Source organism: Candidatus Njordibacter sp. Uisw_002 (assembly GCF_047730155.1).
GTDB lineage: Bacteria > Pseudomonadota > Gammaproteobacteria > Pseudomonadales > Balneatricaceae > Njordibacter.
In genome coordinates, this window is sequence record NZ_CP159832.1 from 2,271,789 (window position 1) to 2,329,459 (window position 57,671).

The 57,671-nt window shown below is 45.1% G+C and carries 57 protein-coding genes and 1 riboswitch (1 of these 58 only partly in view); of the genes, 28 read left to right on the plus strand and 29 right to left on the minus strand.

Features of this window, described 5'->3' with window-relative positions:
• Positions 1-900 carry the 3' portion of an ABC transporter permease gene (locus ABXT42_RS10910; protein WP_443628169.1) on the plus strand. 1,161 nt of this gene lie to the left of the window's left edge, so only the last 900 of its 2,061 coding nucleotides appear in the window; its start codon lies beyond the left edge, outside the window; its stop codon occupies positions 898-900.
• A gap of 124 nt (positions 901-1,024) precedes the next feature.
• Here the strand turns inward: ABXT42_RS10910 and ABXT42_RS10915 are convergent, their stop codons facing one another.
• A complete protein-coding gene (locus ABXT42_RS10915) occupies positions 1,025-1,624 on the minus strand; it encodes a DJ-1/PfpI family protein (protein ID WP_443628170.1) in 600 nt (199 codons plus the stop codon).
• A gap of 215 nt (positions 1,625-1,839) precedes the next feature.
• On the opposite strand from ABXT42_RS10915, the gene torR reads away from it, so the two are divergent.
• Positions 1,840-2,547, plus strand: a complete 708-nt coding sequence (gene torR / locus ABXT42_RS10920; protein WP_443628171.1) for a two-component system response regulator TorR — start codon at positions 1,840-1,842, stop codon at positions 2,545-2,547.
• Positions 2,548-2,553: 6 nt separating this feature from the next.
• Here the strand turns inward: torR and torS are convergent, their stop codons facing one another.
• On the minus strand, positions 2,554-5,505 hold the full coding sequence (torS, locus tag ABXT42_RS10925) for a TMAO reductase system sensor histidine kinase/response regulator TorS (RefSeq protein WP_443628172.1): 2,952 nt from the start codon (positions 5,503-5,505) through the stop codon (positions 2,554-2,556).
• Between the two features lie 103 nt (positions 5,506-5,608).
• On the opposite strand from torS, the gene torT reads away from it, so the two are divergent.
• The gene (torT, locus tag ABXT42_RS10930) at positions 5,609-6,691 is read left to right on the plus strand and encodes a TMAO reductase system periplasmic protein TorT (protein ID WP_443628173.1); all 1,083 of its coding nucleotides are present in this window, start codon (positions 5,609-5,611) and stop codon (positions 6,689-6,691) included.
• 82 nt (positions 6,692-6,773) lie between these two features.
• Here torT and ABXT42_RS10935 read toward each other — a convergent pair whose 3' ends face one another.
• Genes ABXT42_RS10935 through ABXT42_RS10945 form a run of 3 tightly spaced genes read right to left on the minus strand, consistent with a single transcriptional unit; the run spans position 6,774 to position 9,646 of the window.
• Positions 6,774-8,225, minus strand: a complete 1,452-nt coding sequence (locus tag ABXT42_RS10935; RefSeq protein WP_443628174.1) for an ArnT family glycosyltransferase — start codon at positions 8,223-8,225, stop codon at positions 6,774-6,776.
• The gene (locus tag ABXT42_RS10940; RefSeq protein ID WP_443628175.1) at positions 8,209-9,258 is read right to left on the minus strand and encodes a glycosyltransferase family 2 protein; all 1,050 of its coding nucleotides are present in this window, start codon (positions 9,256-9,258) and stop codon (positions 8,209-8,211) included. Before ABXT42_RS10940 ends, ABXT42_RS10935 begins: the two co-directional genes overlap by 17 nt.
• Positions 9,248-9,646, minus strand: coding sequence for a GtrA family protein (locus ABXT42_RS10945; protein WP_443628176.1), 399 nt, complete (start codon positions 9,644-9,646; stop codon positions 9,248-9,250). Before ABXT42_RS10945 ends, ABXT42_RS10940 begins: the two co-directional genes overlap by 11 nt.
• Positions 9,647-9,800: 154 nt before the next feature.
• Here ABXT42_RS10945 and ABXT42_RS10950 point away from each other — a divergent pair, with 154 nt between their 5' ends.
• On the plus strand, positions 9,801-10,235 hold the full coding sequence (locus ABXT42_RS10950) for a c-type cytochrome (protein WP_443628177.1): 435 nt from the start codon (positions 9,801-9,803) through the stop codon (positions 10,233-10,235).
• Entirely contained in the window at positions 10,232-11,149 is a 918-nt protein-coding gene (locus ABXT42_RS10955) for a DMT family transporter (protein ID WP_443628178.1), read from the plus strand. The genes ABXT42_RS10950 and ABXT42_RS10955 overlap by 4 nt, the downstream gene beginning before the upstream one ends.
• Here the strand turns inward: ABXT42_RS10955 and ABXT42_RS10960 are convergent, their stop codons facing one another.
• The 6 genes from ABXT42_RS10960 to ABXT42_RS10985 form a co-directional block, all read right to left on the minus strand.
• Entirely contained in the window at positions 11,150-13,408 is a 2,259-nt protein-coding gene (locus ABXT42_RS10960) for a heavy metal translocating P-type ATPase (protein WP_443628179.1), read from the minus strand. It lies immediately after the preceding gene.
• Between the two features lie 140 nt (positions 13,409-13,548).
• A complete protein-coding gene (locus tag ABXT42_RS10965) occupies positions 13,549-14,421 on the minus strand; it encodes a c-type cytochrome (RefSeq protein WP_443628180.1) in 873 nt (290 codons plus the stop codon).
• Positions 14,422-14,426: 5 nt separating this feature from the next.
• Positions 14,427-14,894: a c-type cytochrome gene (locus tag ABXT42_RS10970; protein ID WP_443628181.1), complete on the minus strand. Its 468-nt coding sequence runs from the start codon at positions 14,892-14,894 to the stop codon at positions 14,427-14,429.
• Positions 14,895-14,953: 59 nt separating this feature from the next.
• Positions 14,954-15,364: a c-type cytochrome gene (locus ABXT42_RS10975; RefSeq protein ID WP_443628182.1), complete on the minus strand. Its 411-nt coding sequence runs from the start codon at positions 15,362-15,364 to the stop codon at positions 14,954-14,956.
• Positions 15,365-15,415: 51 nt separating this feature from the next.
• Entirely contained in the window at positions 15,416-15,865 is a 450-nt protein-coding gene (locus ABXT42_RS10980; RefSeq protein ID WP_443628183.1) for a cytochrome c, read from the minus strand.
• A 182-nt stretch (positions 15,866-16,047) separates the two neighbouring features.
• The gene (locus tag ABXT42_RS10985; protein WP_443628184.1) at positions 16,048-16,380 is read right to left on the minus strand and encodes a hypothetical protein; all 333 of its coding nucleotides are present in this window, start codon (positions 16,378-16,380) and stop codon (positions 16,048-16,050) included.
• Between the two features lie 196 nt (positions 16,381-16,576).
• Between ABXT42_RS10985 and ABXT42_RS10990 the strand changes: the two genes are divergently transcribed.
• On the plus strand, positions 16,577-17,269 hold the full coding sequence (locus tag ABXT42_RS10990; RefSeq protein WP_443628185.1) for an SDR family oxidoreductase: 693 nt from the start codon (positions 16,577-16,579) through the stop codon (positions 17,267-17,269).
• A gap of 9 nt (positions 17,270-17,278) precedes the next feature.
• Here ABXT42_RS10990 and ABXT42_RS10995 read toward each other — a convergent pair whose 3' ends face one another.
• The gene (locus ABXT42_RS10995; RefSeq protein WP_443628186.1) at positions 17,279-17,488 is read right to left on the minus strand and encodes a DUF1653 domain-containing protein; all 210 of its coding nucleotides are present in this window, start codon (positions 17,486-17,488) and stop codon (positions 17,279-17,281) included.
• A gap of 79 nt (positions 17,489-17,567) precedes the next feature.
• Between ABXT42_RS10995 and ABXT42_RS11000 the strand changes: the two genes are divergently transcribed.
• Together ABXT42_RS11000 and arsJ are read left to right on the plus strand one after the other, a co-directional pair.
• Positions 17,568-18,578: an ArsJ-associated glyceraldehyde-3-phosphate dehydrogenase gene (locus ABXT42_RS11000; protein ID WP_443628187.1), complete on the plus strand. Its 1,011-nt coding sequence runs from the start codon at positions 17,568-17,570 to the stop codon at positions 18,576-18,578.
• On the plus strand, positions 18,578-19,813 hold the full coding sequence (gene arsJ, locus ABXT42_RS11005; RefSeq protein ID WP_443628188.1) for an organoarsenical effux MFS transporter ArsJ: 1,236 nt from the start codon (positions 18,578-18,580) through the stop codon (positions 19,811-19,813). Before ABXT42_RS11000 ends, arsJ begins: the two co-directional genes overlap by 1 nt.
• Before the next feature lie 24 nt (positions 19,814-19,837).
• Here arsJ and ABXT42_RS11010 read toward each other — a convergent pair whose 3' ends face one another.
• Complete coding sequence (locus ABXT42_RS11010) at positions 19,838-20,764, minus strand: LysR substrate-binding domain-containing protein (protein WP_443628189.1); 927 nt, start codon at positions 20,762-20,764, stop codon at positions 19,838-19,840.
• 133 nt (positions 20,765-20,897) lie between these two features.
• Here ABXT42_RS11010 and ABXT42_RS11015 point away from each other — a divergent pair, with 133 nt between their 5' ends.
• Together ABXT42_RS11015 and ABXT42_RS11020 are read left to right on the plus strand one after the other, a co-directional pair.
• Positions 20,898-21,425, plus strand: coding sequence for a peroxiredoxin (locus ABXT42_RS11015; RefSeq protein ID WP_443628190.1), 528 nt, complete (start codon positions 20,898-20,900; stop codon positions 21,423-21,425).
• A gap of 543 nt (positions 21,426-21,968) precedes the next feature.
• Positions 21,969-23,702: a DEAD/DEAH box helicase gene (locus ABXT42_RS11020; protein WP_443628191.1), complete on the plus strand. Its 1,734-nt coding sequence runs from the start codon at positions 21,969-21,971 to the stop codon at positions 23,700-23,702.
• A 63-nt stretch (positions 23,703-23,765) separates the two neighbouring features.
• Here the strand turns inward: ABXT42_RS11020 and ABXT42_RS11025 are convergent, their stop codons facing one another.
• Positions 23,766-24,290 carry a GNAT family N-acetyltransferase gene (locus ABXT42_RS11025; RefSeq protein ID WP_443628192.1) on the minus strand — a complete coding sequence of 175 codons (525 nt, stop codon included), beginning with the start codon at positions 24,288-24,290 and terminating at the stop codon, positions 23,766-23,768.
• 98 nt (positions 24,291-24,388) lie between these two features.
• Here ABXT42_RS11025 and ABXT42_RS11030 point away from each other — a divergent pair, with 98 nt between their 5' ends.
• The gene (locus ABXT42_RS11030; RefSeq protein WP_443628193.1) at positions 24,389-25,384 is read left to right on the plus strand and encodes an Ldh family oxidoreductase; all 996 of its coding nucleotides are present in this window, start codon (positions 24,389-24,391) and stop codon (positions 25,382-25,384) included.
• A 1-nt stretch (position 25,385) separates the two neighbouring features.
• On the opposite strand, the gene ABXT42_RS11035 is transcribed toward ABXT42_RS11030, so the two are convergent.
• The 8 genes from ABXT42_RS11035 to ABXT42_RS11070 all read right to left on the minus strand — a co-directional run bounded on the left by ABXT42_RS11035 (position 25,386) and on the right by ABXT42_RS11070 (position 31,356).
• Positions 25,386-26,045, minus strand: coding sequence for a pseudouridine synthase (locus ABXT42_RS11035; RefSeq protein WP_443628194.1), 660 nt, complete (start codon positions 26,043-26,045; stop codon positions 25,386-25,388).
• Complete coding sequence (locus ABXT42_RS11040; protein WP_443628195.1) at positions 26,038-26,379, minus strand: hypothetical protein; 342 nt, start codon at positions 26,377-26,379, stop codon at positions 26,038-26,040. Before ABXT42_RS11040 ends, ABXT42_RS11035 begins: the two co-directional genes overlap by 8 nt.
• On the minus strand, positions 26,369-26,791 hold the full coding sequence (locus ABXT42_RS11045; protein WP_443628196.1) for a GFA family protein: 423 nt from the start codon (positions 26,789-26,791) through the stop codon (positions 26,369-26,371). The genes ABXT42_RS11040 and ABXT42_RS11045 overlap by 11 nt, the downstream gene beginning before the upstream one ends.
• Positions 26,781-27,575 (minus strand): phytanoyl-CoA dioxygenase family protein, encoded by a 795-nt coding sequence (locus ABXT42_RS11050; RefSeq protein ID WP_443628197.1) that lies wholly within the window; start codon positions 27,573-27,575, stop codon positions 26,781-26,783. Before ABXT42_RS11050 ends, ABXT42_RS11045 begins: the two co-directional genes overlap by 11 nt.
• A gap of 11 nt (positions 27,576-27,586) precedes the next feature.
• Entirely contained in the window at positions 27,587-28,387 is an 801-nt protein-coding gene (gene hutG, locus ABXT42_RS11055; protein WP_443628198.1) for an N-formylglutamate deformylase, read from the minus strand.
• Positions 28,384-29,325 carry an AEC family transporter gene (locus ABXT42_RS11060; protein ID WP_443628199.1) on the minus strand — a complete coding sequence of 314 codons (942 nt, stop codon included), beginning with the start codon at positions 29,323-29,325 and terminating at the stop codon, positions 28,384-28,386. The genes hutG and ABXT42_RS11060 overlap by 4 nt, the downstream gene beginning before the upstream one ends.
• Positions 29,326-29,434: 109 nt before the next feature.
• Positions 29,435-30,436, minus strand: coding sequence for a 3-hydroxyacyl-CoA dehydrogenase NAD-binding domain-containing protein (locus ABXT42_RS11065; RefSeq protein WP_443628200.1), 1,002 nt, complete (start codon positions 30,434-30,436; stop codon positions 29,435-29,437).
• A gap of 5 nt (positions 30,437-30,441) precedes the next feature.
• On the minus strand, positions 30,442-31,356 hold the full coding sequence (locus tag ABXT42_RS11070) for a 3-keto-5-aminohexanoate cleavage protein (RefSeq protein ID WP_443628201.1): 915 nt from the start codon (positions 31,354-31,356) through the stop codon (positions 30,442-30,444).
• Positions 31,357-31,583: 227 nt separating this feature from the next.
• On the opposite strand from ABXT42_RS11070, the gene imuA reads away from it, so the two are divergent.
• Genes imuA through ABXT42_RS11085 form a run of 3 tightly spaced genes read left to right on the plus strand, consistent with a single transcriptional unit; the run spans position 31,584 to position 36,822 of the window.
• Positions 31,584-32,291, plus strand: a complete 708-nt coding sequence (gene imuA / locus ABXT42_RS11075; protein WP_443628202.1) for a translesion DNA synthesis-associated protein ImuA — start codon at positions 31,584-31,586, stop codon at positions 32,289-32,291.
• A 5-nt stretch (positions 32,292-32,296) separates the two neighbouring features.
• Complete coding sequence (locus ABXT42_RS11080; RefSeq protein WP_443628203.1) at positions 32,297-33,703, plus strand: Y-family DNA polymerase; 1,407 nt, start codon at positions 32,297-32,299, stop codon at positions 33,701-33,703.
• Complete coding sequence (locus tag ABXT42_RS11085) at positions 33,700-36,822, plus strand: error-prone DNA polymerase (RefSeq protein WP_443628204.1); 3,123 nt, start codon at positions 33,700-33,702, stop codon at positions 36,820-36,822. Before ABXT42_RS11080 ends, ABXT42_RS11085 begins: the two co-directional genes overlap by 4 nt.
• Positions 36,823-36,868: 46 nt before the next feature.
• Here ABXT42_RS11085 and ABXT42_RS11090 read toward each other — a convergent pair whose 3' ends face one another.
• Together ABXT42_RS11090 and ABXT42_RS11095 are read right to left on the minus strand one after the other, a co-directional pair.
• Positions 36,869-37,252, minus strand: a complete 384-nt coding sequence (locus tag ABXT42_RS11090) for a hypothetical protein (protein WP_443628205.1) — start codon at positions 37,250-37,252, stop codon at positions 36,869-36,871.
• A gap of 30 nt (positions 37,253-37,282) precedes the next feature.
• On the minus strand, positions 37,283-38,152 hold the full coding sequence (locus ABXT42_RS11095; protein WP_443628206.1) for a MurR/RpiR family transcriptional regulator: 870 nt from the start codon (positions 38,150-38,152) through the stop codon (positions 37,283-37,285).
• A gap of 248 nt (positions 38,153-38,400) precedes the next feature.
• Here ABXT42_RS11095 and uvrD point away from each other — a divergent pair, with 248 nt between their 5' ends.
• Both uvrD and ABXT42_RS11105 read left to right on the plus strand, forming a co-directional pair.
• A complete protein-coding gene (gene uvrD / locus ABXT42_RS11100; protein WP_443628207.1) occupies positions 38,401-40,626 on the plus strand; it encodes a DNA helicase II in 2,226 nt (741 codons plus the stop codon).
• A gap of 10 nt (positions 40,627-40,636) precedes the next feature.
• Entirely contained in the window at positions 40,637-42,130 is a 1,494-nt protein-coding gene (locus ABXT42_RS11105) for a protein adenylyltransferase SelO (RefSeq protein ID WP_443628208.1), read from the plus strand.
• A gap of 240 nt (positions 42,131-42,370) precedes the next feature.
• On the opposite strand, the gene dtd is transcribed toward ABXT42_RS11105, so the two are convergent.
• Genes dtd through ABXT42_RS11120 form a run of 3 tightly spaced genes read right to left on the minus strand, consistent with a single transcriptional unit; the run spans position 42,371 to position 43,906 of the window.
• Positions 42,371-42,805 carry a D-aminoacyl-tRNA deacylase gene (dtd, locus tag ABXT42_RS11110; protein ID WP_443629483.1) on the minus strand — a complete coding sequence of 145 codons (435 nt, stop codon included), beginning with the start codon at positions 42,803-42,805 and terminating at the stop codon, positions 42,371-42,373.
• A gap of 10 nt (positions 42,806-42,815) precedes the next feature.
• Entirely contained in the window at positions 42,816-43,688 is an 873-nt protein-coding gene (locus ABXT42_RS11115) for an urea carboxylase-associated family protein (protein WP_443628209.1), read from the minus strand.
• A gap of 8 nt (positions 43,689-43,696) precedes the next feature.
• Positions 43,697-43,906, minus strand: a complete 210-nt coding sequence (locus ABXT42_RS11120; protein WP_443628210.1) for a hypothetical protein — start codon at positions 43,904-43,906, stop codon at positions 43,697-43,699.
• 190 nt (positions 43,907-44,096) lie between these two features.
• Between ABXT42_RS11120 and ABXT42_RS11125 the strand changes: the two genes are divergently transcribed.
• Positions 44,097-44,315 carry a DUF2970 domain-containing protein gene (locus ABXT42_RS11125; RefSeq protein ID WP_443628211.1) on the plus strand — a complete coding sequence of 73 codons (219 nt, stop codon included), beginning with the start codon at positions 44,097-44,099 and terminating at the stop codon, positions 44,313-44,315.
• A 17-nt stretch (positions 44,316-44,332) separates the two neighbouring features.
• On the opposite strand, the gene ABXT42_RS11130 is transcribed toward ABXT42_RS11125, so the two are convergent.
• Entirely contained in the window at positions 44,333-45,049 is a 717-nt protein-coding gene (locus ABXT42_RS11130; protein WP_443628212.1) for a type 1 glutamine amidotransferase, read from the minus strand.
• 63 nt (positions 45,050-45,112) lie between these two features.
• Positions 45,113-46,078 carry a prolyl aminopeptidase gene (pip, locus tag ABXT42_RS11135; RefSeq protein ID WP_443628213.1) on the minus strand — a complete coding sequence of 322 codons (966 nt, stop codon included), beginning with the start codon at positions 46,076-46,078 and terminating at the stop codon, positions 45,113-45,115.
• A gap of 34 nt (positions 46,079-46,112) precedes the next feature.
• Here pip and ABXT42_RS11140 point away from each other — a divergent pair, with 34 nt between their 5' ends.
• The 11 genes from ABXT42_RS11140 to cobJ all read left to right on the plus strand — a co-directional run bounded on the left by ABXT42_RS11140 (position 46,113) and on the right by cobJ (position 57,645).
• Positions 46,113-47,423: an NAD(P)/FAD-dependent oxidoreductase gene (locus ABXT42_RS11140; protein ID WP_443628214.1), complete on the plus strand. Its 1,311-nt coding sequence runs from the start codon at positions 46,113-46,115 to the stop codon at positions 47,421-47,423.
• Positions 47,424-47,541: 118 nt separating this feature from the next.
• Positions 47,542-47,697: riboswitch (cobalamin riboswitch) on the plus strand.
• Between the two features lie 70 nt (positions 47,698-47,767).
• The gene (locus tag ABXT42_RS11145; protein WP_443628215.1) at positions 47,768-49,477 is read left to right on the plus strand and encodes an AAA family ATPase; all 1,710 of its coding nucleotides are present in this window, start codon (positions 47,768-47,770) and stop codon (positions 49,475-49,477) included.
• Entirely contained in the window at positions 49,477-50,067 is a 591-nt protein-coding gene (gene cobO, locus ABXT42_RS11150) for a cob(I)yrinic acid a,c-diamide adenosyltransferase (protein ID WP_443628216.1), read from the plus strand. Before ABXT42_RS11145 ends, cobO begins: the two co-directional genes overlap by 1 nt.
• Complete coding sequence (locus ABXT42_RS11155; RefSeq protein ID WP_443628217.1) at positions 50,067-51,416, plus strand: cobyrinate a,c-diamide synthase; 1,350 nt, start codon at positions 50,067-50,069, stop codon at positions 51,414-51,416. The genes cobO and ABXT42_RS11155 overlap by 1 nt, the downstream gene beginning before the upstream one ends.
• Before the next feature lie 8 nt (positions 51,417-51,424).
• Positions 51,425-52,585, plus strand: a complete 1,161-nt coding sequence (locus ABXT42_RS11160; protein WP_443628218.1) for a cobalt-precorrin-5B (C(1))-methyltransferase — start codon at positions 51,425-51,427, stop codon at positions 52,583-52,585.
• A complete protein-coding gene (locus ABXT42_RS11165) occupies positions 52,582-53,367 on the plus strand; it encodes a precorrin-6A/cobalt-precorrin-6A reductase (protein WP_443628219.1) in 786 nt (261 codons plus the stop codon). Before ABXT42_RS11160 ends, ABXT42_RS11165 begins: the two co-directional genes overlap by 4 nt.
• A gap of 22 nt (positions 53,368-53,389) precedes the next feature.
• Complete coding sequence (locus tag ABXT42_RS11170; protein ID WP_443628220.1) at positions 53,390-54,031, plus strand: precorrin-8X methylmutase; 642 nt, start codon at positions 53,390-53,392, stop codon at positions 54,029-54,031.
• The gene (gene cbiE, locus ABXT42_RS11175; RefSeq protein WP_443628221.1) at positions 54,031-55,311 is read left to right on the plus strand and encodes a precorrin-6y C5,15-methyltransferase (decarboxylating) subunit CbiE; all 1,281 of its coding nucleotides are present in this window, start codon (positions 54,031-54,033) and stop codon (positions 55,309-55,311) included. Before ABXT42_RS11170 ends, cbiE begins: the two co-directional genes overlap by 1 nt.
• Complete coding sequence (gene cobI / locus ABXT42_RS11180) at positions 55,304-56,035, plus strand: precorrin-2 C(20)-methyltransferase (RefSeq protein WP_443628222.1); 732 nt, start codon at positions 55,304-55,306, stop codon at positions 56,033-56,035. The genes cbiE and cobI overlap by 8 nt, the downstream gene beginning before the upstream one ends.
• Complete coding sequence (locus ABXT42_RS11185) at positions 56,032-56,835, plus strand: cobalamin biosynthesis protein (protein ID WP_443628223.1); 804 nt, start codon at positions 56,032-56,034, stop codon at positions 56,833-56,835. The genes cobI and ABXT42_RS11185 overlap by 4 nt, the downstream gene beginning before the upstream one ends.
• 33 nt (positions 56,836-56,868) lie before the next feature.
• Positions 56,869-57,645, plus strand: coding sequence for a precorrin-3B C(17)-methyltransferase (gene cobJ, locus ABXT42_RS11190; RefSeq protein ID WP_443628224.1), 777 nt, complete (start codon positions 56,869-56,871; stop codon positions 57,643-57,645).
• The last annotated feature ends 26 nt before the right edge of the window (positions 57,646-57,671 follow it).

A 57,671-nucleotide genomic window follows, 5' to 3' on the forward strand; every position in this document is an offset into this window, starting at 1 on the left:
GGTCAGTTCATTTTCCCTGAAGGCTTTAATTACCTCTATATTGTGCCGCACAACAAGGGCATTTCCATTGCTATTTTCTTACAATCGGGCGTGGACTGGATATGGGACACTTTTTTCTTCGCCCTAAAAGGGTTTAACGAATGGTTAATCATTTCTGTATTAATGAAAGTTAAAGGTGCATTTTTGGGCATGCCAGTGATTGCAACCTTTACGCTGGTAATGGGCGTTGGTTTTATTGTAGGTGGTGTTCGTGTTGCTTTAACCGTAGGCGCTTTTTTGCTCTTTATCGCTCTCACTCCATGGTGGGATCGGGCACTGATTACCGCATACCTAATGAGTGTATCTGTACTTGTATCAGGCATTATTGGTATTACGTTGGGCACACTGTGTGCACAAAATGCTAAATCGACGCGCTTTATTTTAACCTACTGTGATACCTTTCAGACCTTCCCATCGTTTATTTATTTAATTCCAGTAATGATGCTGTTCGGTATCACCGACACCGCAGTAGTCATCGCAATTATTGTGTACGCGTCAATTCCCGCCCTTCGCTATACGGTAGAAGGCCTATTAAGTGTGCCCCAAACGTTACAAGACGCAGGCACAATGGCAGGAGTGAATCGAGCACAACGTTGGTTAACTATTGAGCTACCCATGTCATTCCCTCACATTGCCTTAGGTATTAATCAAACCGTGGTTTTCGCCTTGTCTATGGTCATTATCGGCGCAATGATCGGTACCGATGACCTTGGCCAATTGATACTAGGGTCTTTGTCTGACAGAAATGGTGTTGGTAACGGCTTAATCCTTGGTGTATGTGTGGCCTGCATTGGCCTAGCCATCGATCAAATATTACGTACGTGGGCCAACCAAAGAAAGCTGGCGCTAGGTTTAAATTAATAGAGTTTTAACTTAAACGACAAAAAAGCCGGGCTTTGCCTGGCTTTTTTGTGCCCAAAACCCGTAATGTTTAGCATTATTCATAGCCATCAAATTATTCAACCTAGATTTCATTGTCTTTATTTTATTCAATAAAAGGGGAAACCACAGACATACTATGTGCTACAGCAGACTCTTTCTCACCTACTGGAGCCACATAATGAATGGCTGATTCAGCTGATTCATTGCCTGCTAATTTCGCAATTATCCATGTTGCTAAATACGAAGATGACATACAACCACCAGCCGTTGCGATATTGTTTTTCGCAAAAAATGGTTGGTTTAACACTTCAACTCCTGACTCAATAACCCATGGCTTGGTTGTTAAATCCGTACAAGCGGGTAAATTGTTTAATAGACCTAATACGGATAGAAGTAATGCACCTGAACATTGAGCACATATTAGTTGTTTAGATGGATCAAGCTTCAACCTATCTAATATTTTATTATCTTGAGCAATATCACGTGTATAAATACCACTACCAAAAACCACAACGTCGGCTGTATTTGCAAATTCCAAAGGTTGCTGCGCTTTTATTGTTACTCCATTCATTGAAGTGACCGTATCTGAAGGGCATGTAATTTGGACATTCCATCCATTGCTTTTCATTCTATTTAGTATGCCTGCAGCTATAAACGAATCTAGTTCGTTAAACCCTTCGAAGGTAAGTATTGCTATATTCATGTTTTTCCTTTTTATCGCTTAAGTTTTGATGTTACTTATTTTGTTTAGTAAAATCTATTCTTACGTTTTTAAATTGTAAAATGTGACCACTCACTGACGCTAAGAGACAATAATATAGGCACTATTTCTTATAATGAGCCTAGTTTAAAACAGTGTCTTTTTTATGCTCAACTCTACTGCTATACTGCTTTTATATAATAATAAGAGTAGCTTTTATGAAGACTCATCATATTCTCATAGTAGAAGATGAAGCCATTACCCGCACCAAACTTGCAGGCTACTTTGAGTCTGAGGGTTATCGAGTGTCCGCGGTAAGCTGCGCTAGGGAAATGCGCATTGTCATCAATCAAGAAGACATAAGTATGCTTTTATTAGACATCAATTTGCCTGATGAAAGTGGCTTATTATTAGCCCGAGAAGTAAGGGCTAAAAGCAAAATGGGCATTGTGTTAGTTACTGGAAAAACGGATGACATTGACCGTATTGTAGGGTTGGAGATAGGCGCTGATGATTATGTTACTAAGCCATTTAACCCCCGGGAATTGCTTGCACGGGTAACTAACCTGTTACGACGCATTCACGAACATAGTGAAACACCCATACAGCACAAATCTATTTATCCATTTGATGGGTTATTGTTAGACGCATCTCGCCGCCATTTATTAGGGCGTGACAAACAAGAGATAAAATTGACCAGGGCTGAGTTTGAGCTTTTACTCGTATTTATGACCCATCCAGGCCAAGTGCTAAATCGTGATCGTTTATTATCACAGGTAACCCATCGCAGTTGGGATCCAAATGACCGCACTATTGATGTGTTAATTATGCGCTTGAGGCGCAAAATGGAACGAGACTACAAACACCCTGTGTTATTCACTACGGTGCATGGCGAAGGTTACCTCTTTAGTGGTCTAGATGAGTAGTGCTTACTAATCTAGGTGGGCAGCGCTCCAATTATTTATCGCCTTTTTTGAAATTCTTACAAGCTCAGGTAGATCTTCTAAAATGAGATCCGTACTTGTAGGTTGGGCGTGTTTGGCTTGATTTTCCAGCTGGTTCACCAGTTGGTATAACCTCTCAAGCCCTAAACTACCAGCCGCATTTTTAAAGTTATGAGCCAAATCGCTGAGTTTCACCCAATCTTCATGCTGCCTTGCTTTACCTATAGCGGCAAGGTTATAAGTGCACGATTCCATGAAAAGGCTGACCATTTTTAACATACAGAGTTTACCTAATACGTTTAGATCGTCATGGAGTAGCTTTTCATTAATCAACTTATCTTTCACTTCATTAGGCATGGACACCAACCTTTGTTGCGCTTGACTTACCCCTAGTAGTATTTCATTTAGCCTTTCTGGATCTATCGGCTTACCAACAAAACCGTCCATACCAGAGTTTAGATATGAATCCACTTCTTGAGGAAAAATATGCGCCGACATCGCAATAATTGGAATGGTTACGCCTAGGCGTTTATGCACTTGATGCATTCGCAGTGTCGCCTCAACACCATCCATGCCTGGCATACTGATATCCATCAAAATAAGGTCAAAGGTTTTATCTGCTAGTGCCACCGCTTCAAATCCACTTTTGGCCAATGTTACTTTGTGCCCTTCATGGCATAAGTAACCTTCAACCACTATGCGTCCAATATCATTGTCCTCTACCAACAAAATATCCATACTTTTCACAACGGGCTTACTTTCCTCAATGTTAGGCACTAAGCCCAACAATTCTGAGTCGCTCCAAAAAGGCAGCTCAAACCAAACCAATGCACCTTGTTTAACATCATTTTCAATACGGTTACTGATACCTATATTGCCTTCCATTGCTTCTACTAAGGTTTTACAAATAGATAAACCCAGCCCTGTGCCGCCAAACCGTCTAGAGGTTGAGGCATCATATTGTGTAAACGGCTTAAACAGCGTTAAATGCAACCCTTCGGGTATGCCTAACCCGGTATCTTTGACCTCGAATTTTAACCGCATGTTTGACAGGTTTTCATCAACTAAGCTTATATGTAACTCGATATGGCCTACAGAAGTGAACTTAATAGCATTACCCAACAAGTTGAATAGTATTTGTTGTACCTTGCCTTGGTCACCCACAAGAGTTTTATGTTGAAGTTGTGGCGCAATATGAACGTCAAATTTTAGACCTTTATCTGCTGCAGAACCTGCCATTAAGGCCATCATATTAGCTTCAACTGTGGCTAACTGGTAGGGCAAGTTTTCCACCTGAATTTGACCTTGCTCTACTTTGGCATAATCTAAAATGCCATTCAAAATGCCAAGCAAAGCCTCGGCAGCAGCTTGGCTTAGGTCAATATATTTTACCTGTTGTTGATCTAATTGTGTTTTCTGTAATAAGCGTAAGGTGCCTAATACGCCACTTAAAGGGGTTCTAACCTCATGACTCATAGTCGCCAAAAATGCAGTTTTAGCTTGGTTTGCTCGTTCAGCTTCTGTGCGTGCAGCTTCATGCTTTCCGGCGGTGACCAGCAGCTCCTGGTTTAGCTGCTGGAGCTGGGAAGTGCGCATACCAATCTCTTGCTGCAGTTCGGACTGATAGTTCCTTAATCGCAGTTCTACAGCCTCTTGTTGCTGTTCTAATTGCTGGCGCGCCAGCGCATTTTCTTTAAACACTTGAACCGTTTTAGCAAGCCGCCCTAACTCATCAGATCCACTAATTTTTAATTGATAATCAAAATTTCCTTGAGCCACTGCCAAGAAGGCTTGATTTAACTGAGTCAGACGCCGAAACACATTACGTTTGACATAAAACCACAATACGCCAATCGCAACTACAGCTAACGTCAAACACGCCATCAACAATATATTACGTCCATTAGCTACTGCAGTTCGCGCTTCATTAGTGGCCTTTTGCACTTTTTTACCTGCAGCCCGACTGGCACTATCAGCTTGGTCATTAAATGCTTTGGTTAACTTAACATTGGTGTTACTTAAGGCCACCAATTGAGTGAGCACGTTGATGCTACTTTTTTGTAATGAAAACAAATTGTTTAGCGTATCTTGGCTAGTATTAGTTTCCACCACTAACAATAAATCTAATCCTTGTTGACGACGACCTGGATCATTCACCTCTGCAACTCGGCGCTTAAGCACGGCCATATTGAGCTGGATATCTTGCTCAAGCTTATATAGTGCAGACAGTGTGGTTTGCTTAGGCAGTAATGAGAGCAAACCCATGAGGCTTGCAGAGCGTTGGCGCAGCTCATACATCCGGTCCATGTGGTCCAAGTCCACTTCAATGAGCCGATCAAAAGCCACATACAAAGCATCTTGCCCATCGTTGCCAGCAGCGCCTGCATTGGCATCTGCCAGATCATACAAACTAGAAGCTACAGCTGTAGTCATGGTGTTAGCGTTGGCCACTAAAGAGGTGCTAATATCATGAATCTTAGTCATCGCCAGCAAAGTTATCTTTTGTAACTGGTTCGCTTTTTGTAAATAGGCCAAGCGTTGTTTAACCAAGCTAATTTGCCGCACTAGGTTATTACTAATATTAACGCTCATACTTTGCAAAGCTAGGCTTTCAAACGGGTAGTCGCTGGCGCCGCCAAGCCAAGTAGACGAGTCATTTAATTGCTGGAGTTGATACTCAATGGTGGCTGTGATCTTTTTGCGTTCAGGTTCGTTAGTGACACCCAGTAGTGCAGGAGCGGCAGTAGCTAAACTGGCATTGATCTCAGTTAAGCTATGAGCAACGATGATGCTAGGTATAGCTTCATCAATGACCGAGTTTTGTTTACTCGCCACCCGCTCATAACCCTGCCAGCCAATAACGGCAGCAACTAATAACAAACTAATAGTTAGGGTCATGGCCAACAGTAATTTACTGCCGACACCAAGGTTGACAACCATAGGCACTCAGAAGGTAGACTAGCGTAATCGTAAAATACCACAACCGTGACTCTACCACAGCCGCTTTTAAGCCTTTAATGTATAACCTAAGATAGTTGGCACTATGATTTTTCGTTTCACGCAGTATTTCAGTTTGTTTTTATACCTAGTAGTAAGCTCTAGTGTTCATGCAGCTTGGAGCATTGTGGCTTGGGATCCCCCGTTTAGCTACGAAGGCAAACAACGATTATTACAATACCAGCCCATAAAGAGCGCAAGCCAAGTCTGGCATTTGTGTGTAACTTACCCTCACCTTAAAGATCCATACTGGCTGAGTGTTAACTACGGCATGGTGGAAGAAGTGAAACGACTAGGTATAAACATGACGGTTCTTGAAGCCGGTGGATACCCTCAATTGGCCACTCAAATTGCCCAGCTTAAGCATTGTACAGCGGTAGGTAGCGACGCTATTATCGTAGGCACTGTGTCTTATAACGGACTATCTCCCAGCATTCGCAAAATCGCTGAAACTACTCCTGTTATTGCTGCTGTAAACGATATTGAAAACGTTGGGGTGAGCGCTAAGGCGGGCGTGTCTTGGTATAGCATGGGACAAAAAGTAGGCCAATACCTTGCCAAACGCCACCCTACCAAAGGCGAAAATGAAGCTAAGGTGGCGTGGTTTCCAGGCCCTAAAGAATCAGGTTGGGTGCAATTTATCGATGCGGGTTTTAATGAGGCAATAGCGGGTTCTGGTGTAAGTGTAGTGGCCGTAAAGTGGGGAGACACTGGCAAAGAAATTCAGCGTAACTTATTACAAGAGGTTTTCGAGGAGACTAGCGACTTTGACTACATTGTAGGCACAGCACTTACCGCAGATGCAGCAGTGAGCGAACTATTGAGCCGCAACTTACGCGGCAAAATTGACATCGTATCAACCTACTTCACCCACAATGTATTTCGCGGCATTAAACGTGGCCATATTTTAGCAGCACCCACTGATTCGCCAGTACTACAAGGTAAACTAGCCGTTGACCAAGCAGTTAGAATCCTTGAAGGCACCCTTAACGAGCCTCACCTTAGCCCACACATTTTGATGATTGATCAAAACAATGTAGGCCAGTTTGATACTAAAAAGTCTCTTGCTCCCGCGTCGTTTTGGCCTACATTTGAGGTCATCTCAAATGTACCATTACCTACTAACTAAACACCACGATGTGGGTAGTATTTAGCGCTGTCACTCATTTCTTGAGAGCCTAAAGAGGCCCTACTCATGCTGTAAGACATGGCTAAGGCTTTAAGAAAGCCAATTTGAAACGCATGTTTTCTATACGGGGTTCTAGTCTAGCACCAAAGTGGGCTACTGTAGTTTCCCATTGGTCAGTAGGCACTGCCAAAAACACACCTTGTTGCTGCATTACTAAGTTTTCCAGCTGTCCCATTTTCACTGGTTTAGCTTTATCATGGCTATAAAAACGTGCAGAAAACTCTAATTTTGGAGCAAGATAATAAAGCCTGGACCAATTGGAGTTATCACCAATTTGAGGCTGTTGAGCTACGTATTCAGCAATCGTTTTTTCAGTTTTCATCAAGTTATTGTTGTTAGCAATAAATGCACTAAATATGAGCCCTGCTATGGGCATAAACCACATTACAAAGATAAACCCAAGCTTGCGCCATTTTTGACCATTGTTAAGTTTCACAATAGCCCAGCCCATAAGTAGTGCAAAAGCTGGCATAGAAGGCAGTACATAAGTCCAGATGACATTCCCTGCAGCGGTGAAGAACACAGGCGTTACTAAAGCCCATAATAACGCATAAATAACCACAGGCTGTTTCAGCGCATGCCACACCGTTTTGCGTAAGCTCGCTGTTAACATATGGCCTACCAATAGCAATAACGCCAAAGGTCCCCATGGGGTAGACCCCGCCAGCCAATGAAGCCAGATCATGCCTTTTGCTTCTTTGTGAGCATGGCCATACAGGTCACCCATCCAGCCTGGATCTACAAACCGCATGAAGTGCTCACCTACAATAAAGTAGTTGATAAAGCCTGGGGTTTTAAGCTCGGCTAATATGTACCATGGCAAAGCTATGAGTAAAGTAAGCAAGGTGCCTCTTATCCACGGCATTGTGCGCAGGTAATGCATGAGTTTGCCTTGAAATAGCACCCAAAGACCTATGGGGGCACCAGCGATAACGATTGCCAAAGGGCCTTTGGCAAGCAAACCGATACCTAAACCGATAAACACCCCATAGCGCCAATACCAAACATTTTCTTTGGGTGCCAAATAAAACGCTACCATAGCCCACGTGGTGCCCAAAGCTAGATATGGGTCAGTCATCACAGTGCCCGCTGCTAAAAAGGTAAGCAACATGCTGCTATACACCACGACACTTGCAGCAGCGACGTGAGCACTAACTGCAGATACCGCCATACGCCAAAGCATCCAAGCCGTAGCAATAAAAGCCAACAAAGCCGGCAAGCGACCCGCAAATTCGTTGATGCCAAACAATTTAAATGAAAGTGCTTGAGCCCAAAAAGACAGTGGCGGTTTGCCCCAAAAAGGTACATCTGGCTCAAACCATGGGGTAATCCAATCATTGGTTGTTAACATTAAACGGGCAATTTCGGCATACCTTGGCTCTGTAGTATCAGCCAATGGCACCACTACCATGGCTATTATCCGCACTAATAACAAAGTGCCTAATAACCAAATAAGATTAGTCCGTTGTAACATTAACTGGTGTTCCTTTTGTTGGTGTAGCGCTTGTATTGCTAGATTTTTTCACTATCTTTTGCACCACGTCTTGAATAATAAATAGTGGCCGCTGTTTGGCCTCAAAATAGGTTTTACCTACATACTCACCCAACACACCTATAGAGAGTAACTGCACACCCCCTAAAAAAGTAATCATGGCAATAATAGAAGGATAGCCATCTAAGTCATTACCAAACGCGAGGGTTTTAAACACAATCCAAAAACCAAATATGCCACCTAATAAAGCGGTTATTAACCCCAAAATGACCATCGCACGCAGTGGCGCTATAGAGAATGAGGTAATGCCTTCAAACGCCAGGCCAAACAAATTGAAATAATTCCACTTGGTTTGCCCCGCTGCACGATCTGCCACATCGTACTCCATCACGTGGGTGGGGTAGCCTACCCATGCAAATAGGCCCTTCATGTAACGGTTGCGCTCGGGTAAGCGGTTAAGCGAATCTAAAGACCTGCGACTCATGAGACGAAAATCACCCGTATCTTCTGGGATGCTCATGGGCCCGGTGATACGGTTCATAATACGGTAATAAAAATATGAGCCTAGCTGTTTAGCCCGCGACTCCCCTTGCCTACTGCGCCTTTTCATGGCGACAATGTCTGCCCCATCACGCCACTTTTGCAACATGTCTGGAATGAGTTCTGGTGGATTTTGTAAATCAGCATCCAACACAATGATAGCCTCACCACAGGCATGCTCTAAACCTGCAGAAAGCGCCGCTTCTTTGCCAAAATTACGGGACAAAATCAAAGCTTTTACACATTCATCATTTTGCGCCTGTTCGATAAGGTACTGGGAGCTAGCATCTTTACTACCATCATCTACCATGACCATTTCATAGGGCAAATTAACCTGCTGCATCACCTTTCTTACTCGCTCAAATAATAGCGGCAATACGTCTATTTCATTATATACAGGAATAATCAGTGAAATAATTGGTGTGGCAGCACTTTGACCCACGTCAAAGGTTTGGTTAGTTGTGTTATTTTGCACGAAATACAACCTTTTTATATAACAAGAAATTAACCACCATAACCACCCCTGTGGTCACTACTTGTGCAATTAATGGATCTGAAAATAACCCACCATAAAGACTGTAGAAAAATCCCAAGTTCAACAGCCAACTAATCAACACCGCAGGCGTGTATGCCAATAGCGCTTTTTTATGCTGTCGCTTGGTTTTAAAGGTGAAAAAGTATTGTAAAAAATAATTCACAATAGCGCCTATAAAAGCACCGATACTAGAGGCCAAAACAGCTTCTATTTGCAAGGTGAGTAAGCCCCAAAACACACCCCAATGCACTGCAGTAGCAATGCCGCCACTGATCAAAAAGCGAAGAACTAATTTAACAAGAGTTAACAGCGATGCTACGTTTGCCATTTAAGGGGCCAAGTGTAAATAGGACAATGTCTAAGAGTGCAAAATTATAAAATAATTCCCTACTTAGAACAATGAATCAATGCACTAGCATAGACCTTAATCAGCCCCTTAGTATATAGTGCGGCCATATGATTTGAACAGTAGGCGCTAGCCCATGAGTAGAACTCAAAATTTATTATTGATTGCTTGTTTGGCCGTGGTTGCGGTGTTTGGCACTTATGCCTATTTAGCCAAGCAAAGTAGTTCTCATTCTGACCTTGACAAGTGGTACACCCAAGGGCAAGTAAACCAAGGTCAGGCTTTATTTGCAGACCATTGTGCCGCTTGTCATGGCGCAAAAGGGCAGGGGGCTAATAACTGGACACAGCCTAATGCTTTAGGAGTTCGCCCAGCACCGCCACTCAATGGCACTGGACATGCTTGGCACCATTCGTTAGCAGATTTAACTCAAACTGTTGTGCACGGTCGTGGGCTTATGCCAGCTTGGAAAGACACCCTTAGTGAAGCAGAAATTATGGCCACTTTGGCTTGGACTCAAAGCCTTTGGCCAACTCCAATATACGCCGCTTGGTCACAGGCAAACCCATGAGGGCGCAACCAAACTACTCATCACCTAACACAAGCTCTGCTAGGTTGTTATATCGTAACGGCGCCATTATGGTGATTATGTGTGGTCTATTGTGGAGTACTGCTGGCATTGGTGTGCGCTATATAGATAGTGCCACCGGCTGGCATATTGTATTTTTCCGCTCTGTTGGCTTAGTCATTACTATACTGATGGTGATGGCATGGCGCAGTAAAGGTGATCTAATCACGCCATTAAAGCGCACCAATAAGCTTAGTATATTGGCGGGCTTGTTTATGGGCGCTTCATTTTTTGGAAACATTTTTGCCCTACTACACACCAGCGTAGCCAATGTCACCTTTTTACTGAGCTCTACGCCCTTTATTGCGGCTTTACTTGGCTGGATTATTTTGGGTGAGCGGGTTAAAAAGCGCACTTGGGCAGCTATTGCACTAACCAGTGTTGGGGTAAGTGTAATGGTAGGTAATGCCTTAAGTGGAGATGGCATTATCGGTATGGGCTTTGCTTTGATGATGGCCGTTTGTTATGCCGCATTCACCGTAATTATGCGCCGAGGCAAAAGTGGAGATATGTTACCTGCTGCATTAATAGCAGGTATTTTTTCCATGCTAGTAGCCAGCTATGCAATTGATGATTTCGCTATAAGCTGGACAGATCTTGCCATTTGTCTGGCTTTAGGTTTTTTTCAAATGGGCCTAGCCATGGTGTTGTTTATTGCAGGTTCAAAACACGTGCCTGCAGCAGAGCTGACCTTACTCACGATGCTAGAAGTGATTTTAAGCCCTATATGGGTTTGGTTTGTGTTTAATGAACACCCAGGCTATTGGACGTTAATAGGTGGTAGTATCATTATGCTAGGCGTTTTGATACAAGCCATTGGCGCTAGCCGCAGCCAGCCAAAGCCGCAAATAGCCTAACTATTTGCGCAGGCTAGGCTTAAACAAACGCAAGCGATTGGCATTAGTCACTACCGTCACCGAAGATAAAGACATCGCCAAAGCTGCAAGCATGGGGCTAAGTAATACCCCTGTGAAAGGAAATAATACACCTGCAGCGATGGGGATACCTAAGCTGTTATAAGTGAACGCTCCCCATAGGTTTTGTTTAATGTTACGTAAAGTAGCGTGGCTTAATTCGATGGCATCTGCCACCCCATGTAACGAGCTATTAAGTAAACATAAATCTGCACTTTCAATCGCCACATCAGTGCCTTGCCCCATAGCAAAGCTTACATTAGCTTGGCTTAAAGCAGGGGCATCATTAATACCATCACCCACCATAGCCACCACATTGCCTTGCTCTTGTAGGTGTTTTATATGGTTAAGCTTATCTTGTGGCATCAAGTGCGCAGCATAATCATCCACACCCACTAAACCAGCCACACGCATTGCTGTAGCTTGGTTGTCGCCTGTTAGCATCATGACTTTAATGCCTTGTGATTTAAGTCGTTTTATAGCATCGGCACTATCTGGCTGCACGGCATCTTCAAGCCCAAATCCACCTATTAGTGCCCCTTGATGAGCAACTAATACCAAACTCCTACCTTTAGTTTGTTGTATCGCTAACCACTCTTTTGCAGCACCAAGGTCTACATTTTTAGTGTCCATGAGTTTCACATTACCCATAGTGAACTCACCATTTTTCATGCCTTCCATCTCCATCACCCCCTCCACTCCTAGACCAGAAACAGAAACGAAACTTTCCACCTTAGGTGCTAATGAGGCTGAAGCGTCCGGCAAGACACTGTGACAATAGGTCACTATCGACTTTGCAATAGGGTGCTGTGATGCTTGCTCTATAGCTTGAGCAAGTTCCAATGTATGCATGGGGTCTGCATTATTAAACACTGCAAAGTCTTCAACACTAGGGTGCCCTTGAGTAATGGTTCCAGTTTTATCCAACACCACCCAATCTATATTACTGGCTTGTTGCAGTGATTGTGCATTGCGCACTAATACGCCCATTTGTGCAGCTTTGCCGATACCGATCATCACCGAAATAGGCGTGGCTAAACCTAATGCGCATGGGCAAGCTATAATAAGCACTGATATAGCGGTTACAAAACTGTATGTAAGGGCAGGCTGGGGGCCAAAAAAAGTCCATGAAAGGGCCGTTATCACAGCAATAACTATCACCACTGGTACAAAAATAGCAGCCACTTTATCTGCTAGCTGACTAATGGCAGGTTTACTATTTTGTGCTTTTCTTACCATCTCTACAATGCGCGCTAACGCTGTATCTGCACCTACTCTTGTGGCTTCATAGATTACGCTGCCTTGGCCATTAATAGTGCCTGACACCAAATCATCACCTATGTTTTTTAACACCGGCATGGGTTCGCCTGTGAGCATCGATTCATCAACATAGCTTTGTCCCTGGGTTACCACACCATCCACAGGTACACGATCGCCTGGCTTAATACGTAAAAAGTCTCCTACTTTTACTTGAAGTATATTAACCATCTCTTCACTTTCCCCCTCACTACTGCCCACCAAATAGGCGTGTGTTGGGCGCAGACCAAGTAAGTTTTTGAGGCTAGATTGGGTTTTAAGGCGTGCACGCATCTCTAATACTTGGCCTAAGTTAACTAAACCAATAATCATAACGGCTGCTTCAAAATACACTCCGCGTGCATTTTCTGGAAATATAGTTGGCTGATAAACTGCCACTATAGAATACAACCAAGCAGCGCTGGTGCCGATAGCGATCAAGGTGTCCATATTGGCATGGCCAGTTTTAAGGGCTTTAAAGCCACTTTTATAAAAATGCTCGCCTGTCATCATCATCATGGCCAAGGTAAGCCAGCCCACGGCACGCAATATAAATGGGTCAGCAATGTCCATGCCAAAAAACATCAAACATATACCCAAACCTACGCCACCAGCGGCATACCAAGACCGAGTCTTTAACAGCTGCTGCAACTCTTTTGTTTGCTGTTCTTCAGATAATGCAGGATCTTCTATCAATGTGGCGTTATAACCTGCATCTTGTACGGCTTGAATCAGCTGTTGCACATCACCACCACTGATGTCTGCAGTGCGCGTGGCAAAGTTCACTTGGGCAGCGACCACATTGGGAGCTTGGTTAAGGGCTTTTTCAATACGCCCCACACAACCTGCGCAGGTCACTCCCGATAGGGCTAACTGTGTCGTTTTGTCTTGTTTGTTATTAGTCATGGTAGTTAGCTTCTATAATTGAAATATTGCACTCATTTAATTAAGTGGCACATTATATGCCATCAAGCACACAAAACACTCAGCGCTGTAGCATATCTAGGTCTTAAAGGTAGTGGGAGTCCCCTTTAGTCCTATAACACTTAAGGGTTGTTGAGTGAATACAGATAGTGTGCAATGGCCTTTATGTCCTCTTCGGTCATTTTACCTGTGGTGTTTTCCAGCACGTGACTCATACTTCCACCCATAAAATCACCGTCAGGTTTCATGCCTATGGCCAAAGAAAATTCAATATCCTCTTTATTCCATAGGCCAAAGCCTGATTTATTTACATCTAATAACGGCGGCACCTTTTCTCCTTCAGGGCCATTTTCATTACCGATCATACCAGCGTCCTGCATACCTCCTATTAGGTTTCTAGGCGTATGGCATTGGACACAATGACTTGGACCATTCACAAGATAACTCCCTCTATTCCAAAGTTTACTTTGGTTAACATCTGGAGCCCACATGGGGCTTGTGTTGAGCATTTTCCAAATGCCCAATAACCTTCGCTGGTTAAAGGGAAAGCTTAATTGGTGAGATTGAGTGGGTTCAGATATAGGCTCTTGCTCATCCAAATAGGATTTAAGATCTAGTAAATCCTGTGTGGGTATATTTGCATATGATGTATATGGAAATGCTGGATAATAGTGTTCACCCTCAGGGCTCACGCCATCGCGCATAGCACTAACAAACTCATCATCTGTCCAACCACCAATACCAAACTGATTATCTGGGCTAATATTAGGGCTAATAAACGCACCAAAAGGTGTTTCCAGCTCTACGCCACCTGCCAAAGACTGGTTCTTAGTGTGGCATGAAGCGCATCCACTAATATGAAAGATATACTCCCCACGAGAAACTACCTCGCCATGCTGTGTTGCTAGTACTACTGATGCGCTAAGTACAAAAGCAATGGAGGCTAGCGAATAAAGTAGCCTGCGTGTAATAGACCATTGATTAAAGCTCTTCATAGCATTTACTTCTTTTTCCGATAGCCTTTATGACATGTTTTACAACCACCACTGAGCTTTACAAATTGTTTAGTAAGAGGGCGCAACTTGGAGCCTTGTTGCGCCATTTCGACTAGCTTTTTGGCGTCGCTGTTTGTGCGCTCATTAATTTTTACAAAATCATCCCAATTTTGCCAAATGGCAGGCAAGGCTTCACTGTCACCTTGGATTGATTTTTCTGGAAATAGAGTCGTTAACGTCTCACTATGCCAAAGAATAACCTCGCCATTATCTATAAACACCGCTGGGTCAAATGCTTTTTTACCTTTGACCACTGATGCCATAGACTTCATCGCATCAGCCATACCAGACATGGCATCCATACGCTGCTTTACTACACCTGTTGCGCCAGTGTGGGCGTTTGCGTTTAAAGCACTAAACAACATGCCAAGCGCTATCATCATAGTGCCTACGTTTTTTGCTATATTGATCATCTTCATATTCTCCTTACTACCCTGCTTGGATAGAATAAGTGTGCTATTCATCAATAGACTTACATTTTGTGTGCAATCGTATTAATACCATTTTGCTCCTGCACCTCACGAATGAACTTTAATAGAAACACCATATCACCAAAGGCAACGTGCTGCTGAGCAGGCATATCACCAAAGTTCCAGTGATGCTGACGCACACCGTTGCGCACAGCATTAATAAAAGACTGGTTGGCATGGTGGCCTGGGTTATAGATGTTGTGTATTAATGGTGGCCCACCCATGCCTCCAGAGGCATTAACACCGTGGCAAGAGGCACAGTTGGTATTAAATACTATCTGACCTTTACCAGCGGCAGCTGACAAAGAGCCCACTTTGACGTCCACATGGCTGTTATTGTGATCTGCAGATACAGGACTAATCAGGAACAGACCTGATAATAATAAAATGACTAGCTTAATTGTATTGTTCATTGTGATGCCTAATTAGAGGTTTATTATTAGTTTAAATACAGTTTTAATAAGTTATCGGCTATTAATTACGCGCCACTTTTGATAAATATCATCAGGCCAATAATCTTGAAATGCAGCGATTACAGATCTTTGCTCTGACTCAGTTAGGCTCCCCTGAAACCCCGGCATGCTGCCACCAAGGGAAGCTCCACCAGCATTTACAGTGCGTAATAACACCTCAAGAGAATGATGCCAAGCGTGAGCACTTCCATTAATGGGAGGGGCTGGAAAAAAGCCATTTTTATCTACAGTTTTCCAATCCTTTGCACCTTCACCCAAGGCGCCATGGCAGGCGGCACAGTTATTGGTGAATAGCGCCTTGCCCTGTGATAACTGCTCAGGGCTATACCATCTTGCAGACAGGTTAAGCCCTGTAATCTTTTCATCGCTACAGGCTGATAATATACCCACAGCAGCTATGACTAATACCCACCTGGCAGGCACAAACTTAGGTTTTAACATCGCCAAAAATCCAACTTAATAAGAGTAATAGATGTTGCTAACAAAGTGATATTTACATCTTAGATGTAAAGTACCCACATTCAGCACAGCCACTCTAAGCCAATGGAGACGATGCTCTTTTAGCTAAAATGAATCTGTAATGAGCTGCGATGATTTACAGCAACAACAAAAGTGAAGGAAATTTAAGTGACTTGAGGAGGTTTGGTAGATAGGGTTTGTATATATACTTTACTACTGAATTGATAAGTAGAATTAGGCGAAGACAACTCCACAAGGCCCATAGAAAAAGCACTGGAGGTTATAGATGTCATATTTAAGTGACAATGAAAATGGCTAAAAAAACCACCGTCACCACCCATAGCATCACACCCCTGTGTCATCACCTCATTACATGCTTGCGTATGCATCACATTATGCGCATCGCTAGATACTGGCACATTTACACTTGCATACATTTTTCCTGCTGATAAAAGCAGTAAGCAAAGAGCGAGTGAGGTTATGAGGATTCGAATCATGTATACACTTAAGGGTTATGTTAGTCATTAATAAATAGACATACATCATAGTACAACATCCTGATGCTATAGCACTAACCCCATTGGTAAATAGTTGTAAACATAAGCTAAAAGCTGCGCCATAGTACCTATATCTTGCTCAAGTATGCTTGTTGATCTAAGATTAAAGCATCCCTTTGGTCAACGAGCATCCATCATGAAACAGTTATTAATCACTGGCGCCAATCGTGGTATTGGTCTGGAATTTACACAACAATATTTAAGTAATGGCTGGCGTGTTTATGCCACCTATCGCAACAACCCTGGCACTGATCTTGAGGCATTGGCCTGTGATCAACTTACACTATTGCCCTTAGATGTTGCAGAAGACGATGGGATTTTGGCGCTACAACAAACCCTTAGTGGCATTGACTTAGATCTCATTATTAACAATGCGGGTGCATTTGGCCCCACTGCAACTGATCAAGCCTTAGGCACTGTGTCTAGGGAAATATGGCTGGATGTACTTAATATAAACACTGTGGCGCCTCTTATGCTGGCACAAGCGTTACACAAAAACCTTGTATCCAAACGTGGCACATTTGCAGTATTGAGCTCGCGCTTGGGCAGTATTGCTGAGAATGGGGCCGACAATAACGGTCTTTACATTTATCGCTCCTCCAAAAGCGCCGTAAACCAAGTGGTAAAGTGTTTGTCGATAGATTTGAAAGCTCAAGGCATCACTGTTGTCGCCCTACACCCAGGCTGGGTACGCACAGATATGGGTGGCCCAAGCGCTTCTATTGATACTCAAACCAGTGTTAATGGGTTACGCCATGTGTTGGGGAGTATTAGTCTAGAGGACAGCGGCCGCTTTATTAACTATGACGGCAATGCTATTGCTTGGTAAGCCTAGGGTTTAATCTGCCTCATATGCAAAACGTGGCACATGTTTGCCATCGATTAGCACCGTTTCAGTAAACATGACCAAAGGCCTTACCCATAGGCCTTTTTCACCATAAAGTGCTCGATAAAGCACTAGCTCTTCTTCGGTTTCTGAATGGCGCACTGTATCAATCACTTGATACTCAAAACCTTTGTAGTGCCTATAGAGTCCAGCTTTTATCATTGTATTACCTTACTTAATTTAAATTTATGTCCACAAGCAGGTACAATACCTTTATCAAATTTCTTTGCAACGCTTTATTATGACTATAAAAGTAGGAATTAATGGATGTGGCCGCATGGGCCGCCTTACCTTACGTGCCGCATGGCAGTGGCCAGAGTTTGAATTTATTCAGCTTAATGATCCTGCTGGAGATGCACAAACCACCGCACATTTACTTAAATTTGATTCAGTGCACGGCACATGGGAAGCTGACATAGATGCTCGTGAGGGCAGCATCTTTATAAATGGAAAAGAAATAGCCTATACTCAAAACACCCTGGTATCCTCTACCAACTGGAGTGACTGCCACCTTGTGATTGAGGCCAGTGGTAAGGTTAAAACTAAAGCTTTATTACAAGCTTATTTAGATCAAGGTGTGAAACGAGTGCTAGTGACGGCTCCCGTAAAGCAGCCCGGTGTATTAGACCTAGTAATGGGAGTAAATCACCACCTTTATGACTCCAAACAACATCAGCTAGTGACCGCAGCCTCTTGCACCACCAATTGCTTGGCCCCAGTGGTGAAAGTGCTACACGAAAATCTAGGCATTTTACATGGGTCCATGACCACCATTCACGATGTCACCAACACCCAAACCATATTAGACAGCCACCATAAAGATCTGCGCCGCTCTAGGGCCTGTGGCATGAGTTTAATCCCTACCACAACAGGCTCCGCCACTGCTATTACACACATTTTCCCAGACTTAAAAGGCAAACTTAATGGCCACGCAGTTCGTGTGCCTTTGGCCAACGCGTCACTCACAGATTGTGTGTTTGAAATGCAACAAGAAACATCGGTAGAGCAGGTTAATACATTATTTGAAAATGCCGCCGAGTCTCCCGAATTAAAAGGTATTCTGGGTTTTGAGAAACGTCCGTTAGTGTCTATTGATTACCGTACAGACCCGCGTTCGTGCATCGTGGATGCTTTATCTACTATGGTAGTTAATGGTACACAGGTAAAACTTTATTTGTGGTACGACAACGAATGGGGTTATGTAAACCGCGTAGCGCAACTAGCTAAATACATCTGCACTGATGATCACTAATGCAACCCTCAAGCTCTAATAGCTTAGCCCAATATGCTTTGGTCACAGGTAATTATTGGGCTTTTACCCTAACCGATGGCGCCTTACGCATGTTGGTGGTACTGCATTTTTATAGCTTGGGCTACGATGCCTTTAGCATTGCATTAATGTTTTTATTTTACGAACTCTTTGGCGTAGTAACTAATTTACTGGGGGGCTATTTTGGTGCCTGGGTAGGCCTGAACCGTATCATGAATATTGGTTTAGGTTTACAAATAGTCGCTTTATGCATGCTGTTAGTAAGCCCTCACATGCTCACTGCAGCTTGGGTAATGGCAGCCCAGGCACTTTCTGGTATCGCTAAAGACCTCAACAAAATGAGTGCCAAAAGCGCTGTTAAATTACTAGCCCCTAGCAACCAAAGCGCTAGTTTATACCGCGCAGTAGCATTATTGACAGGTTCCAAAAACACTTTAAAAGGTGTTGGGTTCTTCATGGGTGGGGCCTTGCTTGGTAGTGTTGGTTTTACCAGTAGTATCCTCATCATGGTGGCAAGCCTAAGCATTGTTTGGCTGTTTAGTTTGGTGTTATTAAAGACCGACTTAGGCCGCCATAAACACAAGCCTAATATCGCTTTGCTGCTCTCTAAGAGCGTGGCTATTAACCGATTAAGTGGTGCACGTTTGTGCTTATTTGCTGCTAGAGATGTGTGGTTTGTAGTCGCTTTACCAGTTTATCTTGCACAGCAATTATCTTGGGAGCATTGGCAAGTGAGTAGCTTTTTAGCCATGTGGGTGATCGGTTACGGTTTGGTGCAGATAATGGCTCCTGTGTTAACCCAAAAGCCCCATCAAAAAACCCTCACACACACTCTTATACTTGCCCATAAAAGCGCCTTTAAATGGCAAAGCATGCTGTCAGTGATCCCTGTATTTATTGCTTATGGTTTGTATATGCAATGGCAGGCCAGCGTTGTTTTAATCATAGGGCTTGGCGTTTTTGGTATTGTCTTTGCCGTTAACTCTTCCCTTCATAGCTACCTTATTCTTGCCATGTCTACAAAAGATAAAGTGGCTATGGACGTCGGTTTTTACTACATGGCAAATGCTTGTGGCCGGCTATTAGGCACCGTACTTTCTGGCTTTGTGTTTTTACAATTTGGTTTTATTGCCTGTTTGTTATTGTCGACCCTACTGGTGGTATTTGCCGCCTTTATTACCTATGGGCTGGCTAAACCAGCTCCTATCAACAGCTAATCCAATAACGTCTTACATAACCGCTTAAATAACCAAAGGCACGGTTTGAGTATCTGCTGAATTTTTGGGTAATACCTTTGCCATAGCACCATGTAAAGCCTCTACACAGGGCCAATAGGCACTGCCTGAACGCGCTAAAAAACCTATTTCACGGGCTTGCTTAGGGGATGTGATGGGGATATAGGTGATATTTTGCTCTCCATGACTAATCCAAGCATCCATGCTGAGCTGAGGCACTATAGTGGCGCCATTTCCGGCTGATACCATATATCTTAGGGTTTCTAGGCTTGCGCCTCTAAAAGCTTGAGATTGGCTTTTTAGTTGGCACATTTGTTGGGCTTGGTCTGCTAAACAATGGCCTTCTTTTAGTAGTATTAGCTCTGCCCCCGCAAGCTGGCCCCTTGTGACTTGGGTTTTTTTGGCCCATGGGTGCTCATGCCCTACCCCTAACCAAAGGGGCTCTTGCCAAAGGCTTAAATGTCGTAAGCCTGCTTGGGGTTGTGGTAAAACCAAGATACCTATATCAATCTCACCACTTTTTAGCTGGCGTAAAAGCTCATGGGTTTCTAATTCATGAAGCTCGATGGTTAACCCTGGCAGTAAGGCATTTACACAAGCCCCCGTTTTGGCCATCAAATAGGGTGCCAAAGACGGAATAATGGCTAATTTTAAGCGCCCAGTAAGAGGTTTATTGGAAGCCCTTGCGAAGGCTTCCAGCTCATGTGCTTGCAACACCATGGCTTTGGCACGCTGTGCTATTTCTCTACCCACATGGGTGAGAATCACTTTTTTTGAGCCTTTTTCTATAAGCTCTACGCCCAACTGATTTTGCAACTTTTTTAACTGTCCACTCAAAGTAGGCTGGCTTACATAACAAGCCTGTGCGGCTTTGCCAAAGTGGCCCAGTTCATCCAGTGCAACAAGATAACTTAGATCTTTCAAACTCAACATTATCGGTAATACCTATTGAAAAACATATTTATAACGATTATACAAATAATAATAGATACTGCACAATGACATATCGGTGGCGTTTAGCTTTCGAAACCACTCTATATAAGTACCAACAAAAGGAACAAGGAACATGAGCCCAGGAATTACAGTACCCCAAATTACTTTTAAATATCGCGTACGTGATGCCAGCATTGGTGGAGACAACCCATTTCGTTGGCAAGATGTCACTACAGATGAGATTTTTGGCAACAAAAAAGTTGTTGTTTTCTCATTGCCTGGTGCTTTCACACCTACTTGTAGCACCTTTCAAGTGCCAGGTTTTGAAGCCGCATACGAAGAGCTAAAGCAGCATGGCGTAGACGAAGTATATGTATTGTCTGTAAATGACACCTTTGTAATGCGCAAGTGGATGCTTGATCAAGACGTTAAAAACATTAAATTTATTCCCGATGGCAATGGTGAATTTACCCGCCAAATGGGCATGCTAGTAGACAAGACCAACGTAGGCTTTGGCCCACGTTCATGGCGTTATGCCATGGTAGTAGATAATGGTGTGGTAGAGCATTGGTTAGAAGAGCCAGGCCGTAAAGATAATAATGGTGGCGATCCATTCTCTGTCAGTTCTGCCGAATCAGTACTTGCTGCCATAAAGGGCTAAGTGCTTAGCTCGATAAGAGCAAGGTTAGGTATCAAAAAAGGGCCCAAATAAGGCCCTTTTTTATTAATATGGATTTTTAATAGCATGTTATTATCAAACAGTGTAATATTCGCCGCGTAATATCACTTGCATCCGCGTTATCTCGGCCACACTTCATAATAAAGTGGCACGGTAAGGCACCAGCAGGTGCCGGGCATTGGCATACCTTATTAATATTTAATATTAAACTTAGGTTGAGGCCAATGTATACCGAACAAAGGGCACGAGACCCTTTCTATACGCCAGTATTAATACAATATGGCTAAACCCTCTAAATTAATGACTTAGCTCTAGATAAGTAGTATTTTTTATCTACGATTATGCATTAGCTTTAGTGGCTTTACGCTTATTTTTATGTGGCTGCTCCATTGAAAGACCTCGTAAATCACTCCTATTTTATCTCGGCTTTTTTGTTACATCTGGGAGAGTGGCTTTGTTTATGCGCGGGCTTTGTGGATATTTGTGTCCATTTAAGTCATTAGATTACTTATTTAGGATTACACCATGACCACTTTTGCAGACTTGGCACTTTCAGCGCCAGTACTTAATGCGATCACTCGCATTGGCTACGAACAACCATCCCCCATTCAAGCCGCTGCCATTCCACATATTTTGGAAGGCAGAGACATTTTAGGTACAGCACAAACAGGTACAGGTAAAACTGCTGCCTTTGCACTACCTACATTATCTAACATCGATTTAAAAATTGAAGCACCACAGGTGTTAGTGCTTGCACCCACCCGTGAGCTAGCTATTCAGGTAGCTGAAGCTTTCCAAAACTACGCCAGTGACATGCGTGGCTTCCATGTATTGCCTATTTATGGTGGCAGTAGCATGAGCGGACAATTACGTCAGCTACAACGTGGTGTACACGTAGTAGTGGGTACTCCTGGTCGTGTCATGGACCACCTTCGTCGTGGCACTTTGAAGCTAGACAAACTAAAAACTGTTGTTTTAGATGAAGCTGACGAAATGTTGCGTATGGGCTTTATTGACGATGTGACTTGGATTTTGGATCACACTCCAAAAGAGCGCCAAGTGGCTTTATTTTCCGCCACTATGCCTGCTGTTATTCGTAAGGTTGCTAACACTTACCTTAACAACCCTGAAGAAATTAAGATTGAAGCCAAGACCGCTACTGTAGACAGCGTGACTCAGCGTTACTGGAAAGCCGTTGGCACTAGTAAGCTAGACGCGATGACTCGCATCTTGGAAGCAGAAGATTTTGACGGCGTCATCGTTTTTGTACGCACTAAGACCCTAACTGTAGAGCTAGCTGAAAAGCTAGAGGCTCGTGGCCATCGCGCCTCAGCAATTAACGGTGACATGTCTCAACAGCTGCGTGAACGCACGATCGAGCATTTAAAGAGCAGCAAAATTGATATCGTAGTAGCTACTGACGTTGCCGCTCGTGGTATCGACGTAGCTCGTGTTAGTCACGTTATTAACTACGACATTCCTTATGATACCGAAGCTTACGTTCACCGTATTGGCCGTACTGGCCGTGCTGGTCGTTCTGGTAATGCCATTTTGTTCGTTGCTCCTCGTGAACGCAACATGCTGCGCTCAATCGAAAAAGCCACTCGTCAATCAATCACTCCAATGGACTTACCTAGCCGTGAGCAAGTTAAAGAGCGTCGTATTGACCAGTTTAAGGCTAGTATTGATAAAGCCCTTGAGCAGTCTGACTTAAGCATTTACAGCGACATCGTTGAAGCGTTTGTTAAAGAACGTGAAGTTGCTCCAGAGCAAGTGGCTGCGGCACTAGCATTTATGGCTCAGCAAGATCGTCCACTGACTATGGCCGACAACAAGCCTGAGCGTCGCGATTCTCGTGATACAACACCAGGATTCAACGAAGAAGAGCGTCCACGTCGCAAAGAACGCAAGCAAGAAGAGTTTAGTGGTGAGTCGATCGCTATGGAGCGTTTCCGCATAGAAGTAGGCCATGAGCATCAGGTTAAGCCTGGTGATATTGTAGGCGCTATTGCTAACGAAGCAGACCTTAGCAGCGCTTACATTGGGCGTATTAACTTGTTTGATGATCACTCAACAGTAGACCTTCCTGCAGGCATGCCTGCTGAAATGCTACAGTTACTAAAGAAAGTGCGTGTACGTAACAAGCCGTTAAACATTCAGTCTCAAGGCGCAGCAGAGGACTTTACTCCTGGCGCTAAGACACCTCGTCCTAAGCGTGGTAATGATCGTTCGAACCGTCGTCCAGAGCGTCGTTCGTAAGCTCATCTAGCTAGTAGAAATTAGTAACAAAAGGGTGCCTGAAAAGGGGCCCTTTTTTATTGCCTAAAGCAATTTTTCATAACAACGAAACAAATGCTGCCCTGAAGAATGGATCATATACTCAGGCTGTAGCTCATTAAAACCTAATTTCTCTAACACCTTGCCTGAAGCAAGATTATCTACACGATGTGCCGCAACCACACGTTTCATAGCATATTCTTTTGTGGCTAGCTGCAGCATTAATTGGCCCGCTTGTGCACAAAAACCCTGGTTCCAATAAGGCTCTCCCACCCAATAACCCAAGTTGCCACTGGCATTTAGGCCCCTAGTGATTTGATCTATGCTGATTGCACCAACGCACTGATTAGTTGCCAAACTAACAATGGCTCTAATAATAGCAGTGCCGCCGCGGTGCTGCGCGCCATGAGAGGCTATCCAGGTTTTAGCGCCATCTTTAGGGTAGGGGTAAAGGATATTGCTTGCCATCCGCGCTACTGCTTTATTACTTACCAAAGCTTGTACTCGCTCACTATCTGTGGCCAAAAAAGGCCTGATAGCAACATGAAATCTTGAGTCTATTAACACCATAAGTATTTCTAAAACTAGGGAATACGCATTTTTACTTTACCCATGTAGGTAAAGCAACATAAAATCAGTACTCAAATCATTTTATAGCTGAAACCCTTATGGCCACTATTCACGTTGACTTAGATACTATTGAAGCCACCACTGCAAAAGCTTTAGAAGCCCATGGTGCAAAACCTTGGATTGCCAGCTGTGTGGCTCAGGCTGTGCGTGTGGCAGAGGCTCATAGCAACAAAATTTGTGGCCTATTTTACCTACAAAGCTACTGTAGCCAGCTATTATCAGGTCGTGTAAAAGGTGATGTAGAGCCACAAGTGCACCAACCCAAACCTGCTAGTGTGATGGTAGATGCCAAGCTAGGTTTTGCACAGGCTGCTTTTTCTCGCGGTTTAGACACAGCACTTTTAGCTGCAAAAACTAACGGCGTCGCCACTTTAGCTATCTGCCACTCTCATACCTGCACCTCCATGGGTTACTTCACAGAACAGATTGCTCGTGCGGGCTACATCGCTATTGGCATGACTAACGCAAAGTCTTGTGTATCGCCTCCAGGAGGCACTAAAGCTGTGCTTGGCACTAACCCTATTGCCATGTCAGTGCCTGATGGCAAGGGTGGTTTAGCCATGCAATTTGATCAATCTACAAGCGCCATTGCCATTGGCAAAATCAATATGGCAGCCACTGCGGGCGAGCAAATCCCCTTAGGCTGGGGCGTTGATAGTGAAGGCAACCCTACTCAAGACCCTAACGCTGTATTAAAGGGCGGGTCACTGGTGTCCTCTGGTGGTTATAAAGGCTATGGGTTTGGTCTAATGGCAGAAATTCTCGCAGCAGCCTTTACTGGTGGCAGCACCAGCACACAGCTAGATCCTCTAAAAGCCACTGAAGGCAACCCTCATGACTTAGGCCAATGTTATATCATTATTGACCCAACCAACGTTGCTGGAGATCTATTTTGGGACAAGCTAGACACTATTTCAGAAGCCATCACCAGCCAAGCTGGAGCGCGACTTCCCGGCACTAATAAAGTGTTGCTAAGTAGCGTAGAGCTAGATGAGCAAATGTGGAATGACGTACTGGCCCTAACTCAAGTTTAGGCTAAAATACGGCTGGAGCTGTTTGCGTCATCAAAAGCCCAGTGGTTGGATGAATGAAACTTAGCTTCCAAGCATGTAACTGCAAGCGTTTGGCCTGTTGTAGAGCTTGGGGATGAGCATAAAAATCACAGCCACTTATAGGGTGGCCTATCTGCGCCATATGCACTCTTAGTTGGTGAGAGCGCCCAGTGACAGGCTTTAACAACACCTTTGTTTGTAATGTGGCAGCTTGTCTTTCAAGCACCTCAAAACGAGTTAATGAAGGCTTACCCAATTCATGATCTACCATTTGTTTAGGCCTGTTAGGCCAGTCACAGATAAGTGGTAAATCAATTTCACCAGCGTCTTCTTTTAGTAGCCCATACACCCATGCCAAATATTCTTTATGCGTTTCTCGTTCTTGAAACTGACGACTTAAGGCCGATAAATTGGCCTTACCGCGAGCTAATATCATGATGCCAGACGTGTCCATGTCTAAGCGATGCACAATAAAAGCGTCACTATATTGTTGTTGTACTCGTGTAATTAAGCAGTCTTTATTAAGCGGGTGTTTGCCTGGCACAGATAACAGACCACTGGGCTTATCCACCACTAAAATATCTTCATCTGCATAAATAATAGTCACTTTTTGCTCACAAAAAGGAACAATAAAATCAGTCATTATCTGGTATAACTCGATAGCCTGAAGGCTCTAACACCACCGATTTTGATTTGATGTAAAACACAATAACACCCACACCAATCGATAACACATAGCCCCAAAACCACCATCGACTATGGCCATTTAGCTGCACTAAACTAGAAATTAAACCGCCAGTAAACCCTAATGTTAAATACAAAAGCCATTGTTTCCAAGTAGGTGCAGCGGTTCTTGGCAAAATATAAAAGGTGCCACACGCTGGGCACCCATAGGCCTTGTCTGGGGCTTTGTAATCTTCACATAGTTGATTACGTGAGGTGATCTTAAAGTCGCACTGGGGGCATTTATTCGCCATGGTCAGCACCGCCACTAATTTGAAAGCCTACGCGCTGAGGAAGACCATCGGTTATTTCATAATAGTCAGCTTTGTCTTCCACATAAATATGCTCTACTAGCTTTAATTTACTGGGCTGATCTAAAGTGCCAGCAAAGATAGAAACAGTGGATTTATCCGTATGATCCCAAAATAAATTTCCACCACATTGCTGACAAAAACCACGTCGAATACCCTTAGAAGAGAAATACCATTTAAGGCCTTGCTCCTCTAACAGAGCTATATTTTCACGTGGCGCACTGGTAGCTGCCACATGATGACCACTTGTTTTTTGACATTGCGTACAGTGACACGCAACCACTGGCCGCAACACACCTGTGACTTGATATTTAACCGCGCCGCATAAACAGCCGCCTGTTGCCTTATTTGTCATTGCTATACACCTCTGGAAACCAATCTAATGGCATTTTATCACCATCAGCTTGGATTAAACCATCAAATGGCGGCGATGTTGGGCCACCTCTATCAGCATAACGTACATCATCACCCATAAAGCGCGTAGAAAAAGCGCGTCTGCGGCTAGTTAATGCGTTACCTGGCGCACCGTGCACTGTTTTAAAGTTAAACAGCACACAATCACCCAGCTCTAATTCGGGAATCAAGATATTTTGCGACTCATCAATGTCTGGCATGTCCATATAATCAGCATCATTACTATACCAAGGCTTATTACTAGACCACCGCGTTGGCCGCACCAACTTAGGCCAGCGATGAGAGCCCAACACCACTTGCAGTGTGTTGGCCGCAGTTACTTTATCAAGGGGTATCCAGTAACTAGCTGTTTGTTCACCAGACACACAATAATAGGGCATATCTTGATGCCAAGGCGTGGCTTTGGCAGTGCCTGGCTCTTTCACTAAAATATGATCATGAAACACTTGAATGCGTTTTGAAGAGGTCGCTTGTGCGGCAATTTGAGCTGCAGGTGAGTGATTAATCCATTGTTGGAATTCATCAATGCGCTGCCAATTACAATAGTCTTCAAAAAAGCGCCCAGCTTCACCCTTAGCCACATTTTCACGTCCATGCTCACTAGGTGAAGACAACACTTTATCAAAACCTGTTCTTAGGCAATCTATCCAGTCTTTAAACACGCCTTTAATAACAATAGCGCCATCGCGCTCATAATCGTCAACTTGTGACTTACTTAGATACATGAAAAATGCTCTTATTGATGAGTTGGATTACAGGCTAAAAGAGCCTCTATTAATTTTTTTAATTGGGGAATAACCTCAGCACATTTGTGGCTATCTAATGAATAAATGTCTTTATCGTGCATGTAAGTAGCTTGCGATAGCTCCAATTGAAATGCATGTATTTGATGTATGGGCTGGCCATGACTACGGGTGATATGCCCCCCTTTAAAGCGCCCATTGCTCACCTGGCTATAGGCACTGTTTAAAAGGGATTTTTGTGCCGCGTGTAAAAGCTTTGAAGCACAAGAAGCGCCGTCATTTGTGCCTAGATTAAAATCTGGCAAGGTGCCTTGAAAAAACATAGGCACCTGAGCTTTAACAGAATGGGCATCAAATAAAATGGCATAACCAAATTTTTGTTTAATACGAGCTAACTCTTGTATTAGCTGCTGATGATATGGCCACCAAATTTGCTCTATACAGGCCTGTTGATAAGCTTTGTCTACTGGTACGCCTTGTACAAAAAGAGGTTTTTCATTAAACGAAATATGTGGAAATAAGCCTGTGGTTTTACCTGAATAAAGTGGCTTATCATCTTTTGGGCGATTAAGGTCGATCACATAACGTGAATAATTCGCCTGCAGCACGCTTACGTTCATAGACCCTAGAAAGTCATATAGCTTAGGAATGTGCCAATCAGTATCTGGCAATGCTAAGGCTTCTGGTACTAACGTGTTAGCCACTTGTGGCGTAAGCTGCAGCCCAGAGTGAGGCATGCTCACAAGTAACGGAGAGTCTCCTTGTATAAAATCGTAAGACTTAGAAAACATCATAGTGCTAACCCGGTAATGTGGATCGCTAAGCTTGCCCAAAAAGTTAAGCCGATTAAACTAGCTAAGGTCTGCAAGGTGATAATGTCTGCCATTAGTTTGGCATTACCACCCATTTGATGAATAAAAGGATAGGCTGAAACGGCTGTTGGCAAAGCCCCAAATACCACCAAACATACCGTCACTAAGGGCGTAAGGTTAAACCACAAGGCCCCTGCTAAAAAGAGCGCAGGAAACACTAAAAGCTTAAAGCTAAGTGCCACCATTAATACCAGCCAATTGCCTTTTAAAGCACGTATGCTAAGGCTGGCCCCGATACTAAGTAAAAGCATCGGCAAAGCAGCACGGCTCAAAAAAGCCATGGATTGGTCAAGTATATGGGGTACAGGAAAATCAAGCACGTTGATCAACAAGCCGATAGACACTGCGATAAGCATGGGGTTGCGCACTAGCTCTTTTGTGATTAAAGCAGACAGCGAATGTGCTTGTTTTTTACGCACCAACACACTCACAGAAAGTACTGACAAAAAGTTGGTGGGCGGCAAAAGCACTGCAATAATTAAAGCGCCTACTTCTTGACCAGGCAAGCCAAACATATCAAATAAAACAGCCAGACCAATGAAACCATTATGCCTTATACCACCTTGAGCAAGTGATGCAGCTGAAGGCCCGTCTTGGCCCAGTAACCTAGAGGCCCAAAAACAATAGATAAGAACCAACACCAATGACACTGAGAATATGACCAATAAAGGCACCAGTAATTCAGTGTTGATGGTGGCGTTAGCTAAGGTACGAATGATTAACACTGGGAATAATACCCAGTAGGATAATTTTGAAATACCTTGCCAAAAAACGGGTTCCGTCAATAACCTTTTAGAAAGGCCATAACCCAATAGCATGACTAACAAAATAGAACTGATAACTGGAAGAATGGTGTTCATTAAATAAGCCAGTACAACAGGAATGTGAGCCCATCATACCAGCAAGAGCACTAATTAGTACCTTACTACTGGCCTAGATTTTGTTTATCTTGGCCCAGGACTAGTCGCTTTAGCCCAGTTGTTTTAAGCGCTGATCATGCTGATTTAATAACTCGCCCACACCCCAGTTATTATCTTTTTGCACACGCATAATGCCTATGAGGTTTTTGTCACGAATACGCTCTAGCTCTCGAATAGTGTGATGACCCGATTGTTCATCAGACTGCTGAGCAATCGTAGCAATTAGCTCGTCTGTAAGCTCTGGCACATCCATTAGTTTAGTCCATGGCCACTCTAAACAAGGCCCAAACTGGGCAATAAAGTGAGCCATACCCGCTTCACCACCAGCGATACGGTAGGTTTCAAACAACCCCATTTGCGCCCAACGCAAACCAAAGCCATAACGAATGGCATCATCTATTTCAGAAGTAGTGGCAATGCCATCTTTAATCATCCACAAACCTTCACGCCATACTGCTTCTAATAATCGATCAGCAATGTGCGCATCAATTTCTTTGCGCACATGTAATGGTTTCATACCTATGCTAGTTAATAGGGTTTTGGCCTGCTCAATAATTTCTGGGTTATTAATAGGGCTAGGCACAAGCTCTACCAAGGGTAATAAATACACTGGATTAAATGGATGGGCCACCATAATTTGCTGAGGATTTAAGGCATTTTCTTGTAGCTGAGAAGGCTTAAAACCAGAGGTAGAAGAGCCAATAATAGCCGAGTCTAAGCACGCTGCCTGCACTTGAGCAAATACTGCATGTTTAATGTCTAAACGCTCTGGCACACTTTCTTGAATCCAATGAGCATTAGTCACGGCAGCTTCTAGGGTGTCACAAAAAGTGAGCTTACCTTCACTAGGCATGGCTACATCGGCCAATGCAGGCAAAGCTGCACGCGCATTTTCTAACACTGCATCTAGTTTACGCTTAGCGTCGCTTGCAGGGTCATAAACGTTCACGTCCCAACCGTGTAATAAAAACCTTGCTACCCAGCCTCCACCAATCACGCCACCACCTATACAAGCGGCGGTTTTATGCTGCGTGGTTACATTGTCGCTCATGCTAATCATACCAAAGGCGCCCGCTTTTCTACTTTGATGAGCTCACGCACTTGAGCTGCAGTCATTAATGTAGAGCCCATATTTGTAGCAATGGTGGCAGCACGTTCAACAAGCTGAGCATTAGTGGCTAATACACCTTTAGACAACCAAATATTGTCTTCTAAACCCACACGAATATTACCTCCTGCCAATACGGCAGCGGCCACATAGTTCATTTGGTTACGACCAATAGAAAAGGCTGACATCACCCAATCTTTAGGCACGTTATTCACCATAGCCATGAAAGTATTCAAATCATCTGGCGCACCCCAAGGGATACCCATACATAGCTGCACCATCACAGGATCAGTGATTAAACCCTCTTCCACTAACTTTTTGGCTAGCCATAAATGGCCAGTATCAAAGGCCTCTATTTCAATGCGTGCACCCATAGCAGTCATTTTTTCTGCCATAGCCCGTAACATGCCCGGGGTATTGGTCATCACGTAATCAGCTTCGGCAAAATTCATGGTGCCACAATCTAAGGTGCATATTTCTGGCTGGCATTGGCGGATGTGTTCTACGCGCTCACTAGCGCCTACCATGTCTGTGCTTGCTTGCTTTAAAGGCAATGGGTTTTCAGCATCACCAAACACAATGTCACCGCCCATACCTGCGGTAAGGTTTAACACTACATCCACTTCTGCAGCACGAATGCGTTGTGTGAGCTCTTTATATAGCTCTAAACGACGGCTTGGCACACCCGTTTGCGGGTCTCGCACATGACAATGCACAATGGCAGCACCAGCTTTAGCCGCATCTATAGCGCTGTTAGCTATTTCTTCAGGGCTGCGTGGCACATGGTGAGAACGGTCTTGTGAACTGCCAGATCCTGTGACGGCACAAGTGATAAAAACATTTTGACTAGGCTGTAATGGCACGACTAAGGCCCTCTATTGATTACTGTGGATTTCATTTATCAATGATGGCATTGCCAAGAGGGATTTAATTGATATTTTAGGAGCAATAATTATTTAATACCGAACAATCTGCCCACTTGATATTTTTCTATTAACAACGTCTACCAATAGGCATCTATTTTCTACTTGACCTTCGCTAAAAATATGTCAAACTACTGTATATACATACAGTATTTATTAGGTAAATTATGGCCCTGTTACAATTAGAAAAAGACCGTTTGGTCTGGCGCGCTCGGCAAGTAACGGGGCCAGACCAACGCCGCCAAAGCAGCTTTTATTCTACTTTAGATGCGCACTTACAAGGTGGCTGGCCCCAAACAGGGCTAGTAGAGCTAGCCTGTGGTTTGGCAGGAATAGGTGAGCTGCGTTTATTATTTCCCTTATTGGCCCAATCTCAAGCGCGCCTACAGGTATGGATTAATCCACCAGCACAGCTCAATGGACAAGCTTTAGCTCAGCATGGGATAAACCTAAGTAAAACGTTATTAATACGCTGCCAAAACCCTCAGCACGCCCTTTGGAGTGCGCAGCAAAGCCTTAATAGTGGTTGCTGCAGTCACCTTGTATTGTGGGCCAAAAACTTAACCTCACCCCAAGCTAAACGCTTACAAGTAGCGGCTAAAGATAATCAAGCACTAATGTTTTGGCTGCACCCCCAACCTGAACCTAGCACCAGTGCACTGCCTGTGAGTGCTCGTTTTTCGCTGGCACCTTTAGCCACAGGCTTGCGCTTAAAAATTCATAAATACCAAGGCCAGTGGCCACAGCACCCGTGCCAAGTTGACATGCATAAACTGTGGCCCTCTTTGGCAATGCCTACAGTTACAACTGCACCTGTGCCTGCATTAAAGCGCAATATCAAACTTGTTTCACTTAATAGCCATAAGCTGCAGTAACCCTGATGCAATGGCTTTATTTATGTTTTCCCAGCCTGCAATTGGATAGACTGTTACATCAACAGGTCTATAGCCAAGCTTGTGTTTTGGTTGATAAAAACGAGGTGGTACAGGCTAATCCTGAAGCCCTCCAGCTAGGCATTAAAAATGGCACCGGTTTAGCCCATGCAGCACTTTTATGTGCCCAAATTAAAGTGATTGCCTATGACGCCAAAAAAGAGCATCGTCTGCTTAGTCAATTGGCCCAATGCTTGTATCAAACCAGTGCCACATTTTATCTAGATCCACCGCAAGGGTTATTGCTACAAACCAGCGACATGCTCAGACTCTATGAAGGCATTGGGGGTTATTGGCAACAACTACAGCAACCTTTAATAGAACGTGGGCTCAATTATCACTATGCCAGTGCTCACACTCCCCTAGCTGCTAAAGTGCTAGCCCACGCAGGTAACGATCGTTTATTACAACACCAAAGGCAGGTTCAAATGTTACTGAACCAACTACCTATCCAGCATGCCTTACTTGACCATAAACTTGCCTTACAATTAGAGCGCCTTGGTCTTAATACACTAGGGCAAGCTCAAGCACTACCTAAGTCAGCTTTAGGCCAGCGTTTAGGCAAAACCCTAGTGAACTATTTACACCAACTAGAAGACACAAGTGCACCCACCAAGCCTGCATACCAACCCCCTGAACGCTTTCGCCAACGCTTAGAGCTACTCTATGAAATTGAACATAGCAGCGCATTACGATTTCCATTAAAGCGCTTATTAACTGATTTAGAAGCCTTTTTAGCACCTCGCCAGCTCAAAGTTGCGCAGCTAAGCTTAGGTTTAGATTACCGTGAGCACGCATCGCAAAAAATGCATGTTGGCTGCAGCGACGGCGAGTATCGGGCAGAGTCTTGGCTAAGCTTATTTTTACTAAAGCTGGAAGAATTAAAACTCCCTGCCCCGATTATTGCCATTAGCCTGACCACCAAAGGACAAATGCCATGGGCGCCTTTGTCAGAGCAATTATTTGAACCTACTCAAGGCAAGCTAACCACAGGCCAGCTAATCAGCCGTTTACAAAGCAAACTTGGAGACCATGCTGTACAACAAGTGTATTTGCGCGACGACCATCGCCCAGAGCGTAGCTTTTACCAAGGCGCACCTCAAAGTAGTTACCCAACCCAACAGGCCACCGCATTTTTGCGGCCTAGCTTATTGTTTACTTTACCCCAAGCTTTGCATCATAAGCCTGATCAGCACTGGTGTATTTTATCTGGGCCTGAACGCATTCAAAGTGGTTGGTGGGACAATGTAAACATTTGCCGTGACTACTTTATTGCCCGCAACCCTGCTGGACAAGTGTGCTGGTTGTTTCGAACGGCTACAGAAGACTGGTTTTTACATGGTTACTTTTCATGACCAGCCTCCAAGTGAAAGCGCCTGGTGTGGATTATGCCGAGCTACACTGCTTAACTAACTTTAGCTTTTTAAGAGCGGCATCCCATCCACACGAATTGCTCCAACAAGCTGATGCCTTGGGTTATACCGCCTTGGCGCTCACAGATGAATGTTCAGTGGCAGGGGTAGTGCGGGCTTATCAGTATAAAAAAGAGCATGGGTTAAAAATCCAGCTGATTATTGGTAGCGAGTTTTCACTGCAACCTCACCAACCCGAAGCTCATGAGCGCCTAGTAGTGTTAGCAAAAAACCGACAAGGCTACGCCCAGCTATGTCGGCTAATTAGCTTAGCTAGATCACGCTGTGAAAAGGGCAAATATCAAGTTTATATCGATGACTTTGGTGATTTAAGTGAATGCATACTTATCTGGAACCCTCACCCTAATAGCCCCAATGACTTGGGAAGTCACTTAAGCGCACTGTATAAAAAAAACCTATGGGTAGGTTGTCATCGCCGGTTAAGTGCGCTGGATCAGCGTCAACATGCCCATTGCCAAGCCATGGCTGATTATTATGACTTACCGCTGGTAGCACTTGGCCAAGTGATCATGCACAGCCCCACACGGCAAATGCTACACGACACACTCACCGCCATACGCATAGGCATGCCTGTGCATGCTTGTGGTTATGCCCTACAAGCCAACCGCGAGCACAGCCTACGTACATTAGACAAAATTGCTAAGCTATACCCCGCTCCATGGCTACAAGCCAGTATTACTATAGCTAAGCAGTGTGACTTTTGCTTATCCCAACTGACCTATGAATACCCGGCTGAACTGGTGCCTAATGGCTATGATGCCAACAGTTATTTACACCACTTAGTAGAGCAAGGTAAAAGCATTCGTTTTCCTGCTGGGGTGCCTCATGACATTGCTTTGATCATCGACAAAGAGCTTAAGCTTATTGCCAGCGAAGGTTACGCTCACTTTTTTTTAACGGTGTACGACTTGGTACAGTTTGCTAAACGCCAGCAGATTTTATATCAAGGGCGTGGGTCTTCTGCCAACTCTATTGTGTGTTATTGCTTAGAAATAACCGCCGTTGACCCACGCCAAATACAGGTGTTATTTGAACGTTTTATTTCTAAAGAGCGCTCTGAACCTCCAGATATTGATGTGGATTTTGAACACCAAAGGCGTGAAGAAATCATTCAATACATCTACCAAAAATATGGCCGCCATCGCGCTGCTTTAGCTGCCACGGTGATCACTTATCGCTTTAAAAGCGCTGTGCGTGAAGTGGGCAAAGCCCTAGGCATCAGCTTGCCACAGCTTGAGCTCTTCATTAAAAATGTGGATCGCAAAGACCAGCATACCCAGTGGGATGAACAGCTAAAAAACTTAGGTTTAGATAGCCAAAGTCATGTAGGGCAGTGCTTTTTGGAACTAGTAAAAACCCTTCAAGGGTTTCCTCGTCACCTCTCACAACATGTGGGCGGTTTTATTATTAGCGCAGGGCCACTGAGTGAGCTGGTGCCTATAGAAAATGCATCCATGGCACAGCGCACAGTGATCCAATGGGACAAAGATGACTTGGCAAGCCTTGCCTTACTCAAAGTAGATGTTTTAGCCCTAGGCATGCTTAGTGCTATAAAACGCGCATTAAATATGGTGCAGCATCACCATGGGCGTAAGCTAAGCTTGGCCGACATCACCCGCATGGACGATGATGCAAAAGTTTATGAAATGCTACAACAAGGCGATAGTGTAGGCGTGTTTCAAGTAGAGTCTAGAGCCCAAATGAGCATGCTGCCTCGTTTACAACCTGCTTGTTTTTATGACCTTGTCATTCAAATTGCCATTGTGCGCCCAGGGCCTATTCAAGGGGACATGGTGCATCCATTTTTGCGCCGCCGAGCCGGTAAAGAACGCGTTGAATACCCCTCAAAAGAAGTTAAAGCAGTGCTGGAACGCACCTTAGGTGTGCCTATTTTTCAAGAACAGGTGATTAAACTAGCCATGGTGGCAGCCAACTTTAGCGGCGGTGAAGCCGACCGTTTACGCCGAGCAATGGCCAGCTGGAAACGCCATGGCGAGCTAGAAAAATTTCACCATAAGCTAGTAGATGGCATGATGTCTCGAGGCTATGAATTGGCATTTGCAGAGCGTTTATATCAACAAATTTTAGGCTTTGGCGAATATGGCTTTCCAGAATCCCACTCTGCAAGCTTTGCCGTTTTAACCTACGCTTCTGCGTGGCTTAAATACCACTACACCGCAGTTTTTTATTGCGCCATTTTAAATAGCCAGCCGATGGGGTTTTACAGCGCATCTCAACTTGTGCAAGATGCACGCCGCCATGGGGTACAAGTATTGCCTGTGTGTATCAATAAAAGTGTGTGGGACCATAGCTTAGAAACTACCCAAAACCTTGAGCTGGCCATACGTTTGGGTTTACGACAGGTAAAAGGGGTGCGCCAAGATCATCTGCAACGCTTACTAGAACAAAGGCCCAAGCAAGGTTTTACAGACCTATTACAAGTGCAAGCATTGCACCACACCAAAGGTATGCTTGAATGTTTGGCCAGTGCTAATGCACTCAATTGTTTTAGTGGCCACCGCTATCAGGCCCGCTGGCAACTACTGGACAATCATCAAGACCTGCCATTACTGCGTGAAGTGCGCGAAGCTCAACAAGAACAATTGCAAGGGCCTAGTGATTTAGAAACACTGACCGAAGACTACGACAGCTTACGCCTTAGCTTAGAGCAACACCCCATAGCCTTATTGCGCAATGCAGGCTTACTAAAGGGCTGCCTAGCCACTAGCCAACTGGCTGACAAAGCCCATCGAAGCTTGGTGACTGTAGCCGGGTTAGTCACTGGCAGACAAAGGCCTGGCACAGCCTCTGGCGTAACATTTATTACCTTAGAAGATGAAACAGGCAACACCAACTTAGTGGTGTGGCAAGGCACAGCTAGGGCCCAAAAACAGGCTTATTTAAATGCTCAAATTTTAAAAGTGAAAGGTATTTTAGAGCGTGATCCAGACAGCCAAGTGATTCATGTTATTGCTGGAAAGCTCATTGATTGTAGCCACCTGCTAGAGCAGCTCAAAGTAGCCTCTAGAGACTTTCATTAAAATGAAATGGCATTAAAGCACTCGCATACCAAAAGCAGTATGCACTCTAAACTTTAGAGTTTGCGCTGGCTTTCATCAATAACAACAAAGCCAAAATAGCCATAATGGCAGGCGAGGTATAATTTTGCACAGTGTCTAACATCACACCCGAACTAATAAGAGACAAGCTAAGTAGTGCAAACAAAGCCCAAATAATGGCACTTAAACGGGCAAACTTGGCTAGGCCTTCTGGCGCCCATGAAGACACCATCCACTGCATGCTTGCAATCGCTGCGGTGGCCACCGAAGTAAACTGCATTTGAGCTCCAAGTGCTTGGGTGACAGGCACACCAAATAGATCATTAATGATCATTTCTGGCACTAAAGCCATCATCAATACCCATAGGCCCATATAGGCAGCGCTAACGCGCATTAGTATAGATAAACTCATACAAATCTCCTTATTGTGCACATGAGTTGATCACTTAATACGCTTAGCAGGGGTACGTAGATTTTTAAGTGAACGCTTAATAGTTTTTAAATGGATCATGGTTTCTTCACCTAGCTTCATAGTGACACCTACAGCTAAAACATCAATCACTACCATTTGAGTAATGCGTGAAGACATCAAAGTATTAAGCTCTTTGTCTTCATCTAAATCGATATACAAAGGGATCTGCACTTGTTCGGCTAGCGGCGTGTTGCTTGGGCACAAGGCAATAACTGTGGCACCTGCGTCCATAGCTAGCTCAGTGGTGTGCAGTAAATCTTTGGTGCGGCCTGTTTGCGATACGGCAATCACTACATCGCCAGGCTTTAAAGTAACTGCCGCCATGGTTTGTAGGTGAGGGTCCGAATAGGCTGCCGCAGAGATATTAAGGCGGAAAAACTTATGCTGTGCATCACTACATATGGGTGCAGACGCCCCAAAGCCATAACAATCAAGACGCTTACACGCAGCTAAAGCAGCGATGGCTTGCTCTAGGTTAGTGGCATCTAGGTCAGATTTCACCCGCATAAGGTTGCCAACAGTAGAGTCAAAAATCTTTTCTTTAAACTGCTCTACCGAATCGCGGCTATCTAGACGAAATTGCTGATAAGAGGTATTGGTGCCTACAAACTGAGCCAAATTAAGCTTAAAGTCTTGAAATCCATCAAAGTCTAGCGCTCTACAAAACCGCACTACAGTGGGCTCACTCACATCTGCTGCCGCTGCTAAATCTACAATACGCATTTGCACAATTTTTGCACGGTGCTCTAACACATAGTCTGCCACCTTGCGCTCAGACTTGCGCAACTGTGGGTGCGCTTGAGCGATGGTTTTAAATAAATCGTGTTTCGATGTAGACATGAGTTAAGCCGAAGCAATAATGGATTAAAGCCATTCTACCCTATCCTCTTCGACTCTATCCACCGCCTATACTCAAAATTTGTGGACGCCCATATATAAGCACCTTAGTTTTTCTTTTTACGCTAGAAAATACAAAGTAACTCAAGCATATCGGTGATATTTAGCTTATCTGTCGTTACAATAGGTTAAGATTAGATGCTACCTTCGTGGGCAACCACACAATCCAACACGCCAATACGGACACAATAATGGATGTTTCTCGCCTTTTAGATGAACTCAACGGCTCTCAGCGCGAGGCTGTTGCAGCGCCAGAGGAAAACTTGCTGATATTGGCTGGCGCCGGTAGTGGTAAAACCCGTGTATTGGTGCACCGTATTGCTTGGTTAATAGAGGCACAAAACGTGTCTCCTTGGTCTATTATGGCCGTTACTTTTACCAACAAAGCTGCACGAGAAATGCGTGCTCGTATTGAAAGCCTTATGGGTTTGGATACACAGCAACTGTGGGTAGGAACCTTCCATGGTTTGGCTCATCGTCTATTAAGGCGCCATTGGCAAGAAGCCGGGCTACAAAAAGAATTTCAAATTTTAGACAGCGATGATCAGCTAAGTATTCTCAAAAGACTATGCAAAGAGATGCAACTTGATGAAAGCCGCTGGCCTGTGCGGTCGTTTCAGCATTTTATTAATGGCTGTAAAGATGAAGGCAAACGCGCACAACACATAGAAACCCACGGTGATTTTCAACTAGACACGCAAGTAAAAGTATATGCTGCCTATCATCAGGCGTGTGAGCGTGCTGGGCTGGTAGATTTTGGTGAGCTACTGCTGCGCTGCCATGAACTATGGCTAAACAACAGTGAGCTATTGGCCCACTACCAAGGCCGCTTTAAGCACATGCTGGTGGATGAGTTTCAAGACACCAACACCATTCAATATGCTTGGCTACGTGTGCTTTCAGGCACTACTGCTAAGGTGATGGCTGTGGGTGACGACGACCAATCTATCTATGGCTGGCGTGGTGCAAAAATAGAAAATATTCAACACTTTGAGCGCGACTTCGGCAATGCCATTACCATAAAACTAGAGCAAAACTACCGCTCTACTGGCATCATACTTAAAGCTGCAAACGGTGTGATTTCTAACAACACTGGCCGCCTTGGCAAAAATCTATGGACCGACGACAAAGATGGTGAGCCCATTGCACTGTATGCGGCCTTTAATGAAATGGATGAAGCCCGTTTCATCGTATCTCAAATAGAACAGTGGCATAAAGACGGTGGCCTAAGAGCCGAATGCGCCATTCTTTACCGCTCTAACGCTCAGTCTCGAGTGCTAGAAGAAGCCTTAATTCGTGCCCAAATGCCCTACCGCATTTATGGTGGTCAACGTTTTTATGATCGCCTAGAAATACGTAATGCGTTGGCTTATTTACGCCTCATCAAAAATCGCAACGACGATGCCGCTTTAGAGCGAGTATTTAACGTGCCTACTCGAGGAGTAGGCGCAGCTACAGTGGCCAAAATACGCCAAAACGCCCGAGCAGAAGGCTGCTCTATGTGGGACAGCACCAAGCAAATACTCAGCCAAAACGTGATGCCTACCCGCGCCCATAACGCCATTGATAGCTTTATTGGCCTTATTGACCGCTTGGATAAAGACACTAGCGAGCTATCTTTACATGAGATGGTGGACTTGGTGATTCAACAATCTGGCCTAGTGCAACATCACCTTAAAGAAAAGGGTGAAAAGGCCCAAACGCGTATTGAAAACCTTAAAGAGCTTGTGAGTGCCGCCAAAGAATTTGCTAGCTCTTGGAACCCCGTACAAGACTCTGACGACCCTGATGGTGATTTAGACCCTGTAGCCACCACACCACTAGCTGCCATGCTAGACCAAGCCGCACTTGATGCAGGTGAACAACAAGCCGATGAATCAGAAGACAGCGTGCAGCTAATGACACTGCACTCTGCCAAAGGCCTTGAGTTTCCAGTGGTGTTTTTAGGGGGCGTGGAAGAAGGTTTATTCCCTCACAAAATGTCCCTTGAAGAAGGTGACCGTTTGGAAGAAGAGCGCCGCCTTTGTTATGTGGGTATCACTCGCGCCATGCAACGATTGTATATTTCTTATGCCGAAAGCCGCCGCTTACACGGACAAGAAACCTTTAACCGCCCTTCACGCTTTATTGGTGAAATACCAGAAGGATTGATGAATGAAGTGCGGCTTAAATCTAGTATCAGCAGGCCAGTCACTGCAAGGCCCACCCCAACAAGAACATATGACCGCGCAGGCCGTCATCAGGTATTAGAAACCCCCGTATTAGCATTAGGGCAAAATGTAAGGCACCCTTTGTTTGGCATAGGTGTGGTGGTGAATGCTGAAGGCTCAGGCCCCCAAGCCAGAGTGCAAGTGAACTTCGAAAACCAAGGTAGCAAATGGCTAGTATTGGCCTATGCAAAGCTAGAAAATTTATAGGTATCAACAAATGAACACCCAAACACCTGCCACCAGCCCGCAATTTGACACTACATTTGCCAGCCTACCAGAGCGTTTTTATAGCTACGCACAGCCCATTAGCGTGGCTAACGCTACACCTATTACTCATAACCAAGAGCTAGCCCAAGAGCTAGGCATAGACCTGCAATGGCTTACATCAGATGAAGCCCTGCAAGTGTTGGCTGGTAATCAAACGGCCATGGGCTCAGCGCCTATGGCACAAGCCTATGCAGGCCACCAATTTGGCACATTTAACCCCACTTTAGGTGATGGTAGAGCACATTTACTAGGCGAAATAGTGACCCCAAATGGCGAACGCTTTGACCTACAACTTAAAGGCTCTGGCCCCACACCTTACTCACGCCGAGGCGATGGGCGCTCACCACTAGGGCCTGTATTACGAGAATATCTGCTTAGTGAAGCCATGTCAGCGTTAAACGTGCCCACCACCCGCAGCCTTGCTGCTGTAGCTACTGGCGAAACAGTAATGCGCCAAAGCCCAGCACCAGGGGCAGTATTAACACGCATTGCGCCAAGCCACATTCGTGTGGGTAGTTTTGAGTTTTTTTCTAGGCAAGGTGATGACGCAGGTGTGAAGACGCTAGCTGATTATTGCCTTAAGCGACATTTTCCAACCTTAATAGCCAGCCCCAATCCCTACTTAGCCCTACTCAATGAAGTGATAGAAAGGCAAGCCAAACTGATTGCACAATGGCAAGGGTTTGGTTTTATCCATGGCGTAATGAACACCGACAACGTGCTTATTTGTGGCGCCACAGTAGACTATGGCCCATGCGCATTTATGGACGACTATGACGGTGACAAGGTGTTTAGCTCTATAGACCGACAAGGCCGCTACCGCTATAACCAGCAGCCAGGCATAGGCCAGTGGAACATGACACGACTAGCAGAAGCACTATTACCCCTACTAGATAGCGACAGTGATAAGGCCATTGCATTGGCCCAAGAGGCATTGAGTAGCTATGTAACCCATTACGGTGCAGCGTATCAGCGCGTAATGAGCAACAAACTAGGCATGAGCAAACCGCAACCTGATGATCAAAAGCTTACGCAGCAGTTGTTTACAATAATGACTGAACACAAGCTAGATTTCACTTTGTGTTTTAGATACTTGGTAGACCAAGCCGCCATAGATGAGTCCCATCAAAGCATTGAAGACGCATTTAGCGCGCCAGATGAATTACTGGTGTGGCAGAAAAAATGGCAACTACGTTTAGACAAAGACCCACAAACTAAAGCCCAGCGTTATGAGCAAATGAAGCTTGCAAACCCAGTATTTATTGCCCGTAATCACCAGGTAGAGCTAGCCATAAGGGCCGCCGAAGACCAAGGCGATTACCAGCCATTTTACAACTTATTAGAGGTGCTAAAAGTACCTTACAACTACCACAGCGCGCTAAAGAAATTTGCCCTTACACCCATGGCACAAGAGGTGGTTACGCATACTTTTTGTGGCACTTAGTAGTGCTTTATTAATGATAAATATGTAATGAGTGCTTGGAAAATTGGATGAAGGCCAAAGCCTAAAAGTATTTACCAGCAAATGAGTGGGTGATCTGCGTATCAAGTTTCCAGAGTGCAACATGGACCCAGACCACAGTGCCATAATGAGCGAATATGACCTAAAACCTGGAGACCCCTTAGGTAAGGATTTATACCCTAAGCTTTACAAGAAACCTCTTTAGCTACTTTAGCTTTGCCCCTAAACCTCCAACATAAAAGTAACCGGCCCATCATTAGTAAGGCTCACCTGCATATCGGCGCCAAATTGGCCTGTGGCCACAGTGATGTGTTGTTTGGCTTGGGCCACAAAATAATCATACATTTGTTCACCCAAGACCGGGGTAGCGCCGTTAGAAAATCCAGGCCTTAGGCCTTTTTTGGTGTCTGCTACCAAGGTGAACTGGCTCACGATGAGTATCTGGCCGTTTACTTGCTGAACGTTGTGGTTCATTTTGCCGTTTTCGTCGCCAAAAAAGCGATAGTGCAGCACTTTATGCAGCAGTTGGTCTGCTTTGGCATGGTCATCTGCCTTGTCCACACCCAAAAGCAGCATAATGCCATGGTCTATTTGGCCTATACATTGGCCATCTACTTCTACCTTAGCTTGGGTCACTCGTTGCATTAGCGCTTTCATTAGTTTGATTTCACTTTTTTGAATCCAGCCCATGGTTTCTGCTGTAGCCATTAATGCTTGGGCTACACCAGCCTTCTAAGTCTTGCGGCCTTGGCTGATATATTTCCACTTTTAAAGGGTAGCATTTAGACGTGTCGCTAGAGTGCTCGCTACTGCAGTCTCCACCTGGGCACGCTGATAAAGCGCCCACCAGATCGATTTCTGCAAACATGGCTAAATGATCACCTGGGCGCACTGGGCTGGCTTTCATAAAATATTGATGAGTGTCTTGGGTAAAGCCTGTGCACATAAATACATTCAAAACGTCGTGCACCATAGGCTCCACTTCGTCTAGGGGCTTTTGGGTATGATCTAGCATGGCGCGTGTTAGGTTGGAGTGGCAGCAGTGGTGATATTCATCTTGCCCTAGCGCTTGGTTAGTATAGGGGTCGCAGCGGGTGCCAATCACGTCATGCACGCTGCCACCAAAGCTGTCCCAGCCATACCAGTCTAGGGTGTCATCTATCACGGTGGCCATGGGCCTTAGATAAGGCAAGTTGCTCCATAATCTGTCACCGGTGCTCACATGGGTGCCATGCAAGGCGCGTGTTTTGCCACTAAAAAAACGTTCGTTTAAGTTGTCTTTGTGCCATAGGTTTAAGTCACCTACTTGGGGGCCTTCTACACTGACAATACGAAATACATGCCCCTTTGGCACCACAAAGCTGCGCGCATCTCTGGCGGGTATCAGCACACTATCCACAAGCTTCATGCCTTTTTGCAAGTGGCTATAAAAAGCCTCGTCATAAGCAGGAAGTGTGTCGTTGGGGTAGCACACCACTGGGGCTATATCTAAGCGTTGCTGGGCGTCTAAAGGCTTTGCATATTGGGGCTTGTTTTTCATATTTTAAATTATATCCATCCTAGTGCTTTGCTATTGCCTGCAATAATCATTAGGCAAGTGGCTACATGTAATACCACCCAAAAGGTTCTAAACGCTAAAGCTTTTTTTACATCTGTTTGGGCTATAGGCAAAAACTCTGGCTTATCGTCGTCATCTAGGCCAATGGGCATGCCCACTGTTCTTGCCCATACTTTTAAATATCGTCGTTGACCGGTCATAATAGTGATTCTATTTGCAATTTTGTGCTATTTTTAACTTAAGCTAATCTTAAGTTTTTACTTGGCATCTAAAGCAAGTTTACATGGGCGGCCTTATACATGAAAGAGCTTCATATGATGCTGCTAAAGCTACCATTAGACCTTTAATTAGAATATACTTATATAATAAATTATTATAGGAGACAAGGGAATGACTGACAAAGAAACCACACCAAAGAAATCAAAATTGCGTGCTATTTTAAGTTACACCCAAAGCGTGCTTGGTATGTTTGTGGGCATTCAATCTAATGAAAAGCGTGAAGAAGACATGAAAGATGGCTTAGAGCGCATGATTTACGCTGGTTTAGGCACCTTAGTGCTGTTTGTCATTGTTGTGGTGGCAGCAGTAAAGATAGCTTTACCAAGTTAAACCCATTTTATTTCATTTTACCCATCCATGGTTTGCATAAAGTTGGTGTAGATCAGCTTAGCGCAGCTTAAGCATTGCGTCATGCTTTTATCAGTGTCGTGTTTTAAGCGAACCAATGCGCCATGGCCAAGTGTGTTTTCTAAAGCTTGGGCATACGCCGGTATGGCGCCCCAGTTATCCACGGTATCTGGTTCTATTTCAACATGATATTGCATAGACCAAGCATTGGTTCCTATTCTCATCGCTTGAATAGAGCAAACGTCTGACTTAGCTAAAATAACTGCATTTTCTGGTGCTTGAGCTACCCTCACTGAGTGCCATTGTAGGCACTTTTGCCGATGAGTTGTGCCCAAAAAAAGTCGATCCGCTTTGCCTTGCTCAGTTAGCTGGATTTCAAGCACACCAATTTCAGGAGTTTTTTGAGGCCCACAAGTGCCTCCTAAGGCGTCTGCAAGCAGCTGATGCCCAAGACACAACCCTAAGTAGGGTTTGCCTAAATCTGCTACCCAGTGTTTTATGGCTGCTTTTTCAGCCACAAGCCAAGGGTTTTCCTCAATATCCCAAACATCCATTGGCCCACCCATCACCCACAATGCATCATAGCCATCAAAGCTTGGGATTTTATCGCCACGGTGCAAATAAACGGCATCCCACTCAATACCATCATCGGCTAAAAACTGTCTTAGTGAGCCAGGGTGCTCACAATCTACGTGCTGAAACACGAGTATGCGCATCTTTATATCTCCTATTTAAGTTCAGTGGCAATAATTACATCAGACACTTGGCCACGGCGGCACCTAGTGACGCCAATATTTGGCCGCATGTTGAGTGGCCTTAATAAGCTGATCCACAATACCAGGTTCTGATTGCGAGTGGCCGGCACCTGAAACGATATTTAATTGGCACTCTTGCCAGCGCTCATGCACTTGAAAAGCCTGCTCTGACGGACAAATCATGTCATAGCGACCATGCACAATAATGCCTGGCAAGTGGCTAATCTTATACATATTTTCTAACAATTGATTAGGCTCAAAAAAGCACTGATTAACAAAATAATGGCACTCAATACGGGCTAAAGCTAGGGCAAAATGCCCGTCGGCAAAGCCCCCAACGAGGCTCGGATTAGGGTCTAAAGTTGCAATGCTCCCTTCCCATGTGGCCCATGCTTTTGCGGCCGCAAAGCGCTTGAGCTCGTTTTCTCCACATAACAATTCATAATAATGATTAACCATTTTTCTGGTGGCTTGGGCTTGTGTGTTGAGCAAAGGTTTTTGAAACACTTTCCAGTAGTCTGGAAATATTCGGCTAGCGCCACCCTCTTCATAAACCCAGTCTACATCTTGCTGGCGACCTAAAAAAATACCTCTTAATATAAGCCCCTGCACCTGCGCTGGGTGTGCCTGAGCATAAGCTAATGCTAGTGTAGAGCCCCAAGAGCCACCAAACAAAAGCCACTTAGCAACCCCTAGCTCCAGCCGCAATGCCTCAAAATCACTAATTAAATGTGGCGTGGTGTTTGCTTGTAAACTAGCATGAGGCAAAGAGCGACCGGCACCACGCTGATCCATCAAAATAATATGATAAATATTGGGGTCAAAATATCGGCGTGACAAGGCACCGCAGCCACCACCTGGCCCACCATGCATCACGGCCACCGGAATACCTTCAGGGTTTCCACATAGGGCTACATATAGGCTATGGCCATGAGTGACCGGCAAAAAAAACTCTCTATAAGGTTTGAGTTCTGGATAAAGTTGTTGCATGGTGTTAACTCAATAATAAAAATATTTCTCAAAAATGACCCAATTCACACCTTACTGGTGGCAAGATGAGCCCCATTATCGTAACACTGAAACCCTGCCAACCGAAGTCGATTGTGTGGTTGTAGGGGCCGGTTTTACAGGTTTAAGCGCAGCCCTGACATTAGCTAATGCCGGACGCCAAGTCATGGTGCTAGACAGCCAGATGATTGGCTTTGGCGCCAGCACCCGCAATGGCGGCATGTTGGGCTCTGGCCATAAAGTGTCTGTGGCTGATGCAAAGCAGCATTACGGCTCTACTATAGCTGATCAATTACACTGTGAAGCCAATGCGTCTTTAGCCTACACCAAAAACCTTATCAAAGAGCATGCTATCGACTGCGACTTGCAAATGTGTGGTCGTTTACGCACCGCATGGACACCTGATAATTTTACAGCCATGGCCAAAGCCAATGAAGATTTACAAAATATAGAAGCGTTTGCTGCACGCATGGTGGCGCCTGATGAAATGTCTGAGCATATTAATACCCCATTATATTTTGGTGGTTTACTTTATGAGGGGCACGCCAGCGTGCAACCTAAAAAATTACATTTTGGGCTACTACAGCTGGCCTTAAAAGCAGGGGTGCACGTATTTGGTGAACAGCCTGTGCAAGCGGTAAAAGCGTCATTAAATGGTTTTTGTATCAGCACCAACGGCCAGCAAATAGATTGTCAGCAAGTGCTTATGGCAACCAACGGCTACACTCAATCTAAGCTCTGCGCATTTTTGGCCAAACGCGTGATGCCAGTACCAAGCTTTATTATAGTCACCCAAGAATTGGGCAAAGAAGTGGTGCAAGGGTTATTGCCTGGTGGCCACTGCATGGTAGAAACACGTCAGCGATTTTGTTACTACCGAGCCACACCTTGCGGCAAACGCATTATGCTAGGTTCACGCGCAGCCTTACACGCCATCACACCACAACAGGCGTTGCCTACTTTAAAAGCCAAATTAACAGAAATATTCCCTAGTCTAAAAGACACTCAGATCAGCCACTGCTGGACTGGATTTACCGGCTTCAGCTTTAGTAAGCTGCCCAATATAGGCTGTCATAATGGCATTTATCACGCTTTGGGTTATTGTGGAAACGGTGTGGCTATGGCGCCTTATTTGGGCCACAAAGCGGCGCTAAAGATGCTCTACCCTGATAAAAAACATAGCGTTTTTGAACAAACTTTACTACAAAGTCGTTTTTACCATCACGGAAGTCCTTGGTATATGAAAGGCGCAAGTGCTTGGTATAAAGTGAGAGATGGATGGGATAATCTACAAAGGCATAAGGCTTTAAAGCAAAACAAAAAGTAGCCTCATTTAACGATAAATTTACGCATTAATTATCACCATGGCGACAATAAATACGCCTAGGCCGCACCTAAGCAACCTAGCAATGCATAAACGTATTATTCTGCACAATATAAGCCTACAATAGTGCTAAATGAGTGGTTCTGCTTGGTGGACAGGCAGTTAAATGGGAAGCGTGGACAAGATTACGGCAATCCGGTCTTGAGCCAACACTGCCCCCGCAACGGTAAATCGCTAGGCGATTCAGTCCGATACCAGCCTCTCTATATAATCAAAAAAATCAGTGTGTATGGTCATATATACTGGGTTTAACAAGAATCGTACGGTGGGTGCGATGGATATCATTTATGCTTAAATCAAATTTCCCTTTTACCGCTGTGGTTGGCCAAGCTCCCGTTAAGCTTGCTCTCACCCTTTTGGCTATAGATCCTGCTATTGGTGGGGTGCTTGTTAGTGGCCCACGTGGCAGCGCCAAATCTACCTTAGCTCGCAGCTTAGCAGACCTAAACATCACCAATCTAAGCCGCATAGTTACACTGCCCCTTGGCGCAAGCGAAGAAATGGTAACCGGCACTATAGATTTACAAAAAGTGCTGGGTGAGCAACAAGTCAGCTTTGCGCCAGGTTTGTTAAGTAAAGCCCATAAAGGTTTGCTCTACGTTGACGAAGTGAATCTGTTGCCCGATGCTTTAGTAGACTTACTTTTAGATGCTGCAGCCAGTGGCATCAACCACATAGAGCGCGATGGTATAAGCCACCAGCATGAAGCTGAGTTCACCCTAATGGGCACCATGAACCCTGACGAAGGTGAGCTACGCCCACAGTTGTTAGATCGTTTTGGTTTTGGTGTGGCCCTGCAAAACTCATACACTGCCTTAGAGCGAGTGGAAATAGTGCGCGCCAGGCAAGATTTTGATGCAAACCCTAGCGCCTTTTTAGCCACCTATGAGCCTCAGCAACACGCCTTGCGAGCCCGTATTGAAGGTGCTCAAAACCAGCTGTCATTAGTGACTGTTAGTGATGAAATGCGCCTTGAAATAGCAAAGCGTTGTGTAGATGCTGCAGTGGATGGCGTGCGTGGCGATTTGGTTTGGCTTCGCGCAGCCTTAGCGCATGCAGCGCTGCAACAAAGTGGCGCGGTAAGCCTAGACGATATTGATGCGGTGCAAGAGCTGGTATTAATGCACCGTCGCAACGAAACTAATTCATCTGATTCTTCCAAGTCGCCCAACCAACCACCTCCAAGCCCACCTCCTTTTGAGCGGCCATCTGATAGCAAACCCCAAGCACAAGAAGACTTTGGCCAAATGCCGCCCACTACGCAAACTACCGGGCAGCTTCTTCACATAGCACAAGATAACGCCAACCCTATTGCTAAGTTGTCTCCTAAAGCAGCAGACTTTATAGCAAGTAGTAAGGGCTTGCACGGCAAAGGCAATGGCGCAGCCACTAAACAGTGGTCTAAACGTATCAATTGGTTTGCAAGTTTCATCGCAGGCCGCTATACCCCAAATAGTAAGGGCAGTAAGGCCACTAGCCTTGATTTACGATACCGCAAAAAACGTGGCGCAGACCCAGTAATGCATTTAGTGCTACTTGATACCTCGGCATCCACCTTAAATGGTGATGGCCAAAGCCAAGCTAAAGGTTTGGTTGCAGGTATCGCTCATCAGGCCTATTTAGCCCGCCAGCAGCTAGTATTGCTAGGCTTTGGTAATGATCAAGTATCTACCCTATACAGCCAAGGCCGTGCGCCTAAAGCTATGGCGCCACTGCTAAACACTTTGGGTGCAGGTGGCGGCACACCGCTAAAACAGGCTATCCAGCAGGCAAGCACTTTTGCTGGGCGATTAATAAGACGCAATCCAGCCATGCAAATTATTAATACCATCATCACCGATGGCCGTGTACAACAAGATTTATCAGGCCTTAAACTACATGGCCACACGGTACTTGTGGATATAGAACAAGGCCAAATAAAGCGTGGCCGTGGCCAACAAATTGCAGATTCTTTAAACGCAAACTATTTAACCTTATCTCAAGCGAGGCTTGTTTAATGAGCAAAACCCATGAAGAACGTATGACGGCCAAAAAAGCCGTGATTGATGCCCGCATTGCCAAAGCGACAGAAGAGCGCGGGGTGACCATTTTGTTACGCGGTAACGGCAAAGGCAAAAGCAGCTCTGCCTTTGGCACCATGATGCGAAGCTTGGGCCACGGTAAAAAAGCCGCGGTAGTGCAGTTTGTTAAAGGCCGTGTTGAAACTGGTGAATATAAGTTTTTTAAAGACTATCCAGGGCTAGATTGGCACGTTATGGGCCATGGTTTCACTTGGGAAACTCAAGATAAGTCTAATGACATTGCCGCCGCAGAAAAAGCTTGGGAGATCACTAAAGGTCTATTACAAGATCCTAGTATCGATATGTTGGTACTTGACGAAATGGCCTATGTGTTTAAATATAATTACTTGCCTTTAGAGCCTGTATTAGAAGCCCTAGCCAACCGCCCGCACCACCAAACTGTGATGATTACAGGCCGCGTGATGCCAGAAGCACTGGTTGAATATGCAGACACTATAAGCACGGTAAAAGATGACGGCCATGCGTTTCGTATAGGCGTTAAAGCTCAAGCTGGTATTGAATATTAATGACACTGATCACTTCTAAATCGCAAAGCATCGCAGCCACACCACTTGTGGCGCATTGCCCTGCATTATTTTTAGCAGCGCCTGCCTCTGGCCAAGGCAAAACCACCATTACGGCGGCTTTAGCTCGTTACCACAAAGACCTTGGCCGTAATGTACGCGTGTTTAAAATGGGCCCTGATTACCTAGACCCACAGATTTTAGAGCAGGCCTCTGGTCAGCCTGTTACTCAGCTAGACTTGTGGATGGCAGGCACAGAATATTGCCGCCACCAGTTTTATCTGGCCGCCCAAACTGCTGATCTTATTTTAGTAGAAGGCGCCATGGGGCTGTTTGACGGCGAACCATCTAGTGCCGACCTTGCCTCTACCTTCAATATACCAGTGGCTTTGGTAATGGATGTGAAAGGTATGGCCCAAACTGCTGCTGCAGTGGCGCTAGGTTTGGCGAATTTTAGAGACGATGTTGAATTTTACGGGCTAGTTGCCAACAATTGTGGCACCCAGCGCCATGCACAGCTGATCAGTGATGCCCTTGATGGACGTATGCCTTTACTGGCCAATTTAGCCAAAGACCCAGAGATTTCATTACCAGAGCGTCACCTAGGCTTAGTGCAAGCCCATGAAGTGCGCGATGAGCTAGAGCAGCGCTTTAATTTAGGCAAAGCATGGCTTGGCGACCAAGCCATTTGTGACCTGCCGCCTGCCGTGGCTTTTGCCAGCCAAGACATTGCTCCACCAGCCAAGCTTTTAGCTGGCACCAAAATCGGCATTGCTCGTGATGCAGCTTTTAGCTTTATCTATAGTGCCAACACGGGCTTGCTAGAAGCTATGGGGGCACAAATTACCTATTTTTCACCCCTTAATGATGCGCACTTACCACCTGTAGACTCCCTATGGTTTGCTGGTGGCTATCCAGAGCTACATGCTAAAAAATTATCTGAAAATAGCAGCATGTTAGAAGACATTCGTGAATTTAATGCCCACAACAAGCCTATATTGGCCGAATGCGGTGGGTTTTTATATTGCCTTGAAGACCTCACAGACTTAGATGAAATTACCCATCCTATGGCGGGCATCTTAGAAGGCCAAGGCACTATGCGTGGCAAACGTGGCTGCCAAGGCATGCAAGCGGCTATGTTGCCAGAAGGTGAAGTGCGTGCCCATGCTCACCATCGTTCACGTAGCCAAAACACGCCAGAGCCTATTGCCCATGGCAAACGCCAGCGACATCCGGCACCTGGTGAAGCCATTTATCGCCAACAAGGCCTAACCGCTAGCTATTTGCACTTGTTTTTCCCTTCTAATCCAGAAGTGGTGGCCAAGCTATTTACTAAGCAGACACAAGGTTAATATAAGTTATGTGGCCTGAATCCAGCGAAAAAAAACAACCTTTGCGCACCGGTTTAACGACCGGCACTTGCGCTACGGCGTGTTGTTTGGCTGTGGGTCACTTGCTACTTGGTAAAGTGACTAAAACCAGCGTTAGCGTAACTTTACCTGATAAAAGGCCCAATGCTACCCGCACCAAAGATGCTGATAAAAAGGCCAGCAAGCAAGTGGATTTACGCTTAAGCGCAGTAGAAATGCGCAGCGCCACAAGCGCTTATGCACAAACGATTAAAGATGCCGGAGATGACCCAGATGCTACCCATGGCGCTACTATTTGGGTGTGTGTAGATTTGGTAGATGAACAAGGCATTCGTTTTAAAGCAGGCGAAGGTGTGGGCACTGTAACAAGGTCTGGCTTGGTGATAGACGTAGGCGAAGCGGCCATAAACCCCGTGCCTAGAAAAATGATGAGCGAACACCTCACACGCCTTGCCAAGTTTTACCAATACACCGGTGGTTTTGATGTGACCGTGGGCGTGGTCAATGGTGAGGAAATTGCCAAAAAGACCATGAATGGCCGCTTAGGCATTTTGGGCGGATTATCTATTTTGGGCACCACAGGCATAGTGCGCCCGTACTCTTGTGCGGCGTGGATTGCATCCATTCACCAAGGCCTAGATGTAGCAGCGTCAAACGACTATTCTCATATTGCAGCTTCCACCGGCAATGCCAGTGAAGCGTTTATAAGTGAACATTATGGTCTTAATGACATGCAACTTATTGAGATGGGAGACTTTGCAGGTGCAGTGCTTAAGCACCTTAAAAAGGCACCTGTAAAGCGCGTCACTATATGTGGTGGGTTTGGCAAAATTAGTAAGCTGGCAGATGGCCATTTAGACTTACACAGCAGCAGGTCATCCATCAATTTGGAAAAACTCTCAAAAATTGCCCGTAGTTTGGGCGCTGATGAGCGTTTAGTAGCGTCTATAGAAGCCTGTAATACTAGCCTAGAAGCCCTAGGCCTGTGCCAAGCACAAGGCATAGATTTAGCCGACGCCGTATGCCAAAACGCTCTTCATTTTGCTCAAACCACCGTGCCCAAAAGCGTGCAGCTAGAGATATTTGCGGTAAACAGGCAAGGCAAACTATTGGCTAGTGCTTTTGGCAACACTGCGGATAGCTTGTCGTGAAACTATTGATTTTAGGCGGCACCGCCGACGCGCGCCACTTGGCCACAGCCATGCACCAAGCTGCGCCTTGCCTAGAATTGGTCTATAGCGTGGCAGGCCTAGTGCGCCAACCAAAAGTGCCAGCGGTGGTGGTGAGTGGTGGCTTTAGCCAATTTGGTGGCTTAAGCGCCTACTGCAAAGACCAACAAATAGATGGCATCGTCAATGCCACCCATCCATTTAGTATCACTATGGGCGAGCATGCTCAAAAAGCGTGTAGCCAGCTGGGCATCAATTATTGGCGTTTTTTACGACCACTGTGGCAGCAAACAGCCAAGGATGATTGGCGTTTATTTGACACTCGCACCAAGCTGTTAAGCGCTATGTCTGGCTACCAGCGGGTATTACTTACCCTTGGCCAAGTGAGTGCGGGCGAACTGGCATTATTACCTACAGATCAAAAAATTTGGCTACGCACTGCAGTGGCGCCGAGTTACAATTTACCAGATCATGTGAGCTGGATTAAGGCCATAGGCCCCTTTGATGAACCGGTGGAGCTGGCTTTATTAAAGCAGCATCACATTCAAGCTATTGCCAGCAAAAACAGTGGTGGCAGCTCTACCCAAGCCAAATTAGCTGCTGCATGCAGCCTTAAACTACCCGTATTTATGCTACAGCGCCCGGCATACACAGGCCCTGTAGAAGCAAACTTTGATTACCTTATAGAGCGTTTAAGCCAATGGGCTAAAGCAGCTATTAGCCTTGCCCCGATAACACCCACATTTAAAGAGCATTCACACTGATGATTCACTTGGTTTTTTTGATATGAGCTTTGTATACCAACCTAACCCTGCAGCTATTGAGCAAGATAGCTTTCGCCAAATTCGACGGTTAACCGATCTGTCTGGCTTAAGTGTGGATGCCCAACAAGTAGTGATGCGTGTAGTACACAGTGTGGGCGACCCTCTAGTGGCGCAGCACATGCGTATAAGCAAAGATGCTTGTGCCTTTGGGTGTGAGGCTTTGGCCAATCAAAATGCCATTTTATGTGATGTAGAAATGGTGAAGCAGGGCATTACCAAACGCATGATTCAAAACCCTCCTTTGTGTTATTTAAACCATGAAGACACTGCCAAAATGGCCAAGCAGCGCGGTGAAACACGCTCTATGGCAGCGCTAGAGCTTTGGGGTGAACAGCTTAAAGATAGCGTGGTAGTAATAGGTAATGCGCCCACTGCACTGTTTCGCTTATTGGAAATGATTAAGGCCGGCGCGCCTAAACCCGCGCTAGTAGTAGGCATTCCAGTGGGTTTTGTAGGTGCTGCTGAGTCTAAGCAAGCCCTTTGGGATATCCATGAAGAGCTAGGCATTCATTGCATTACCTTACTTGGGCGCCAAGGTGGCAGTGCCGCTGCCTCTTCGGTAGTGAATGCGCTATTACGCTGCAACATAGGCGAGCGCTACTGATGCCTAAAATCACAGTGATTGGCTTAGGTATTTGCCAGCCTCCATTACTCAATGCCAAAGCACTAAGTGCTTTGCATAGCTGTGACTGCATTATGGGCTCACCTAGACAGCTAGAAAGTGTGGCACCGCCAAGCACTGATAGCTCACAAAAAGTGCGCCTAGCCTTGCCCAAGCTTAAAGAGATTGCCAACCACATTAAAGGTTTTGAACATGTGGTGATTTTGGCCTCGGGTGATCCCCTTTTATTTGGCATTGGTAAATATTTGCACAGCCAATTTAGTGCTGAAACAGATTTTCAGGTGACTTGTATTAGTGGCATTTCAAGCTTACAAGGCGTGTGTGAATTAACCGGTTTATCATTACAAGACGCACAACTTGTGAGCTTACATGGGCGGCCATTAAGCAACCTTAATCGCCATTTACAACCTCACCGTAATTTGTTGATTCTTACCGATAAGCACAGCCATCCACAAGCCATCGCCAAAGCTTTAGTGTCTGCAAATTTGCCACACTCAAAAATACACGTGTGTGAACGATTGGGTTATGAAGATCAAAAACACCTAGAGTTTGTAGCAAAAGATCTAGCCTCATCCACGCAGAGCTTTGCACCATTACACGTCACCCTTGTACATACACTTGGTGAAGGTAATGTAATACCTAATTTCCCGGGCATTGCTGATACTCACTTTGTGACAGATGGCGACTCTGGCAAAGGCCTGCTCACTAAACGCGAAGTAAGGCTTAATATTTTGTCCTTGTTGCAAGCATCGCCTCAAGATATAGGCTGGGACATAGGCGCAGGCTGTGGCGGGGTAGCTATTGAATGGGCGCTTTGGAACCCACAAGGCAAAGTGTATGGCATTGAAGATCATAGCCAGCGTGTCGCTTGCTTAAATGCCAATATGGCCGCTTTTGGAGTGAGCGCTAACTTACAGATTATCCAAGGCAGAGCGCCACAATGCCTAAGCACCTTACCCAACCCAAACAAAGTATTTATAGGTGGCAGTGGCGGTGCGCTTAGCCAAATATTACAGCTTGCTTGGCAACGGCTTAAGCCCGGTGGGCGCCTTGTGGCCAGCGCTGTAACAGAGCAAAGCAAGGCAAAGCTACGAGAATTTTCACAGCATATTAGCCAAGCCCCTGCAGAGTATTTACAAGTGGCTATCAGCCGCCATGACACTATTGCAGGGCAAGATATACTGCGCCCTGCACTACCCATTACCCTAATGAGCTGGCACAAAACCCCACAAATATCACACGAGACATTACATAATGCATAATTTTGAAGCTAAAGCGGGTGTGTTTTACGGCGTAGGTGTAGGCCCAGGTGATCCATTATTAATCACCCTAAAAGCTCATCATATTATACAAAGTGCTGATGTAATTTGTTATTTGTCTAACCAATCAGGCACTTCACAAGCACGTGACATAGCCCAATATAGCATTGGCAGCCGCGGCACTGCTGCTATAGAAGTGGCCATTCCCATGCCCATGAGCACAGATAGAACAGCCGCCAATGCGGCCTATGATATAGGCGCAAAACGCATTAGCAGCCATATAAACTTAGGCCAATCTGTGGTGTTTTTATGTGAAGGCGACCCATTGTTTTTTGGCTCATTTAGCTACCTTTTAGAGCGTTTGAGTGACTTGCACCAATGCCTTGTAGTGCCTGGCATTTCGTCTGTAAATGGCGCAGCAGCAGCTTTGCAACAGCCTCTTACGTTACTGCAAGAGTCATTTGTAGTGATGAGTGGCCGCCATAGCGATGCACAGCTAGAACAAGCCCTTATAAGCCATGACAGTGTGGTAATAATGAAAGCAGGCCGAGCTCGCCCACGCATTCTTGCTATTTTGAATAAAACCAAGCGCACTGCGGATGCTAATTATCTGGCTTACATAGGCCGTGAACGTGAAGAAATTTTAACTGACGTATCCACACTGGCCAACGAAGCCGGGCCTTATTTTTCACTGTTTGTGATACTTAAGCAGGAGCGTGATTCGTGATTCGGATTTTTGCCTTAACCCAAGCGGGTGCGGGCTTGGGTAACCACATAAAAGAGCTTTTATTAGCCCAAGGCTCAAACGAAGAAGTTTCGTTTGAGCTAAAGCCTGTGCCTTTTGCAGAAACCGTGCAAACAGCCTTTACCAACCAAGAGCGGCTTATTCTTATCTGTGCCACAGGCATTGCTGTGCGCACTTTAGCGCCTGTTTTAGTGGATAAATACACAGACCCTGCAGTGCTAGTGCTGGATGAAGAAGGTGAGTTTGTTATCCCCTTACTGTCAGGCCACGAAGGTGGCGCTAACGAATGGGGCCGCCAAGTGAGCGACCTACTCAATGCGCAACTAGCCATAACCACCGCTCAAGCTTATTTACAACCAGTGTATACCGTGGGCATGGGGTGTGAGCGAGGCTGTAGCCAAGAGCATTTGCTAGAATTTTTAAATGAATGCTTAGCCAACAAAGGCCTTACTATAAAGGATGTTGTAAGCATTAATAGCATTGATATTAAAGCCGACGAACAAGGCCTTATAGAGCTTGCCCACACTTTGGGTAAAAGCTTTCAAACCTATTCTGCACCAATATTGGCAGGTGTAAATGACCAGCTTATCAACCCTTCACAATACGTGTACGACACGGTGGGGGTTTATGGCGTAGCAGAATCTGCTGCACTTTGGGCTGCCCAACAAGCCACAGGCAACTCCGCGCAGCTGATACAAGCCAAACTAAAAACACAAAAAGCTACTTGCGCTATTGCCCGGGCATACCCGCCTGGCACTGGCTCAATTGGTGGACACGATTAACCTTAATTATTACTAAATAAGTACGAGATCAACATGAGCAAATTATTTATCGTAAGCACCGGCCCAGGTGATGCGCAATTAGTAGCACCACGCGCCCATAAGGCTATTGCTGCCAGTTCAGACCTAGTGGCATATGGCCTTTACCTAGATATTTTAGGTGATGTGTGTGATGGCAAAACCCACCATGACCTACCCCTTGGTGAAGAAATTGGCCGTGCACGCCTAGCATTAAATTTAGCAGCCAGTGGCAAAACCACTTCCCTTATCTCTAGTGGTGACATTGGTATTTATGCCATGGCTACTTTGGTGTTTGAGCTACTAGACATGCAGCTAGAGGGTAAAGAAAATCATCCGCAATGGCTGGATGTAGAGCTGGAAGTGATTCCTGGCATTTCTGCCATGCAAGCCGGCGCTAGTCGCGTAGGCGCGATGCTAGGGCATGATTTTTGCACTATTTCTTTGTCAGATTTACTCACACCTTGGGAAACTATTCTAAAGCGTATAGAAAAAGCCGGCGAAGGTGACTTTGTGGTGTCTTTTTATAACCCTGTATCAAAAAAGCGTGACTGGCAGCTTAACAAAGCCCGTGACATTTTATTACAGCACCGCCCTGCATCGACTCCAGTGTTAATAGGCCGCCAGCTGACTCGCCCAGACGAGCACGTGCGTATTATCCGTTTGGATGAGCTAGATGCCAAAGACGTAGACATGTTTACCATGGTTTCTGTGGGCAACAGCGAGTCTCGCCATATTATCAATGGCACCAAAGAATGGGTTTACACCCCTCGTGGCTACAAGAAAAAGCTGTAACAAGAACATTAAAAAACTTAGGACAA

Coding starts and splice junctions, on each gene's coding strand:
- ABXT42_RS11160 (WP_443628218.1), top strand. CDS start 51,425: ATGTGGCCTGAATCCAGCGAAAAAAAACAACCTTTGCGCACCGGTTTA.
- uvrD (WP_443628207.1), top strand. CDS start 38,401: ATGGATGTTTCTCGCCTTTTAGATGAACTCAACGGCTCTCAGCGCGAG.
- ABXT42_RS11170 (WP_443628220.1), top strand. CDS start 53,390: ATGAGCTTTGTATACCAACCTAACCCTGCAGCTATTGAGCAAGATAGC.
- ABXT42_RS10960 (WP_443628179.1), bottom strand. CDS start 13,408: ATGACTAATAACAAACAAGACAAAACGACACAGTTAGCCCTATCGGGA.
- ABXT42_RS11115 (WP_443628209.1), bottom strand. CDS start 43,688: ATGAAAAACAAGCCCCAATATGCAAAGCCTTTAGACGCCCAGCAACGC.
- ABXT42_RS11080 (WP_443628203.1), top strand. CDS start 32,297: ATGCAATGGCTTTATTTATGTTTTCCCAGCCTGCAATTGGATAGACTG.
- ABXT42_RS11145 (WP_443628215.1), top strand. CDS start 47,768: ATGCTTAAATCAAATTTCCCTTTTACCGCTGTGGTTGGCCAAGCTCCC.
- cbiE (WP_443628221.1), top strand. CDS start 54,031: ATGCCTAAAATCACAGTGATTGGCTTAGGTATTTGCCAGCCTCCATTA.
- ABXT42_RS10935 (WP_443628174.1), bottom strand. CDS start 8,225: ATGTTACAACGGACTAATCTTATTTGGTTATTAGGCACTTTGTTATTA.
- ABXT42_RS10915 (WP_443628170.1), bottom strand. CDS start 1,624: ATGAATATAGCAATACTTACCTTCGAAGGGTTTAACGAACTAGATTCG.
- ABXT42_RS10985 (WP_443628184.1), bottom strand. CDS start 16,380: ATGATTCGAATCCTCATAACCTCACTCGCTCTTTGCTTACTGCTTTTA.
- ABXT42_RS10975 (WP_443628182.1), bottom strand. CDS start 15,364: ATGAACAATACAATTAAGCTAGTCATTTTATTATTATCAGGTCTGTTC.
- cobO (WP_443628216.1), top strand. CDS start 49,477: ATGAGCAAAACCCATGAAGAACGTATGACGGCCAAAAAAGCCGTGATT.
- cobJ (WP_443628224.1), top strand. CDS start 56,869: ATGAGCAAATTATTTATCGTAAGCACCGGCCCAGGTGATGCGCAATTA.
- dtd (WP_443629483.1), bottom strand. CDS start 42,805: ATGAAAGCGCTAATGCAACGAGTGACCCAAGCTAAGGTAGAAGTAGAT.
- ABXT42_RS11140 (WP_443628214.1), top strand. CDS start 46,113: ATGACCCAATTCACACCTTACTGGTGGCAAGATGAGCCCCATTATCGT.
- ABXT42_RS11010 (WP_443628189.1), bottom strand. CDS start 20,764: ATGTTGAGTTTGAAAGATCTAAGTTATCTTGTTGCACTGGATGAACTG.
- ABXT42_RS10955 (WP_443628178.1), top strand. CDS start 10,232: ATGAGGGCGCAACCAAACTACTCATCACCTAACACAAGCTCTGCTAGG.
- hutG (WP_443628198.1), bottom strand. CDS start 28,387: ATGATGTTTTCTAAGTCTTACGATTTTATACAAGGAGACTCTCCGTTA.
- ABXT42_RS10990 (WP_443628185.1), top strand. CDS start 16,577: ATGAAACAGTTATTAATCACTGGCGCCAATCGTGGTATTGGTCTGGAA.
- ABXT42_RS11050 (WP_443628197.1), bottom strand. CDS start 27,575: ATGTATCTAAGTAAGTCACAAGTTGACGATTATGAGCGCGATGGCGCT.
- ABXT42_RS11085 (WP_443628204.1), top strand. CDS start 33,700: ATGACCAGCCTCCAAGTGAAAGCGCCTGGTGTGGATTATGCCGAGCTA.
- ABXT42_RS11125 (WP_443628211.1), top strand. CDS start 44,097: ATGACTGACAAAGAAACCACACCAAAGAAATCAAAATTGCGTGCTATT.
- ABXT42_RS11045 (WP_443628196.1), bottom strand. CDS start 26,791: ATGACAAATAAGGCAACAGGCGGCTGTTTATGCGGCGCGGTTAAATAT.
- ABXT42_RS11040 (WP_443628195.1), bottom strand. CDS start 26,379: ATGGCGAATAAATGCCCCCAGTGCGACTTTAAGATCACCTCACGTAAT.
- arsJ (WP_443628188.1), top strand. CDS start 18,578: ATGCAACCCTCAAGCTCTAATAGCTTAGCCCAATATGCTTTGGTCACA.
- pip (WP_443628213.1), bottom strand. CDS start 46,078: ATGCAACAACTTTATCCAGAACTCAAACCTTATAGAGAGTTTTTTTTG.
- torR (WP_443628171.1), top strand. CDS start 1,840: ATGAAGACTCATCATATTCTCATAGTAGAAGATGAAGCCATTACCCGC.
- ABXT42_RS11030 (WP_443628193.1), top strand. CDS start 24,389: ATGGCCACTATTCACGTTGACTTAGATACTATTGAAGCCACCACTGCA.
- torT (WP_443628173.1), top strand. CDS start 5,609: ATGATTTTTCGTTTCACGCAGTATTTCAGTTTGTTTTTATACCTAGTA.
- ABXT42_RS11090 (WP_443628205.1), bottom strand. CDS start 37,252: ATGAGTTTATCTATACTAATGCGCGTTAGCGCTGCCTATATGGGCCTA.
- ABXT42_RS11015 (WP_443628190.1), top strand. CDS start 20,898: ATGAGCCCAGGAATTACAGTACCCCAAATTACTTTTAAATATCGCGTA.
- ABXT42_RS11095 (WP_443628206.1), bottom strand. CDS start 38,152: ATGTCTACATCGAAACACGATTTATTTAAAACCATCGCTCAAGCGCAC.
- ABXT42_RS11035 (WP_443628194.1), bottom strand. CDS start 26,045: ATGACTGATTTTATTGTTCCTTTTTGTGAGCAAAAAGTGACTATTATT.
- ABXT42_RS10980 (WP_443628183.1), bottom strand. CDS start 15,865: ATGTTAAAACCTAAGTTTGTGCCTGCCAGGTGGGTATTAGTCATAGCT.
- ABXT42_RS11060 (WP_443628199.1), bottom strand. CDS start 29,325: ATGAACACCATTCTTCCAGTTATCAGTTCTATTTTGTTAGTCATGCTA.
- ABXT42_RS11155 (WP_443628217.1), top strand. CDS start 50,067: ATGACACTGATCACTTCTAAATCGCAAAGCATCGCAGCCACACCACTT.
- ABXT42_RS10970 (WP_443628181.1), bottom strand. CDS start 14,894: ATGATCAATATAGCAAAAAACGTAGGCACTATGATGATAGCGCTTGGC.
- ABXT42_RS11000 (WP_443628187.1), top strand. CDS start 17,568: ATGACTATAAAAGTAGGAATTAATGGATGTGGCCGCATGGGCCGCCTT.
- ABXT42_RS10945 (WP_443628176.1), bottom strand. CDS start 9,646: ATGGCAAACGTAGCATCGCTGTTAACTCTTGTTAAATTAGTTCTTCGC.
- ABXT42_RS11065 (WP_443628200.1), bottom strand. CDS start 30,436: ATGAGCGACAATGTAACCACGCAGCATAAAACCGCCGCTTGTATAGGT.
- ABXT42_RS11025 (WP_443628192.1), bottom strand. CDS start 24,290: ATGGTGTTAATAGACTCAAGATTTCATGTTGCTATCAGGCCTTTTTTG.
- ABXT42_RS10995 (WP_443628186.1), bottom strand. CDS start 17,488: ATGATAAAAGCTGGACTCTATAGGCACTACAAAGGTTTTGAGTATCAA.
- ABXT42_RS11130 (WP_443628212.1), bottom strand. CDS start 45,049: ATGCGCATACTCGTGTTTCAGCACGTAGATTGTGAGCACCCTGGCTCA.
- ABXT42_RS10950 (WP_443628177.1), top strand. CDS start 9,801: ATGAGTAGAACTCAAAATTTATTATTGATTGCTTGTTTGGCCGTGGTT.
- cobI (WP_443628222.1), top strand. CDS start 55,304: ATGCATAATTTTGAAGCTAAAGCGGGTGTGTTTTACGGCGTAGGTGTA.
- ABXT42_RS11020 (WP_443628191.1), top strand. CDS start 21,969: ATGACCACTTTTGCAGACTTGGCACTTTCAGCGCCAGTACTTAATGCG.
- imuA (WP_443628202.1), top strand. CDS start 31,584: ATGGCCCTGTTACAATTAGAAAAAGACCGTTTGGTCTGGCGCGCTCGG.
- ABXT42_RS10965 (WP_443628180.1), bottom strand. CDS start 14,421: ATGAAGAGCTTTAATCAATGGTCTATTACACGCAGGCTACTTTATTCG.
- ABXT42_RS11120 (WP_443628210.1), bottom strand. CDS start 43,906: ATGACCGGTCAACGACGATATTTAAAAGTATGGGCAAGAACAGTGGGC.
- torS (WP_443628172.1), bottom strand. CDS start 5,505: ATGGTTGTCAACCTTGGTGTCGGCAGTAAATTACTGTTGGCCATGACC.
- ABXT42_RS11105 (WP_443628208.1), top strand. CDS start 40,637: ATGAACACCCAAACACCTGCCACCAGCCCGCAATTTGACACTACATTT.